The following is a 52,495-nucleotide window of genomic DNA, read 5'->3' on the forward strand; positions in this document are numbered from 1 at the left end:
CCGCTGCCGTGTACCCCGCGACCCGGAAACGAAAGGGCTGCGAGAGCATCTCCTCACCCCACAGCTCCCGCAGCGGGTGGCATTTCCCTTCCAGCTCCAGCTCGGCCCACGGACGAGGCTGCGGCACGGCCCCCATCAGCGCCCCTCCTCGATGCAGGCGGCGGCGATCACCACCTCGTCGGCGCTGAGCTCAATCCGCTGCCCTTCCAGGCGGACCTCACCGCTGTCCTCGACGCGCAAACCGAACCCGTCGCCGACCTGCAGACGCCCGCCGCCGGTGCTCACCAGGGTGACATCGCCGGCCGCCTCCAGGTGCAGGGCTCCCCCTTCACAGCGCCAGTCGCCGTCTCCCTGCCGGGTGACCAGCCGCAACCCCGAGCCGGCATCCAGCGATACCGCCTGCGCCGCTTCCAGGCCCACCTCCCCTTCCGCGGCCTCCTGGAGCAGATCCCCCTGGCCAGTCTCCAGGCGCAGGGTCTCCCCGGCGAACCAGCGCAATGTCCCGTTCTCCGTCTCGAGGTGACAACTCTCCTCGACCTTCACCTGATAGGTCCCGGCCACATCGAGCCGCTGATCGCCGCCGCTGCGCAGACGCTGCTCGCCACCACTTGCAAACTCCAGGCAACCGTCGGGGGCTTCGAGCGCGGCGCCCGGCGCATCCTCGCGCCCCTGCAGGGTCAACCGGGCCGCCTCGCCCACCGCCAGTTCCGCGCGCTCGGCCCCGGGCCGGTCATCAAGAAGCAATCGCTGCCCGGCCGGGGTCTCGATTAGGTGCTGGTGGGAGTTGTCGCTGCTCACTGGGCCCGGCTGGTCCTGACCGCTGAGGGCCCCCAGGATGACCGGCTGCTCAAGATCGCCATGCAACCCCGCGACCGCCACGCGGGTACCGGGTAGCAGCGGCAGGTGGAGGCCATGGTCGGCACCGGCGCTCGGCTGAACCGCCCAGACCGGCGGTCCGGGCGGGGCGGCCTGCGGGGTACCGTCTGACTCGGGCTCATCGGCCAGGCGAATCCGGTACGCCCCGGCCTCGTCGAGTTCCGCGCGCCCCGGGTCACCGCCAGCCACGCGTGCCACGGTTACGCCGGGGACGGCGGGCGGGGAGACCGGCGCTGGTCGATAGCCCGCATCGAGGGGCAGGAGCTCCACCCGCCCGCGGTAATCCACCCGGTCCACGCCGCCCCCACCGTGGATGGCGGCACTCTGATCGCCCTCGTGCTCGACGTTGTACACCCAGTAAACGCCGTCCAGGGCGGCTTCCGGGTGCCCGCGAATCACCACCCGCATCCCGGGCAGCACCGGGGTCCCCACACCCGCCACGACCCGGTGCCGCCGCACCTCCGCCGCCTGGCGCACCCCTTCTGCCCACTCCGCATGGGCCGCCTCGCCGCCAGCGGTAACTCCGTAGAGCCCAAGCAGCGGATCGGCCGCCCGATGCCGTTCGCCGCCCGCCGTGGCATCACGGCTGCCATCGGGCAACGCCGGATCGAAACCGCCCACCCGCACCTGCCCTGGCTGCAGGCTGCAACAATGAGCAACATCCCAGATGACCGCCCGCGTGGGCGGCGTCGGTCCGCCGCTGGCACACCACGCCAACCCCACATCCTCCAGACCGGCCCGCGCCAGGTGGTCGACGAGGCGCACCTCAGCCCGTCCTCCGGCATCCCGGACCACCGCGAAACAGCCATCCCGGGCCAGCACCCGGCCGAGGAAAGCCAGGTCATCCGCAGCGCCCTGAACCACCAGAGGCCGTTGCGGCAGCGAGCGCTCCACGCCCACCGCGACGGACACGCCACCGGGCAGGGCACCGTCCAGGAGATCGCGGGCGATCTCCACCCCCGAGCAATTCCGATAGACCGCACGACGGAACGAGCCGGTCAGCGGATAAAGCGGCGAGCGCACGGTCAGATTGGCCACCCTCGGTCCTGGGCCATCACCGGTCAGGACCACCTCGCTGACAAACCCATGTACGGTTTGCGCGGTATCCCCTTGCCCCAGGGTGACCGCCACGAGTTGCCCGGGCCACCCGTGGGCCTCATCCCCGATCGGACCGCGCACCCGTACCTCGAGGCGATCAAGGCCCTCCAGGGCCTGTTGGCCGACAACCCGTTCGACCTGCAGCGCTGCCGGGTCCACTCCGGGGAGTCGGATCCCGAACAGGGCGTGTCCAGCGCCTTTGCCTTCCATGGTATGACTGATCATCTCCGCTCTCCTCTCGCGCTCGCCTCGGGAGCCGCCGACACCGATACCGGGAACGGCAAGGACGTCTCCCGAGCCGCCCACTCGCCGACCCACGTGGCCGCGCCGAGGGGCGCGGACGCGCCGAGGTACCACGCAGGCAACCGGCCCGGGGCGGCGATGATGCGCGCGCGGACCTGCGCCACCGGCCCGAGGTAGCGGCGCAACCACGCCCCGAGATGCCTGGCGCGGGCCTGTTCAACCCGCGCCGACGCAGTGGCCGGGGGCACCGGCCCCACCCGCACACCCACGAGCCCGCCGGCGACCATCGCAACGCCGCCCAGCCCCCAACCATCGCCCAGCCGCGGCGCCTGTCCGCCGCCCAGCGGCCGCTCGTCAAGCCGCTGCGCGACCGGCTGCCGGTCCGCCACTGCCACTCGCTGCTCCCCAATCACCCGCTGCAACAGGCAACGCAGGCCGGCACGGCTCGGACGTCGGGCCAGGTGCAGATCGAGGCCGCCCAGCCCCCGCTCCGGCACGGTTCCGAGAGCCGCCAGGGATTGTGCCCAAGGAGCGGACGACGCTGGCCCGTCCAGCGCCCGCCACCCCGCCAGCAACCCCGCATAGACCGAGGCATTCAGCGTGCGCAGCAGGGAACGGATCCGCTCACCGACGGGATCCTCGCGCGCCGCCAACTCCAGCCAGTAGCCAGGTAGCGGCGCTTCCGCCCCGAGCAGGGCCAGCACGTTGGCCTCGATCACGACCCGCCGGTCACCGACCCGCCGACAGCGCCGGATCTCAGCTGCCGGGAAGGTCCATTCGGCCGCCGGCTCGATGCGATACCCCGGACCGGACTCGCCAGCACCCAGCGCCGACAGGCCGGCCTGCTCGAGCTGCCAGACTGCCTCCCGCAGCCCCAGCCTCGCGCCCCGGGTCACGACCCGCGCCACGGCGGACTCCGCCGGTTTCAGCTCCGTGGCCACTGCGCGACCTCATCGCCGGTCTCCAGGCGCAACCCCAAGACCACGAACCGATCCAGAGGCGCCCAGGCGGCCAGCACCCGATAAACCCCCTCCGCGAAGAGATACGCCTCACCCGGGTCCCGCCACGGTCGCGGGTCGAGCTCCAGGACCACATGCAGCCCCGTCTCTACCACGCCCTGCCGAACCCGAACCGTCGGGCGGCAGGTCACATCGCGCAACGCGGCCCGACAGGCCTCGGCCGCCGCGCTGTTCGGCGCATCCGCCAGAGCAGCGACCAGTTCCAAAATGCCCTCCCGGGTCGCCCATCGTTCCGCATCGCCCCGAATCAGACGGGACAACGCCTGGAACCGGCCGACCTCCAGAGCGGCCCACTGGAAACGACTCGGCCGCCGCAGGTTGGTCACCGCCACCCCGTCAGGCACCCCCGTCCCCGGCTGCTTGACGTCGCCCCGGCCGAGGCAGCGCCGCGGCAGATCGCCGTGCGAATACCGCACCCGGGCCCCGAGCGTACCCGGACCCGCCGGGGCGTCCAGGCGCACGGCCACATCCTCGCCGCCCCCCTGCTGGCGACGCTGGACCCGGAACATCCCAGTCGGCTCCGGGTCCAGCCCGGATTGCCAGGGCGGTTGATACACATGAACTCGTCCACTGCTCGCCTCCCGCAAACGCAAGTCGAGCACCTGGTGGACGATGCGGCAGCCAGGGCCATCGGCGTCACTGCACACGCTATAAGGCCCCGGGCCACCCTCGATCCACTGCGCTTCGGCTTCGGCGGACCCACTGTTGACGGCCGGCAGGCAATTGGCACGCAGCAGCTGCTGCACCCCCGCCGCGGCAGCCGGCGCAGGCCAGTTCATTTCGCAACGCACCTCCAGGCGCTGACTCCCTGCCGGCAGTTCCACCCCGTCCAACCCCCTCAGTTGGATGAAAGCGAGCAGCGGCCGGGCCAGAAAGAAACACCGAAAGTGGTCCAGAGCGGCGACGATCGGCTCGCCCGCCCCCGCCTGGACACCCGCCACCGGCCACGGGGTCAGCAGTTCTCCACCGCCGATGATCCGCCCCGGCTCCCCGTCACCACGGCTAATCCGCACCCGGCGGGTGCCGTGCAGCAGGGCCGCACGCAGGCGCTCCCAGAGACCCGCCTCGGCGTCGATGAACAGAGGCAGGTTCGCCGGCGGCTCGGGCGCTCCAGCGTCGGCTTTCGAGAATCGAAGCACCAAGCGCACCTCGCTGCCGCCCTCGTCACCCGGCAACCACTCGGCGCGCTCGACCTCGATGGGTTCGACGGTTCCGGCCGCAAGCGTCACGAAGGGAATCGCCACCCCTTCGGCACACTCGGTGGCCGACCAAACCTCAGTGTTTCTCGGCAACGCTACGGGCTCGACCACCGCATCATCCGCCGAGAACGCCAGCACCGTGGCGCTGGGCCAGGGCTCGGCCAGTTCCGGGGCAGCCAGGTGCAGCAGCTGCTGATGGAGATCCTCGACCCCGGCGGCGAGCTCGGCGTGGACACCGGCCGTCAGAAAGGCGACTCCCTCGAGGAGTCGCTCCACATACGGATCACGATCGTTGGGATCTTCCAAACCGAGCATGCGCGCCTCCGTCGGGAAGGCCCGGGCGAAGGCCGCGCCGGCCTCACTCAGCCGGCGCATCTCCTGCTCAAACGCACGCCTCAGATCCATCTTCATCTCCGTTCAGCAGATGCACGGCGGCGTTCCCGTCCACCGCCAACTCCAGCGTCACCCCATCCCCGCAGTGAAGCTGCGCATACAACCGCAACCCCAGCACGTAGCCCGCATCCACCGGTGCAGGCCACGCCCGGACCGCCACCCTCGCCACACGCGGCTCATAGCGTGGAACCAGCTCGCGGGCAGCCTCGGCCAGGCACGCAGCGGCACCGTCCAGATCGTGGTAATGCGACGACAGATCCGGCAGACCGTATCCGGCCAGGTGCGCCGGGCGACCGCGGCGCGCCCCAAGCAGCCGGAGTATGTGCCGGGCAACACTCGAGCGGCGGTTGTGCCGGCCCGCCCGGGCAGGGCGGGCCGTGCGCCCGCCGACACCCTCAAGCACATCGAGCAACCCTTCGGTCACGTTCTACCTCCCGAGCCGGGCCGGGGCCAGCGGCCCCGGCGTGCGCTCCCGACCCTTCAGCGGGCCTCCGTCCAGGAGTCCGAGAACTCGATGTTTCCGTCCACGTAGGCCCAGGTAATGCGGCCGTAGCGGATCGCCACCTGCTCCATGTGCGGGAAGCGCTCCTTGTCGGCCTCCTTGACGTTATGCATCACCGGGCGGACCGAGGTGATCTTCACGTCGTTCAGGGTGTGCCGGAAGTATTCCTGTTCGTTGCCCGATTCATCGATCTGGTACCAGCTCAGCACCAACTCCTCGAGCGTCTGCCCCTTGCTGCACGCCTTGTACAGGTACGGCGAAGCGGCATCGAAGGCCTTGGTGAAGACGAAGGGCTCGTGCTTGCGCGTGCCGGTCAGGGCCCCCGTGTCGCTGTCCGTGGGGATGCGCAGTTCGTGCTCGAAACCGAGTACCTCGATGCTGCCCTCGCGGTCGGTGACGGTGACCGAACCCTCGATCTCGTTGCCCTGATCGTCCTTGAGCCACATGTAAGCGGGAATCGCCATGGTTTCGCCTCCTCTTCCTTGAGCCTTGGCGGTTTTAGGTCGGCAGCTGCGACACCAGCGAGAGCTTCAGGTCGATACCCTCGATCTGGAAGTGCGGCATGACCGACATGTTGACCCGGTAGAAACCGGGGTTCTCGGGGACCTCCTCGACCTCGACAGCCCCCTCGCGCAGCGGACGGGTGGCCACCAGATCGGGGTCGGGATTCTGCATCTTGGTCACCAGCCCCTGCAGCCAGTCGTTGAGTTCGTTCTCCAGATCCTGCCGACTCTTGGCCGAACCGATGTTCTCCCGCTGGAGGACCTTCAGGTAGTGGGCCAGGCGGGAGACCAGGAAGATATACGGAAGCCGGGCATTGATCCGGGCGTTCGCCGTGGCCGCCGGACTGCTATAACGGGCCGGGCGCTGCGCCGAGTTGGCCGAGAAGAAGCAGGCGTAGTCGCTGTTCTTGTAGAAGCTCAACGGTATGAAGCCGGCCTCGGCCAGCTCGAGCTCGCGGTTCTCGGAGATCAGCACCTCAGTGGGGGTCTTGGTCTGTGCCCCGCGCCCGAGATCGAAGACGTGAATCGGCAGCTGCTCCAGCTTGCCACCCGACTCCGGTCCGCGGATGTTGACCGTCCAGCCGTGGGCCTTGAATGAACGCGCCATGTTGGCGGCGAAGGCGAAAGCGGCATTGCCCCAGAGGTAGCGGTCGTGGTCCGGCCCGGTGACGTTTTCCCGATAGCCGAAGGCGCGAGTGGGGTTGTCTGGCCCATAGGGCAGGCGCAGCAGGAACCGGGGCAAGGTTAGACCGACGTAACGGGCATCTTCGGTGTCCCGGAAGCCTCGCCAGCGAGCGTATTCGGCCTTGTCCAGGTAGCTGGCGATGTCCGGAATTCGCACCACCTCGTCGAGGGAGGCCTTGCCGAAAAAGTCCCGGCCAACGGCTCCCAGGAAGGGGCAATGGGCCGCTGCCGCGATCCGCGACACCTCCGTGAGCAGATTGATATCCGCCGCTGAGCAGTCGAACTCGTAATTGGAGACCATGGCGGCCAGCGGTTCACCACCCGGGGTGTCGTACTCCTGAACATAGACGTGCTGATACAGGCCCGACTGGGTGATGTCCGTAACATCCTCGAGCTCCCCGGCCAGCTCCTCCTTGGAGACGTCGAGCAGTTCCAGCTTGATGTTCGCCCTCGGGTCACTGCGCTCGACCAGGAAGCGCAGGCTGCGCCAGGCCGCTTCGACGCGCTGGAATTCCGGGTGGTGAAGGACGGCGTCGAGCTGCTCGCTCACCGCGGCATCGATGCGGGCGATATATTCGTCGAGCAGTGCCTTGTCGATACGCTCGACCAGCTCGGCATCCTGACTGGCCAAATCGAGAAAGACCTGCAACGCCGCGGTCAAACGGCTTTCCGAGGGGATGTCGGCCATGACCGCGGAGTCCTGAAAGGTCGCGATCTCAAGGGCCCCGGAGACCGGCTCGACCTCGGCAAGCTGGCACAGGCGGGCGTAGCTCGCCTCGGGGGCGGCTTCGGCGCTGTTCTCGGTCTGCTCCGTCATGGCTCACTCCTGCCCTTCCCCATCGGTGTCCGTCGCCGCCCCCGATGGGCCATGATCGCCGCCCTCGCCGGTCTGTAGGGGAGCAATCTGCTGGAGCTCGCCCATCACCCCCTCGAGCTCCTGCTGGTTCTGCACGATACGCTCGAGTTCACGGCGAAAACGGGCGTTGTCAAGGACGTTGGACTTGAGATCCTTGAGCAGGTTGCGCATCGCCAGCAGGTTGTTCACCTGGGGGATCTGGCGCGCCACGGCCTCGGGCGTGAAGGCATCAAAACCGTCGAAGCTCAGCGACACCCGGATCTGCGAGCCATCCGCACGGAAGGTGTTGGGCACGGTCACCTGCAGCGACGGATGGAGATCACCGAGTACGGCGTCAAGATTGCCCCGGTCGATGGGGACCCGCTCACGCTCAGCCAGCCGGCCACTGGCCTGACCGTTGCTGAAGTCGCCCAGGACCAGCATCTTCAGGGGTAGCTCCAGCGTCTTGCGGGCATCCCCGGTCTCCACATCGAGGGTGATGTTCACCCGCGACTTCGGCACTTCCTGTTGAAAGCTCTCCATGGCCTGCTCCTTGGCATCGATGGACTCCACCGGAGCTGTCACGCTCCGGTCAGGGGAAGGCGATCGCCGCCTCCAGGTCGATACGCGCCACTCGCTGGCGCAGGTCGAGCAGACGTCGCCGCGCCTGCTCGGACTCCAGTTGACCGTCGCGCTCACTCGCCCGCAGGACCAGCGCCAGCACCCGCCAAACGGCCAGCGCCGAATCCGGATCCCACTCCTCCAGCCCGCGGTGTTCGATTTCGGCCTCCAGCGCTTCGAGCCGTGCTCGGGCCAGGCCGGGGTAACCGGCATCTAGGCAGAGACGGGCCCGGATCACCTCCCGCGCACAACGTTCACGTCCGGTGCGAGACGGGCTGGCGTCGATCCGGCGCAGCCCCGCCGTGAGCCCTTCACGGCGCGTCAGCGCGAGCACTTCCTCGAGCTCCACGGGCGCGTAATCGGCCTCGCGGCGACCCGGCCCCTCCGCCGGCTCAAGGCGCTCATTAACCCAGGCGATCTGCTCAGGAGGCACCAGCGGGCTATCATCGCTGAAGCGCATTTCGGGCAGATCCGGCTGGCGCCGGAGCAACTCCGCGGCGGCCGCCCGGATATACCCGGCGATGTCGTCACGCCCGAGCGCCGTTGCCGAGCGCTCGGCGACGGCCTGAATCTCCATTTGCAGGTGTCCGCCCGGCTCCAGGAAGACTGATTCGGCAGCCAGGAACGCCGCTTCCCAGGATCCCTCGGCGAAGTGGGTGCGCATCGCCGTCAGCGCCGGCTGGCGGGGCGGTTCGATACGTAGACGCCCCTCGGCGGCCCCCAGCGGCGCAAGCCGCCCCCAACGCCAGGCCCGAGCCAGGGCGGCCATCGCCAACCACTCGCCCTCGCCGCGCAAGTACTCCACGGCCTCCCGCAACTGCCTGGCCAGCTCCTGTCCACTACTTGGACCGCGCACCACACGGTCATCACCTGCTTGCTCCCGTGCCTCCGGCGCAGCCCGCTCGGCGGACACCGCGACGACGTTTTTTTGCGCCTCCACCCAGTCGCGCAGCGGCCGCAAGGCCGGCGGATCGGCCCACCATCGCTCGAGTTCAGCCCCAAGCCGCGCGAGCTCGACCTCCAACCCCCGGAGCTGATCCGTATCCTCGCGCCCGTCAGCCCGGTCAAGCAGCGCCAGCATGCGTCCCCCGCAGAGCCACTCGATCGCCGCCCGCCGGCCACTGTCCCGCTGCGGGTGGAGCCGCTCACCAAATGCGACCAGGCAACCGTGGAGTGCCGCCAGCGCGGCGCGGAACCCTGGAACCCCGCGCGCCTGGAGCTCAGCCAGACACAGATAACCGAGCACGCGCAGATCCTTAGCCTCGTGCTCGAGCAGAGCCACGGCTTCCTCGGCTACCGCGGAGAACTCCACCCCGCCCGGGCGCTCAACCGCCTCGCGCAGACGCCCGAACCGCTCACCGTGGCGGGGATCCTGTCCGCACGCCTCCGCCCCGGGCAAAGCCGCGAGGACGCGCCCCGGCAGTCCCAGTGCATGTTCGGGCGCTTCGGTCTGCCACTCGTCGCTCACGCCCCCTCCCTCTCGATCAACCGGGCAGGCAGCCGAAAGCGGGTCAGATCACCCCAATGGAGCAACGGCGTGCTGCGCTCGGTCCGCAGCACGAACTCCACCGCCTGATGCGAAACCTCCCGTCCGTCGTGCAGGGCCCAGCGCGCCCGAACGGCATTGGAGCGGAGCCGCTCGCGCTCATCGGCGCGGCTCAGCAAGCGGAACAGGGCCCAGGGGCCGTCAGCCTCAACATCGCGCATCGCACCATCGTGTGCCGAGACAGCGGCAATACGCCCGGGCTCTGGCGAGGACGGCGACCAACTCAGGTCCACCGAAACCGGGGGGCCGTTGCGATAGCGCAGCGTCTCGCCTTCCGACTCCCAGCGCATGTCGGTCAGGTCAGCGTTGGCAACCGGCGACACGCGATAGCGCAGCTGCGCCTGACCGGATTCATCAAAGAGCCCGTCCCGGATCCGGGCGGCAGCGTCGAGGGCCTTCGTCACCTCGGCCGCGATGCCCAGCCCGGCACCCCGCCAACGCCGCTCACCGCCCTGACCATCGGCACCGCGCAGGAACGGCGCCATTTCCTCAGTTTTGAATACCCAGAGGGTGCCCCGCTCCGGCGCGAAGAAGGCCTCGAAGTCGCCCGGGGCTGCATCGGCGCCGTCGGCCTCCAGCGGGAACCGGCCGGCAAGGCGGTCGCGGTAGACGTCGAGCACCTCGACCTGCCAACGCTCCTCAAGCTCCGCGGCGGCCTCCGCCCGCACCTGCAACCAAGCGGCGTCGATACCTCCAAGCAGCAGCGGCTCCAGCGCTCGCTGCACGGGCCCCGAAGCGGCCTGTACGGCCTGGCGGAAGGCGCCCTCCGCGGCACGCAGCGAACAGCGCTCCTCGTCCCCTCTCAGGGCCAGGGCGGCCCGCTTCAGCGCCTCCTCCCCGGGATCCGCCGCGGAGGCCAGTGCCTCGAGCTGATCGGCCGCTGCGCCGAGCGCCACCCCGACCTCGGCCAGCGGCGGAACCTCTCCGTCGTCGTCGGGTGCCACCAGCGTCAGCAGTTCCCGGCCCCTCGGATCGTGTCGATAGCGGCCGAGCGAACGCCCCAATTGTTGACCCAGCGTCGCCACCGGATCCGCGTCCGCGTGCGCAGTCAACTGGCCATGAACACCCTCGAGCAGAGCCGCCAGCGCCCCGCCCTCGACCGCCTTCTCCAGCTGCACGACCTGCTCCCGCACGCCCTCCGCCGAGCGCCACTCCAACGCCTCGAACCATTCCAGCCAGTAATCCACGAAGGCGCGCAGGTAGCGGGCCTCGACGGCCTTTGCCAGGGCACGCGCCTGTGCCGGTCGGAGCGCCTCCGCCTCACCGCGGGCCAGAACGGGATCCGGCCGCCGCAGCGCATCCAGATGCTCTTCCAGCGCCGGTTGCAGCCGGTTTCCCCATGCCTCGCCCCGGAAGACGCCTGCAACCGGCCGTTGAGCCACCCAGACAGCCGAGGCACCTCCGGGGGCCATCGCCTCCAGGGTCAGAGGCGGCAGATCAATGGCCGCCTCTGCAAGCAGGCGCCTTTTGATCGCCTCCGGCCGCGGCGGGGTACGCAGCTGCTCCCGCGCCTGTTCCACCAGGCGGCGCTGCGCCGCTGTATCGACGCGGCCACGGGCAGCGACCCGCTGCGACCGATCGGCCAGCGCCCGTTTGAGTCCCCGAGCCAGCGGTCCGTCCACCCCTGGCGTCGCGAGCCCCTGCTCAGCGGCGACCAGGCGCGCCAGGAGCCAGGCAGCCCGGTCGTCCCCGATGGGCACCTGCTCGCCGGATAGCCGTAGCCAGACCGCCAGCGCCTCGCGATACGCATCACGGCGCGCCGCACGCTCCGACGGTTCCAGGGCCGGCCACTCGTCGACGAAGCCCTCGAGTTCCAGCTGTAGTACCTGCAAGGCCTCCGGCAGCAGCTGCTCTCCCGCCACATCGATCAGCAGCGTCTGCAAGCGCGCCTGCAATTCGGCGATGCTGCTGCGACCGGGATCCAGCGCCAGGACCACCTCGCGCTCCGCCCCGGACTCCCCCCGGATTTTGTCCTCAAGCGCCTGAAGCCGGTTGACCGCCTCCAATGCCGCACCAGGGTGTCGGTCTCCGGCCGCCATCGCCTCGGCCACGGCAGCCGCGCCCTCCGCGACCGCGGCACTCTGGGCGAGACGGTCGTGATACCGCTCAGCGGTGCCGTAGGCCAACAGCGCAACGCCCCCGAGAACACAGGTAAACAGCGCCGCCTGCACAAGACGTCTGCGAAATCGTCGCGAAGGTGTCGGGCGCAGCCGCTTCGCCAGCGGCACGACGCCCTCGGTGAATAGCCCCGGGGACAAGCTCGGCTGCCCGGGCGCGTTGCCGGTGAGATACACCGCCTCCACAGCGGGCGGGCGACGGTAAGGGTCACGGCGCTGCAGCAGGCGCAGGAGATCGGCCAGCGGTCCGGTGATTGCGCGCATTTCGGCGGCGAAAGCGAACACCCCGGTCGCATCCCGCTCCCCGGCGGAGGTGGCCATCACCGCCCGACGGGCCCCCTCGGCCTGAGCCTGCAACCGCTCCGCCGCCCGACCCGGGTCGCTCTCGGCGTCCGCCGCTGCAACCCCCCAGGGCCCGGACCACGCCCCGCCCCCGGCAGCTGTCACAAAGGCCTCGTAGCCGGAGAGGCGATCCAGCCCGGTCACGATCAGGAGCACCGGTGGCCGGACCCCCAGACGGAGCTCGAGTTCGGCGAGGCGCTCTCGAAGCACCCGGGCACGGCGCCTCAGGCCCGATGCATCCAGGGCACTCAACTCATCGGCGGAGAGCGTGACCAGCACCCCGTCCACCGGGCGACGCCGCCGAGCGCGGCGCAGCAGGCGCAGGAGATCGTGCCAGCCTGTCTGCTCGGGCGGCTCCGTCGTGTAGCGCCCGGCCGTATCGAGAAAGAGCGCGCAATCCGTGAGCCACCAGTCCCAGCACCCGGTCCCTCCCTCGCCACGGGCGCACAGCCATTCATCGTCGTCGTAGGGAAAATGCAGGCCGCTGCTGCGGATCAGAGTGCTCTTTCCCGATTCGCCGGCTCCCATGAGCAGGTACCAGGGAACGCGATACCGACCGGCGGTCCCCAAGAACACTGTTCCGGTCGGACGGTCAAGCAGGCTCAGGGGCCGGTCCATCGCCGCAGCCAAAGCCAGGGCTTCGTCTCCCGGCACCTGTCGTTCCCGCTTCCGGCCGCGAACAAGCACCACCGCCCCGAGCAGGGCGCCGACCAGCCCGAGCAACGCCAGCACACCCGCCAATCGCAGCGTCACGCCTTCAACGCCGACCCGCGGCAGGCCGAACCAGACGGCCCCCGCAGCGAGCAGCACCGCCACCGAAGCCCACCACACCAGCGGCCGGCGTAGGAGGGGCGACAGCCTCCGCGCCCCGCTGGCAGCCCCATCCACCGTCACTGGCTCACTCATGGTGCAGCCTCCGGAACGACTTCGCGGGCGGCCTCGATCTCCTCCATGGCGGTACCGACGGCCCGCTCGATCTGCATCCCGGCGTGGAGGTAAGCCAGCAGCAGTAGAGCCAGAGCGGCCACTACCGACCAGAACCAGCCTACGCGGTGCCCCTCTCCATCCCGATCAGGTGGCACAGGGGAGCGGAGAGCCCCAGCAGCTCGGCCTTCACCCAGCCACTCCCCCAGGCGCCGTCGATATTCGTCAAGCAGCGCCTGCTCCTCGAGCGCATGCACACCCTGGAAACCAAGCCACAAGCAGGCCAGGTAGAGTTCGAGCACCGCATCCGGTGGCGCCTGCTCCCGCGGCCCCTGCAGCCGCTCGAAGAACTGGGTGCCCGCGGAACGCTCGCCGAGGCGCTCGGCTTGCAACGGCTGCGCCAGCCAGGCCGCCCGTTCCGGGTGCGCCGAGGCGATCACCGCCTCGTCGACAAATGCTGTAACCGCCAGTTCAGCATCCGCCAGGGCGGCCCCGCCCAGCCCATCGGCCTGGCCCCGCTCACGCAGGCGCCGAAGTGTCTGGCGGGCCCGCTCGCGCAGCATCCCTGCATCGCCGGCCACTCCGCCCCACCCCTGGCGCAGAGCCACCGCCTCGAGCAGCAGCGGTTCGGCGATATTGACCAGCGGCGACGGATCCCCCCGGCGCGCTTCTTCGGGTGCGGCGCTCATGGGGAGACCTCCTCGCACAGGGCCACCATCTCCAGCTGCAGATCGGCAAGCTCCGACGGCCGATAGACGGCCAGCGTCTGCTCGCGCCGGACCTGATCCCAATGGTTGCCGGCCGGCTCCAGACGGAAGTACTCGTAACCGCTCTTGACCGGCAGCTGCCCGGGCGGCCTGGGGCAATGACTCAGGCGGACTCCCGCCGCCCCGGCGGCCACCAGGCGCTCGAGTGCCTCCCGTGTCCCGATGCGAAGATCCGCCGGGAGCCGTTCGATCCAGCCGGCATCGGGCGCGGCATCCCGACGCGCAGCGAGAAAGAACGTCCACCCCTCGGCCAGGGGATCCTCACCCCCTTCGGCAACCAGCACGGCCTCGGACTCGCGCACCAGACGAATCCCCCGAGTCTGACGGGGCATGGCCTGATCCAGCAGGTGCCCAAGCGCCGATTCCAGTTCGGCAAAAACCGCCTCCGGGCGCTGGTGATCGTAGACCGGTACCATCTCCGCGGGCGACGCAGCTTCGACCAGCGCGCAGAGCGCGGCGATGAGACGCGCCAGGGTGTCGTAGAGCTGCCAGGGGTGGCTGCCGGGATTGGCCCGGAGCGAGCGCAGGGCGCCGGCGGCCGGCTCAAGGCTCTGACGCAGCAGCAGTCGCGCCACCTCTCCCGGCTCGAACGCACCGACACGGCCGGCCGCCCCCTGCTCCTCACGCAGGCGGGCACAGCGATTCTCCACCCGGGCCGTCACGCGGCCGAGCAGCGCCTGCCAACCGTCTGCAGCGTCCAGCCGGCACGCCACCGGCAGGAAGTCCGGGTCGAGCCGGAAGCCGGCGGACTCACCCGGGACCACCCGCGCCACCGCCACTCCCACCCGGGCGCCGGAAGGCGGCTGCACACCCAGCGCCAACTCCGGCGAAGCCAGCATGACCTCCCGTTCACGCTGCTCGTCATGGTGATCGACAAGCTCCGCAAAGCGGGGGCGCCAAGCGGCGCCGCCGCCGGTTTCCCGGTAACCGGGCAGATCACGGACACGATCATTCCGCGGCAAGGTCAGATAGATGACGCCTCCCTGCGCCGGCAACCCGCCGAGATCCAGCTCAAGGGGATCAGCGTGGCCGTGGGCGACCAACCGCCTGTCGGGCAGCAGGGCCTGGCACGCCTGGAGCCGGAAGACCCCCTGTTCCAGGGGCCCGCCTTCAATCGCGAGGCTGAGCAACCCGAAGGCGTGGGGGGTAGCGACACTCAGCCGGAATGCCTGGGCCGCTTCGAGATAGCGGTCCCAGCACTGAAAGTGCTGCTGCCCCAGCAACACGCCCTCGGCCCAAACCGGCCTTTGCAGCAGTGCCGTGGTGTCCATCTCAGCGCCCCGCCGACCGCCGCTGCCCGGTGGCCTCGTCTCGCGGCCAGGCGGCCCGTTTGCGCTCGGCGTCGCGCCCCACCCAGAGCGCACCGCCGTCCAGCGCGAGCGTGAGCCGCTGACCGGGACGCAGCCCGAGGAAGGAGTCCGGGAGCGGCTCCAGCAGGCGCCAGCGCTCGGCCTCAACGTCCAGGAAGAAGACAGCCAGCGCCAGGTAACTGGCTTCGTCATCCATCTCCAGCTGCACTTCCTGGCGCTGACCGGGCTGCAGGATCAGCTCGCGCCGCTGTAGCCAGCCATCCAGCACGGCCGCGTCGTCCCGGGCCAGCGCCGGCCGCTCGGCCTCCTCGAAAGCAGTCCGGTCATCGAGCTGATAGACCCGCAGAAGTACCGGGAGCGGCTCCCCCCCAGGCCCGGGATTGAGCCGGGGCCCGGCAGTCATGTCGAGCTCGACCCGGGGTGCGCACCCGGCGATGAGGCCGACGAGCGTGATCAGCAGGGCCCCTAGATACAGGGCGCGCGTGGTTTCAGGAGGTATCAGCGGGAACGATGTGGGCACGGCGGACCAACCGTCCGTGCGCCCGGGGGCCCGCCCCCGGGCCGAATCCCTGCGCTTAGAATCCATGGTTCTACCCTCGTCCCTGAGGTTTCTTGGGAGGCCGTCATCGACCAACCCAACCCGCGCCTCTTCCCTGAGGCGTTACGGACGCCTGTACTACGCCAGATTCGAGCGCCCTCCCGCAACCCCTCGCGGCAGGGGGAAACTGGCGGCGCTCGGCATCACAACGTGGCACATTGGCGCATGATCCGGGACCTCCCTGATCGGCTCCGGCTCGCGTGGTAATGTGCCCGGCGGCCGCTGCTCGCGCAGGAGGCACCCACGGCAAGGAGAGGATCTATCCAATGCTCGCTAGCTGGCCCGTGCGCTACAAACTCGGTTTTTCCTTCGGCCTGATCGTGATCCTCATGGCCGTCAGTGGCCTGCTTGCCCACTCGGCCCTGCAGAACACAGCCACCGAGAACCGAGCAGCCATGGCGTACATGGAGCAGTCAGCCATGCTCGTTGAACGCGAGGTCGACCACCTGGGTTGGACCAACGACATGGCGGACAGCCTCCTGCTCGAAGAGACCTTCTCTGGGGAGCTCGATTTCACCTCCTGCGCCTTCGGCCAGTGGTTCTACGACTATCAGGATTCGGAGCATTACAAGTCGGCCAGCGAAGAGCTGCGCCAGGCCGTCGATGCCCTGGAGGAACCGCACATCGCGCTCCACGAGGCCGGTGAGCGGATCGTCGAGCTGCAGGAGGCGGGCCGCTTTGATGAGGCCGAGGCCTTCTACCACGGACAGGCCCGATCCGTGCGCGAGAACTTCCAGAACCAGCTCGGCGAGTTGCGCGATATCCTCGAGGCCGAGCGCGACCGGCACATCGAGCAGGCCGAGGCACAGCAGGCACAGGCCGCACGGGTCACGGCGGGCAGTCTGGCGGTGACCCTGCTCGTCGCCATCGGCCTGGCCGCGGCGGTTTCACGCCACCTCACCGCCCGCCTGCGCGCCGCCGTGAATGGCCTCGAGGACATCGCGGCCGGCGACGGCGACCTCACCCGGCGGCTCGACGCCCATGGCCGCGACGAGATCGCCGAGCTGGGTGCCGCTTACAACCGCTTCGTCGACAAGATCCAGGAGATGGTCCGCGTCGTTCAGGACTCTGCCGCACAGATGGCCTCGGCCACGGAGCAGCTCCAGCGCAGCGCCGACGAGGACCAGCAAGGGGTGCAGAACCAGCAGGAGCGCACCTCCGAGGTAGCCACGGCGATGAACCAGATGAGTGCCTCGATCAACGAGATCGCCCGCAACACCCAAGACACGGCCACCGCGGCAGGGGATGCGAGCCAGCAGTCACGACACGGTCAGGAAGGGGCCGGCCGCACCATCGAGGCCATTCATGGGCTGGCGGGCAATGTCCGTGAATCCGCCGATGCCATCCGCGCCCTCGACGAGCAGAGCGCCCGCATCGGCCAAGTCCTGGAGGTCATCCGCGGCATCGCCGATCAGACTAACCTGCTCGCCCTCAACGCGGCCATCGAGGCGGCACGTGCCGGCGAGAGCGGACGCGGCTTCACCGTGGTCGCCGAGGAGGTACGCAAGCTGGCGCAGAAGACCCAAGACTCCATCGGAGACATCCAAGAGATGGTCGAGGGCATCCAGAACGGCACCCAGGAAGCGGTGCAGGCCATGGAGCGCAACCGCGAGCAGGCCGAAAACACTGTTGAGGAGGCCTCCGCTGCCGGCAGTACCCTCGAGGAGATCACCCGGGTGGTTGCCCGGATCGAGGACATGACGAGCCAGGTCGCCAGCGCGGTGGAACAGCAATCCCAGGTTGCCGAAGAGGTCAACCGCAACCTGACGCTGATCAGCGATACCGCCGAGCAAACGCGCAGTTCCGTGCAGGATACCGGTCAGGTCTCACAGCGCCTTTCCCAGCTGGCCGAGGACCTGCGCGACCAGGTCGGACGGTTCCGGGTCTGAGCCGGCACAGCCACCGTCCGCAATTAAAAAGGGCCGGCCCCGCGCAGCGGGACCGGCCCTTTTTACGTACCGGCCTTGTCCGGTCCGGTGCGGTTACGCGGCGTCGTTATGCGGATGCCCGTGCTCCAGCTCCTGATCGGTGGCATCCCGAACATCGACGATCTTGACGTCGAAGTTCAGGGTCTCACCGGCCAGCGGGTGGTTCGCATCCACGGTGACTTCCTGCTCACCGACCTCGGCCACGGTAATCGGGATGGGGCTGCCGTCCGGCCCCTGAGCCTGGAAACGCTCGCCGACGTTGATCTCGGCCCCCTCGGGGAACGCCTCCTTCGGGACACTCTGCATCAGTCGCTCGTCACGCTCGCCGTAGGCCTCGGCCGGCTCCAGGGTGACGTTCAGCTCGTCGCCCGGCGCCTTGCCATCCAGTGCCTTCTCCAGCCCGGGAATGATGTTCTGACTCCCGTGGAGGTAGGCGAAATGGCCACCCTGGGACTGGTCGATCACCTCGCCCTGACTCCCGGTCAGGGTGAAATCGAAAGTGACGACCTTTTCACTAGCTACCTGCATCGTTAAGTACTCTCGCGCGTCATCGTGTCTCAGTCATGCTACCAGAGAGCCCCCGCCCATGCCCAAGGATGACGTCGTACACGGCGCGGGTCCGCTCTTCGGCCTGCGCATCCGCTTCTTCCCAGTCCCCGGGCCCAGGAAAGCTCTCCCCGGCAGCGTAGCCGTTCCCCAGACCCATGACCAGAGCCGCACGCGTTTCCACGGATGCGTCACGATCACGCACCTCGCCACTGGTGTAATCGAGGCTGGCGACGACGCGACCGTCAATCAGCTGATGGACCAGCGCGCCCTCAATGAGCCGGTCAATGGCCGCACCGATCTCCTCGCTCAACCCGGGGCGCCGGCGCTCGAGGAAGCGGCTGGTGCCCTCGTTCTCGCGCAGTAGCGCGAACCCCCCGGTAAGATGGTGCACCCAGCGCCACTGCGCCTGGACGTCGACACGGTCGCTGTCCGCCAGCGCGTGACCATCCTCGAAGCGCACCCGCGCCGGCAGCCCCCAGGGCTCGGCCACCCCGTCCTCGCCCAGCACGGCCTCAACCAGGCGCGCGGCGCGTTCGAACAAGCGCTCGGCCTGCCGCTGATCCTCTTCATCCCCGAAGACGTACAGTAGCTCGTAGAGTCCTTTATGGCCCCGGATCAACGACCCCAGGGCATCGAGCTCCCAAACCGGCCCGTCGCCCAGATCGTAGGTACCCGCTCCGGTATCCCAGGCCTCGTCGAGGACCTGCGCGGCGTCACGGGCCACCATCAGCGCCTCGGGAACCTCATGCCCGAACCACTCCCGCATCTGCTCGGCGCTGAGCAGCCCCATGTCGTCCGCTCCGCCGGGCTTCTTCCAGCGCACCCAGGCGTAGGCCACCCCGTGGAAGGCGTCCAGACCGTAGGCCATGCTCTGCGGGGTCCATGTCCCTTGCCCGGCATCGGTGTGGAACCGCCCGCCCTCCTGGAGCGACTCCATAACGAAGCGTCCGTTATCGACCAGGAGCGCTGACGGAGCGTGGGTGATCGGGTCGAACAGTCCGTGCTCTTCGAAACGACCGGCGCTGTGGTGCATGTGGTAAAGGTAAGTGGCATCAGCGTAATGCCGCGGCTCGGCGCCCCGCAGCCCTTCTTCCGCACCTTCACGATAGGAGGCGTCCAGCGCCTCGAGCAGGGCCAGCCAGCGTTCGCCAACGGCGCCCATGAGGCTGCCGCTGAGCGTATCGTCATACGCCGGGTGGCCCATCTCGCTGTCGCGCATGGTGCGCCCCTTGACGGTGAGCGCGTTCATGACCGCCAGGTGCTCCGCCAGCGTCTCCGGAGAATCGACCGCCTGTTCGCCGGCTCCGGCCGTGGTGACGGCCGAGAGCGTCAGGGCAGCCGCAACGAATAGATTTCTGGGGGCTGTTCGCATGGTCACCCACTCAACGCCAGATGTAGGAAGGGGATCGTCATGAAGGCGAGGATCACCGCCATGAGCAGGAAATAGATCAGAAAGCGCAGCGGCTCGCGCAGGATGCGCTGTGTAACGGTCTCCAGCTCCCCTCGCCGGCGCATCGCCTCGTGCTCGCCACGCACCCGCTCGAAACGGCGCCGCTGGTACTCGTCGAGCAGACGCTTGGCCTGCGGGTACTGCTCGGCATCGCGCAGCCAGATGCCTCCCTGGGTGATGCCCCAGCGGTTGGGCGGGGTCTCGTAGTAGTCCAGATGGTACTGCTCGAGCAGACCGCGCACCTCATCGGCCTCATCCTCGGGCACACCACGCAGGTTGAGCAGCAACTTTGCCATGGCCCCTGATTCTCCGTCAGCCGGTAGCGCCGGGCAAGCGGCCGGGGGTCAGGCCGGCGGCAGAACACGCCGGATGTCGCATAGCGATGCCACGGTTGCATTCGGTTCCGGGCCCCAGGGATCGAAAACCGCCCCAGGCAGACGCCGCACCCAGATCGCGTTCCAGCCACTGGCACGGGCTCCGATGACGTCGAACGGATTGCCCGAGACCAGCCAGGTCTCTTCGGCCCGGCTGCCCGCCTCGGCGAGGAACGCGTCGTAGGCCCGGGGGCTGGGCTTGAACGCCTCCACGACCTCGACGCTGACGATATCTTCGATGTAGGTGCGCAGGGCGTTGTCCCCGAGCAGTTTGCTGACCGTCTCACGGCTCCCGTTGGAAAAGGCGTAGCCGGTGTAGCCGGCCTCGTGGAGTTCGCGCAGAGCCAGCTCGGCCTCCTGGTAGGCCGGCAAGCGCTGATAGCTGCCGAGCAGGACATCACGCTCACCGCTACTCAGGCTCAGACCGAACGAGCGTGCCGTATGGTCCAGGGCGTCCGCGATGCACACCGAGAAATCCGCATACTGGCCCATGACCGTGCGCCGATAGGCGTACTCCAACTGACGCTCCCGCCAGCCGCGTGCGAAGGCCAGCGCCCGATCCCCGAGATGCGGGCGCAGCGCCTCGGTCACGCCGTGGGTATCGATCAGGGTGCCGTAGACATCGAAGGCCAGCGTCGTTGCCATTTTTCTGCCTGGATCCTCTCCCGGTGCACCGGCTCCGGCGGAGCCGCGGTGGTCGTCCGCAGCACCTTAGCACTCCTGGCCGGCGCTTTGCGCGCATGCCGGGGTGGCCTCGGCGGCCACCCGACCGTACAATTGCGCGGCTATGGAATGGATCGACATCGGCGCCAACCTGACGCACCACACCTTTCGCAAGGATCTCCACCAGGTCCTCGAGCGGGCCGACGCCGCTGGAGTCAGCCAGCTCTTTGTGACCGGCACCGACGAGGGCGAGTCGATCAAGGCCCAGGCCCTCGCGGCGGATCATCCGGGGCGACTTTTCGCTACGGCTGGTTTCCACCCGCACATGGCGAAGACCTTCTCCAGCGACTCCGAATCGGTCCTGCGCGAGCTGGCCGCGCGGCCGGAGGTGGTCGCCATCGGCGAGACCGGTCTCGATTTCTACCGTAACCACTCCCCGCCGGAGGTTCAGCAGCGCGTCTTCGAGCGCCACCTGGAACTGGCCGCGGAGCTGCAGCTGCCGGTATTCCTGCACCAGCGTGATGCCCATCAGCGCTTCAGCGAGATCATCCGGGCCTACCGCGACCACCTGGTCGACGGCGTAGCCCACTGCTTCACCGAGGGCCCCGAGGTGGCGCAGGCGTATCTGGATCTGGACCTGCACATCGGCGTCACCGGCTGGATCTGCGATGAACGCCGCGGCCAGGCGGTGCGCGATGCGGTTCGCGTCATCCCCCCGGAGCGGCTGATGGTCGAGACGGACTGCCCTTACCTGCTGCCCCGCGACGTCAACCCCGAGCAAGTGGGCCTGCCGGTCAAGAACCGGCGCAACGAGCCCTGCCTCATGCCGCACATCGGACGCGCGGTGGCCCACCATGCAGGCCGTGACGTCGCCGAACTGGCGGAGACCTCGAGCCAGGTGGCGCGCCGCTTCTTCCGGGTCGCCGCCCCCTAGCCCGGCCGTTTACATTCCGCCGGCGGGCAGCACCTTGGGCCACCCCTAGCTTGGGCCGCTCAGGGCATCGGACGCCGCACGGGGGCCTCCACCCGCTTGCGGCTACCGTCCCCGAAGTAGAAATCGAGGGTGATGGCTTCCCCCTCGGCAAGCGGGCGGCGCAGATCGACCAACAGCAGCCGCGGCCCTCCGGGGCGCAGTTCGACCTCTTCTTCCGGGGGCAACAGCAGGCCGTCCAAGCGCTGAACCTGCCGCACGCCGCCGCGATGCTCCACCGTATGGAGCATGGCCTCCTCAGCCGCCGTGGTCAGCACTCGTACCAGCCGATGGGACTGCTCCGCGGTATTCCGCAACGCCGCCTCGCCCTGGACCACGCCCTCGCCGGCAGCGGCGGCCGAAACCCGGATCCGGTCGACATCGACCACCTCCGCAGCCGCATCGGGTTGCGGCTCTTCGGGCACGGGCAACTCGGGGACCGGAAGCGGGGACCGTGCGGCCAGCTCGGGACCCGGCGGTTCGCGCTCGCGCAGGCGACGCTCGACCTCTTCGGGCCGCGTGCGCAACAGATCAATGGCCTCTCGATCAGGCCCCAATACCGGCAGCCGGACGCCATCCCGCGGTCCGGCTTCGTCCTGAGCCGGCGCTTTGCCCAGCGAGCCCACCACCAGCACAGCGCTGGCCACCCAGATCCAGTGTCGTTGCGTCATGCCCATATCCAACCGCCTCCCTCGCTACGCAGGCTATCGGCCCGCGCCCCACGCCCTTGAACAGCCAGCCGGCCCCGCACCCCCAACGGTGCATCCGGCACCCGGGCGCGCAGGCGTCACGGGCCTGGCCGCAGCACCCGCAGCCAGGTCCAGAAATTGAGCAGTGACGCCAGCGACTGCGCCACGTAGGTCAGCGCAGCGGCACTGAGGATCCGGCGCGCGTGGGGTGGATCGACGTCCGGATAGAGATAGCCACTGCGATGCAACAACGGCAGGGCACGGCGGAAGCTGGCATCGACTTCGGTGGGCAGGGTGACCAGGTGCACCACGACCCCCGATCCCAGGCTGAGCAGGCCACCGACCGCGAACAGCAGGGCCACCCCGGGCACCCGCAGCACACCGGCAACCACCGGGGCAGCAAGCAGCAGGATCGCACCGAGCTGCTGTGCCCGGCCGGTGGCACGGACCAGCCGCTGGCGCCAGACGAAGGGCGCGTAGCCGGAAGCGTGCTGGAGTGCATGCCCAACCTCATGGGCAGCAACCGTGAGCGCCGCCAGCGAGCGGCGGTCGTAGTGCTCCGGCGAGAGCCGCACCGCGGCGGCGGCGGGATCGTAGTGGTCACCCTGCTGGGTGCGCTCGACCCGGACGCGACTCAGACCACAGCCGTCGAGCAGCTCGCGGGCCAGCCCACCCCCGCTGACTGCGTAACGATCGGCAGGCTCGGCGTACCGCCGCATGACGCGCTGAACCCACAGGCCGGGGCCGTAGAGCGCGCCAAGCAGCAGGAGCATTACAAGGACCCAGATCATCACCCCATTGTGCCGTGGTGACGGCCACGGCGCATGTACCGTCCTTGACACACATGATGAACGGTTCACATGTCAGGTAACTGGTAGTAAAATTTGTTGCAGGACAGCATAAGCTTTCCTTTGCTTAGCCATACAGGGCGTGATCACGCCCGGGAGTCATACGGCCATGTTTACCGCACTGGTCAGCCCGCAATACGCGGAACGCAACGGCCAGGCCACCACCGTCGCGGGCGGATTCATCGCCCACGGCCTGGTCCCCCCACACCGTGACAACGGCGAGCAGACGGGCTGGTTCTACGCCCTGCTGCCCGGTCGCCCGGACTCGGCCGACCCTGAGCACGTCCGCCCGTTCCCGGCCGACCGGCTCGAAGCCATCCTGGACGCCGAACGGGAACGCTACCTGGAGATGGCGAACGCCGACGGCGACGCCGTCTGGGCCGATGCCGCCGCAGCGATCGGCGACATGATCGGCTGCCTGCACCGCGCCCGACTCCACGAGGACTCGCAGCGCACGGCGGTCAACGAGTGACCGCAGGGCGCGCACCGTCACGGCCCTGGACGGGCCGCCGGTAGTCAGTCGCCGTCGTCGCCCTGATCGAGGAGTTCGGCCTCGGTGAGCACCGGCACGCCTGGCGGATGGTTGTGGGAACGGGATAGAAAGACGTCGCGGTACGAAGTGTAGAGGACGGCCCCGAACAGCGGCAGCAGCAGGATCCCCAGCCAGCCGGCGGTGAGCACCGCCACGCCCACCGCGCCGAGCAACAGCCCGAGCATGCCAGTTAAAGGCACGGGGTTGCCGGCGTAGGCGCGGACGCTCATCCACATGGCCATGCCGGGATGCGCTCCGTGCAGGGCCACCATGGGCAACAGAAACCACTGCCCGAAGGCCAGCAGCCCCGCCAGCGCACCCAGCAGCGCCAGGGCCCAGACGCCGCCCGCGACGAACACCGGACCAATGACATAGGCCTCCTGGGGCGGGGGCGCCGGTGCCCCCGAAGCCAAGCGCTCCTCGTAGAGCCCGAACCCGATCAGAACCGCCTCGAGGGAGTCGGCCAGCGGCCAGAACAACAATGGCCCCAGTGCGCCGTAGGCGGCGAACAGAGCCGCCCCCACCGTCAGCGCCACAGCGCCGTCGAGATTGCCCGGCAGGACATAGAGGGGGCGGGGATCCCGGTTGTAGTCGGCCACCAGGGCCAACCGCACGAACAGCACCAGGGCCAGGACGACCACCAGCAGTGTGACCATCCCGCGCAGGGGCGCCCAGGCCACCGAGTGGGCAATCAGCAGGGCTCCTGCGACACCGGCGGTGTAGGCAAGGAAGGCCAGCGGACGGCGCATGAGCAGCCCGAAGGCCTCCCGCAGCCAGCTCTGCCAGGCCTCGGGCTCAGTGGGACGCGGTCCAAGCGCAGACAAGCACCCCCCTCCCCGTCACGACCCCGTCGCCCGGCGGCAGCCCCGCCGCAACCCTGCGGAAGCAGCGCGGCGGTTCAGCCCACACCCTCCGGCGAGCCGAACTTGTCGAGCAGCTCCTCAAGGATTTGGAGCATATCCACGGCGGAGACCATGCCCACCAGCCGCTGCTCCTTGTTGAGCACCGGCAGCGCACCGAAACGGTTCTCTCGCATGAGCTGGGCCGCCCGCTGAACCGGATCGTAGGTGTGGACAACGACCGGGTTGCGGGTCATGACGTTCTTGAGCGCCATGTTGTCGTCCAGGTAGTAGACATGGGCAAGATCCGGCGCCTCATCCACCCAGTCCGGCCGCCGCAGATCGCGGTCGGTCACGATGCCGAGCAGCCCCATATCCTCATCCACTACGGGCAGATGGCGGATGTGGTTGTAGCGCATCTTGAAGAAGGCCTCCCGCACCCCCTCATCGGGATGCCCGGTGACCAGCTTGTCCGTCATAATCTCGGGGAGCTTCATCGCTTCCCTCCTGGGTACGCGTGGCTGTAGCTGGTGCCGTCGCCGACGGCACCGCTGTGCTTCGGTGCCTCGTCCCGCCTAGTCCTGATCGGGGAAGAGATCGGCGTCGGTCACTGCGCCGCGACTGGCCGAGGCCGCCAGGCGCGCGTACTTGCCCAGCACCCCGCGGCGGTAGCGCGGCCGGGGCACCTGCCACTGGCTGCGGCGGCGCTCCAGTTCGGCTTCGTCCACCTCCACCTGCAACAGATTGCGGTCGGCATCGATGGTCACGGTGTCGCCCTCGGCGACGAGCGCAATGGTACCGCCGTCGTAGGCCTCCGGCGCCACGTGACCGACCACCATCCCGTAGGTACCGCCGGAGAAGCGGCCGTCGGTGATGAGGCCCACGGCGTCGCCGAGGCCCTTGCCGATGATCGCCGAGGTGGGCGCCAGCATCTCGCGCATGCCCGGACCGCCCTTGGGCCCCTCGTAGCGGACGATGACCACATCACCGGCCTGCACACGGTCGGCCAGGATCGCCTCCAGACACTCCTCCTCGGAGTCGAACACCCGGGCCGGGCCGCTGATGCGGCGCTGCTTGATGCCGCTGACCTTGGCCACAGCCCCCTCCTCGGCCAGGTTGCCGCGCAGAATCGCCAAGTGGCCCTCCGGGTAAAGCGGCCGATCGAAGGGCATGACGATCTCCTGATCCGCCGGCGGCTCCGGCGGCAGGTGGCCGATCAGCTCCTCGATGGTCTGCCCGGTTATGGTCCTGCAACCGCCGTGGAGCAGCCCCTGCTCGAGCAGGATGCGCATCACCTGCGGCGTACCTCCCACCTCGTGGAACTGGCTGGTCACGAAACGACCGGAAGGCTTGAGATCGCAGAGCACTGGCACCTTGCGGCGAATCCGCTCGACATCGTCGAGGTCGAACGGGACCTCGGCGGTATTGGCGATGGCCAGCAGATGGAGCACGGCATTGGTCGACCCGCCCAGGGCCATGACCACGGCGAACGCGTTCTCGAACGCCTCTCGTGTCAGGATGGAGGATGGCCGCCGATCGTGGTGGACCGCGTCCATGAGCACCCGCGCCGCCTCGGCGGCCACATCCCGGGCCTCGTCATCTTCCGCGGAGACGGTCGAGGAACCCATCAGGCTCATGCCCATGGCCTCGAAGGCGCTGGACATGGTATTCGCCGTGAACATGCCGCCACAGGAGCCGGCTCCGGGGCAGGCGTTCTCCTCCACGCCCCTGAGATCCTCCTCGGAGAGATTGCCAGCGTTGTACTGCCCTACTGCCTCGAAGGCGCTGACCACGGTCAGGTCCTCGCCCTTGTAGTGGCCGGGCTTGATGGTGCCGCCGTAGACGAAGATGCCGGGGATATCGAGCCGGGCCAGGGCGATCATGGCGCCCGGCATGTTCTTGTCGCAGCCACCGGTGGCCAGCATCCCGTCCATCTGCTGGCCGCCCCCGACCGTCTCGATGGAGTCGGCGATCACCTCGCGGGAGACGAGGGAGTACTTCATACCCTCGGTGCCCATGGTGATGCCGTCGGAGACCGTGATGGTGCCGAATTTCATCGGCATCGCCCCCACCTCGCGCAGCGCCTCCTCGGCGCGCCGCGCCATGGCGCCGATCCCGACGTTGCAGGGGGTGATCGTGCTGTGTGCGTTGCCGACCCCGATGATCGGCTTCTCGAAGTCCTCATCCCGGAAGCCGACGGCCCGCAACATCGCGCGGTTCGGGGTTCGGGCCACACCCTGGGTGATCACTCGGCTGCGACGGTTATCCGCCATGGATGACTCCTCTGTCATAAACGGTTGCAGGCAATCTGCATAGGGTACCTAAGAACGGGGGCGTCGCGGGAGTACCACCTCCCCTGAACGCCACCGCTTCGCGGCCTGAGCGACACAAAGGCCGCCCCGCCCCCTTGCGCTGCAACAGAAGGCGGACTCAGGATAGCGGGATGGTCAACAGTCGGGATAATGGACCGCCGATGGGCGCAGAAGGGGCCTCATTCTCTTGGGAGAGCGTAGAACGGGAGTGGCTGGGCGCCCAGGATGACGGCGGCCTGAACCTGGCGTACCAGTGCCTGGAGCGGAATATCACCGCCGGCCGCGGCGATCAGGAAGCTCTGATCTGGCGCGGCGCTGAGGGCGAGCGGCGGGTCTACAACTACGTAGACCTGCTCGACGGCGCCCTGCGCTTCGCCCGGGCGCTGGAGCGTCGCGGCGTGCGCCTTGCCGAGCGGGTCTGCACCCTCGGGCCGCGCCGCCCCGAACTCTATCTGGCCGCGCTCGGCACGCTTCGCCACGGGGCGGTCTACGCGCCTTTGTTCTCGGTCTACGGTCCCGACCCCATCCGCCGCCGCCTCGAGCTCGGCGAAGCGCGTGTCGTGGTCACCACCCGGCAGCTCTTCGAGGAGCGCATCGCCCCGGTGCGCGGCGCACTGCCGGCCCTGGAACACATTGTACTCGTCGACGGCGATGCCCCCGGCGCCGAGTCCTGGCAGACTTTCTGCGCCGATGACGCTGCGCCGCAGCCCATCGCGACGGGCGCCGAGTACCCGGCGCTGCTCCACTTCACCAGCGGCACCACCGGTCCGCCCAAAGGCGTGCTCCACGTCCACCGGGCGGCAGCGGCGCATCTGGCCACAGGGCGCGAGGTCCTCGGCCTTGCCCCCGGGCAGCGCTACTGGTGCACCGCCGACCCGGGGTGGGTCACCGGCGTCTCCTACGGCATCCTGGCACCGCTGCTCTGCGGAGCAACCCTGGTGGTGGATGAGGGCGAGTTCGACGCCAGGCGTTGGTACGGAACCCTCGCCGCAGAGGGCATTGAGTGCTGGTTCACGGCGCCTACGGCGCTGCGCATGCTGCGCCGGGCCGGCCCCGAGGCACTGGCCGGGCATGATCTGTCACGCCTGGAGCGGATCTTCAGCACCGGCGAACCGCTCGATCCAGCACTGACGGAGTGGACCGAGGAACGCCTCGGCCTCCCCACCCGCGACGCCTGGTGGCAGTCCGAGACCGGCGCGATCATGACGGCCCAGTACGGCAATGCGCCGGTGCGCTCCGGCCGCATGGGCCGCCCCGTCCCCGGCGTCGAACTGATCCTGGCCAACGTGGAAGGTAAGACGGTGAACCCCGTTACGGAGCCGGGCGCCACCGGCGAGATCCTCATCCGTCGGGGCTGGCCGTCGATGTTCCGCGCCTATCTCGGTGCGCCGGAGCGTTACCGCGATGCCTTCGTCGACAACTGGTACCGCTCCGGCGATCTCGCCCAGTGGGACGAGCAAGGCGAGCTGCGTTTCATCGGCCGCGCCGACGACGTGATCAAGACCGCGGGTCACATGGTCGGACCGGCGGAGGTCGAGGCCGTTCTGAATCACCACCCGGAGGTGGCCGAATGCGGGGTCAGTGGTGTCCCCGATGCGGTGGCCGGCGCCCTGGTCGCGGCCTGGGTCGTCCCGCGCCGCCCGCCGGAGGCCCCGGAACAGCTGCAGCGGGATCTGATCGCCCACGCAAGACAACGCCTCGGTGCCGCAGTCGCACCACGCGAGATCCACTTCGTCGACGAGCTGCCCAAGACACCCAGCGGGAAGATCCTGCGCCGTCAGCTCGGCGCCTGATCCAACGGGGACGGGCCCGACTACTTCAAAACGCGGCGCAGCGCCCGCCCGGCAGCCTTACCGGTATCGTAGCCACTGACCCGGCGACCGCCACGCTCACGCCGGACCTGCTCCGCACTGCGCGCCAGGCGCGCCGCCCGCAACGCCCAGGGCACCACTCTGAGCCAGTTCACGGTGGTCTCCTCCCTTTCGGACTCCAGATCAAGTTTAATCGATCGGCGCCCCCGCCTGAAGGCCAGGGACATGGCCACCGCCACGGCTCAACCGTTACGCTTGACGGCATCCATCCGGAAAAGGAGATCCCGCGTGTCCACACGAACCCCGCTTGCCTGGCTGATCGGCGCCCTCGCCACCCTACTCCCCGCTCGCCTTCTGGCCGAGACCCCGGCAGAGTCTCCGGCACGCAGCGTTGCCGAGCTCACTCAGGGGGCCGCTCAGACCATCGGGCAGGAGCTTCGCGAGATCGGGGAACTGTTCCGGGATATCGAGGGCGAGGCCATCGGCCCGCAGCTCTGGGCGCTGGCCCTGGAACTGGCCGACCTGGGCCTGATCATTGTCGTCACCATCGGCCTGCTCCTCGTGCTGCGCCCCCTGGCACGCCCCGTGTTCAACCGCGCCGAGGGCTGGGCCCAGCGCGGCGACGCGCGCCTGCGCACGGTGCGGCGCACCGTCGGCGTGCTCGGCGCCGCCGCGGCCGACCTGGCGACCATCTTCCTGGCCTGGATCGCCGGGTACGCCATCGCCCTCTCGCTGGTCGGCGAGGTGGGCGGCATCGAGGCGCGGGAATCCCTGTTCCTGAATGCGTTCCTGATGGTCGAGGGCTTCAAGGCCCTGCTGCGCATTCTGTTCGCACCGCGCAACCCCCACCTGCGGCTGATCGCCACCGACGATGAGCACGCCACCTACTGGGGCAAGCGGCTGGCCCGCATGTCCGGACTGATCGGTTACGGCCTGCTGTTCATCGGTCCCTTCGTCACCATGGCCGTTGCCGAGGGGCTGGGACAGCTGGCGGTGCTCCTTGTCATGGTGCTCGCCTTCGGCTATGCGGTGGTGATCGCCCTGCGCAACCGGCACGACGTGCGCGAGCGGCTCCAGGCCAGCGCCGCCGAGTCCAGGGTGCTGTTCACCCGGACCATCCTCTCGTCGCTGGCCTGGGTCTGGCACTGGGTCGTAATCCTTTACTTCGGCGCGCTCGCCGTAGTCACCATCACCCAGCCGGATGCCGCTCTGGCCTTCATGGCCCAGGCGACCCTGCAGACGGCACTGGCCATCGGCATCGGGGCCTTCCTGGCCATTGTCCTGACCCAGGCCACGGCCCGGCGTATCCGGCTTAGCGAACGCAACCGGCGCCACTTCCCACTGCTCGAGCAGCGCCTGAATAGCTACCTGCCCATCGTGCTGAAAATCGCACGGACCGCCATCCTGATCGTGGTCATCGCCACCGTGCTCGATGCCTGGCAGCTGTTCGACTTCACCGGCTGGCTCGCTTCCGAGGGCGGCCTGCAGACCCTCGGGGTGATCCTCTCGGTTACCCTGGTCCTGCTCGCCGCCACGGCGGTCTGGCTGCTGGCGGCCAGCTTCATCGAGCACCGCCTGAATCCGGACGTGGGCCACGGCACCCCCTCGGCGCGGGAGCAGACGCTGCTCACCCTGTTCCGCAACGCCATCGCCATCGTCCTGGTCACCATGACGACGATGATCGTCCTCGCCGAGATCGGGATTAACATCGGCCCGCTGATCGCCGGTGCCGGTGTCCTCGGCCTCGCCATCGGCTTTGGCGCGCAGAAGCTGGTTCAGGACATCATCACCGGCGTGTTCATCCAGCTCGAGAACGCCATCGACGTCGGCGATATCGTCACCGCCGGCGGGGTCACAGGCACGGTGGAGAAGCTCACCATTCGCTCGGTGAACATCCGCGACCTGTTCGGGACCTACCACTTCATCCCGTTCTCTTCAGTGGACAGCGTCTCGAACTTCACCCGCCACTTCGCCTACCACGTCGGCAGCTATGGGGTGGCCTACCGAGAGGATGTCGACCAGGTCACCCCGGTGCTCGAGGCCGCCTACGAAGACCTCAAACAGCATCCGGATCCCGACATCCGCAATGCCCTCTACGGCGACTTCGCGGTAGACGGGGTGGTCTCGCTGGGCGACAGCTCGGTCAATATCCGGGTGCGCATCAAGACGGCACCGGGGATGCAATGGGCCATCGGCCGGGCCTACAACGGGCTGGTCAAGAAGCGCCTGGATGCCGCCGGCATCGAGATCCCCTTCCCGCACCGGACCCTCTACTTCGGGGAGGACCACCAGGGGCAGGCCCCGCCCCTGCGCCTTGCGCGCGCGGGGGCAACGTCCCCCAACCATGCCGCCGGCGCTACTCCGACGGCACCAACCGCCAGCGACCGCGTCCACCACGACCCCACTGACGATTAGGGCTGTGGGGCACCGGGCGCCGGTGCCCCACCCGATACCGCACCCATGAAAAAACCCGCCCCCGAGCTTCGGGGGCGGGTTTTTTTATACAGTCCTGGACGGCTGCGAAGCCGGAAGAGCGCGCGCCGCGCCAGAACCGAGCTACGCGTCGGCGTCCTCGGGATGCTCGCCAATGACCAGCTTGTCACCATCCTGCCGGTGCGGCGGCACCTCCAGGTTCCTCGGCGCAGGCTGCGCCCGATACACCCGGCCAGCCATATCGTAGCGCGCGCCGTGGCAGGGGCAGAAAAACCCGCCGAGCCAGTCGGCGTCGAAGTCCATCGGCTCGATCTCGGGGTAGTACGTGGGGATGCAGCCCAGGTGGGTGCAGATCGGCACCACGACAAAGACCTCGGGGTCCACGGACCGGTGCTTGTTCCGGGCGTAATCCGGCTGCTGATCCCGCTCGGAGTCCGGATCGCGCAGGCGGTCCACCATTTTATCCAGCGTCTCAAGGTGCTCCTGAGTACGGCTGACCACCCAGATCGGGCTGCCCTTCCACTCAAACTCCAAGCGCTGCCCGGGCTCGAGCTTGCTCACATCGACCTCGATGGGCGCACCCTCCGCCTGCGCCTCCACGCTGGGGCGGAGAAAGCCGATGAACGGGACCGCGGCGAAGACCACGCCGACGCCGCCGACCACGCTCGCCGCGCCGGTCAGGAACCGCCGTCGCCCACGATCCAGATCATCCGGTGCCTCGTTCGTCATGTAGACCCCCTGTTGCTACTTAATCCATTCATGCAACGGTATCGCCGGTTACGGCATAACGTAAAGGTTGCGGCGTGGAATGCAAGGCGCGGCCCTGCACCAGCCTGCGGCATTTTACCGCACACGCACTGGCGCGGGGCAGCCACCGCCTGCAACACCGCACCACCGGGCTTGCCTGCCTCCACCGTCGCGGTAGGCTGGACAATACTATACGCAGGAATTTCCACACGGGAGGGTGTCATGCGAATTCTGATCACCGGCGGCAGCGGCTTCGTCGGCAAGCCGTTGTGCGCTCGCCTCCACGAGCGCGGCCACGAGCTGCTGGTCGTCTCGCGCAACCCGGAGCGCGCACGCGCTGCCCTGCCAGCACGGACCGACATCCGCCCGAACGTGGCCGATTTCCTCGACAGCCAGCCCGAGGCGATCATCAACCTCGCTGGCGAGTCGATTGCCGAGGGACGCTGGACCGAGGCCAAGAAGCAGCGCCTGCTCGACTCCCGACTGAACACCACCCAGGCTGTGGTCGATCTGTGCGGCCAGCTCGATACACCACCCAAGACCCTGATCTCCGCTTCCGCGATGGGGTATTACGGCGATCAGGGCGACCGAGAGGTCACGGAGGAGACCCCACCGAACCCCGAGTTCGTTCACGAGCTCTGCGCCCGCTGGGAAGAGGCGGCACGGCAGGCCGAATCCCATGGGGTCCGCGTGGCGCTGATGCGGATCGGACTGGTGCTGGACCGCGACGGCGGCACCCTCGCCAAGCTGCTCACGCCCTTCCGGCTCGGCCTCGGTGGGCCGTTGGGCAGCGGCAAGCAGTACATGCCGTGGATCCACCGCACCGATCTGGTGCGCATCATCCTCTTTCTGCTCGATCAGGAGGCACTCGCAGGCCCGTTCAACGCAGGCGCCCCGGAACCGGTGACCAACGCCGAATTCACCCGGACACTGGCGCGCCACCTGCATCGCCCGGCCTTCCTGCCCGCTCCGGCTCCAGCCCTGCGTCTGGCCTTCGGCGAGATGTCCCGGATCCTGCTCACCGGCGCCCGCATGCGCCCCCAACGCCTTCAGGAGGCCGGTTTCACCTTCGAGTATCCGACCCTGGATGAAGCCCTGAGCGAGATCCTCCGCAGCCGCTGACGAGCGCACCCCGCCCCCCGCGGCGCCGGCGAAACGCGGCGCCGCGGGGGATATGGCCCGTTCCTTGCTAGACCTCCCGTGAAAACCCCGACCAGCGAGGTGTGCATGCCGCTCCCGTCGCCCCGGAACCGCGCGCCCCGCAGCCGCGGCATGGCGGCCCTGGCACTGACCAGTCTCGCCAGCGCCCTGCTCTTCGCCTGCGCGGCCATCGCCGACACCACCCGCATCGCCGCTGCATCGAGTCTGCGTCACGCCATGGAAGACCTCGTGGCGAGCTTTCAGGAGCAACACCCGGAACATCAATTGGCCGTCTCCTACGGATCCTCCGGGTCGCTGCGTGCCCAAATCGCCCATGGGGCCCCTTTTGCCGCGTTCTTCGCGGCCGACATGGAGCGCCCGGAAGCACTCGTCGATTCCGGCCACGCCGCATCCGGGGTGCGCCACTACGCCAGTGGCCAACTGGTCCTCTGGACCCGCTCCAGGGCCGAACCCCCGGAGCTGGAAGAGCTAACGGAATCGGCATTCCGGCGCATCGCCATCGCCCACCCTGAACACGCCCCCTACGGCGCGCGCGCGCTGGAGGCACTGCAGGCCGAGGGCATTCACGAGGCGGTGGCGGATCGACTGGTGACCGGCAACAGCGTCGCCCGCGCCTTGCAACAGGCCCAGAGCGGTGCCGCGCAGGCTGCCCTGATCCCGCTCTCGCTGGCGACACACCCGAGCGTCGACGAGCAGGGGGTATACACACCGATCGATCCGGATCTGCACGCACCGCTCAGGCACGGATACATCATCACCCGGCACGGGTCCGGGGACGAGGCGATGGCGCGCTTCGCGGCTTTCATGGACAGCGACGGCGCCCGCACCATCCTCGAAGAGCACGGTTTCCGGCCGCCGGAATAACCCACCGCGCGGCGCTTAGGGACGGATCGACAAGCATGCTCTGGATCAGCAACGCCGACTGGGTCGCCCTGCAGTTGACCCTGAAACTGGCCTCCATCAGCACCGGCCTGCTCCTCCTGCTCTGTCTGCCCCTGGCCTGGTGGCTGGCGCGCAGCGACTCCCGCGCCCGCGTCGTCGTCGAGGCGCTGGTGGCGATGCCCCTGGTCCTGCCTCCGACGGTCATCGGCTTCTACCTGCTGATCTTCCTTGGTCCGGAAGGCTGGCTCGGCGGGTTGCTGGAGCAGCTTGGCATCGGCCACCTGGCCTTCACCTTCACCGGCATGGTGATCGGCTCGATGATCTACTCCCTGCCCTTCGCGGTACAGCCCATGCAGAACGCCTTCCAGGCCATGGGTGAGCGCCCCCTGGAGGTGGCCGCCACGTTGCGGGCCTCGCCACTGGATCGTTTCTTCACGGTGGTCATTCCCCTGGCCCGCAACGGTTTCCTGACCGCCGCGGTGCTCGCCTTCGCGCACACCCTAGGCGAGTTCGGCGTTCTGCTGATGATCGGCGGAAGCATTGCCGGGGAGACGGAGGTGGCCTCGATCGCCATCTACAACCACGTCGAGGCCATGGACTACGCCGCGGCCCACGGCCTGTCGCTGTTCCTGCTTTTGATGGCCTTTTCGCTGCTTCTCGCGGTCTACTTCCTTAACCGCCGCTTCAAGGTCGTGGGGGTCGCCTGATGGGCATCCAAGCCTCATTCCGGGTCGACCGCAGCGATTTCCGCCTCGAGGCCGATCTGGTTCTCCCCGGAACCGGCGTGACCACCCTGTTCGGCCGCTCGGGGTCAGGCAAGACCACCCTGCTACGCTGCCTGGCCGGGCTGGAGCGGGTACGGCGTGGCCGCCTGGTCGTCAACGGCAGCATCTGGCAAGACGAACATAGTTTCCTGCCGGTTCACCGCAGACCGCTCGGCTACGTGTTTCAGGAACCGAGCCTCTTCCCCCACCTGAACGTGCGCGGCAACCTGCTCTACGGGCGACGGCGGACACCCGCCGGCGGCCGCCGGGACGACCTCGACGAGATCACCGAGCTGCTCGGCCTCGCCGGGTTGCTCGAACGCCCCCCGGGTTCGCTATCCGGCGGTCAGCGCCAACGGGTCGCCATCGGACGCGCACTGCTGGCCGCCCCCAGGCTCCTGCTCATGGACGAACCCCTGGCCTCGCTGGACACCGCCACCAGGGCCGAGATCCTGCCCTACTTCGAGCGCCTGCACCGCCACCTGCGCATCCCGATTGTCTACGTCACTCATGCCCTCGACGAGGCCGCTCGCCTGGCCGACCACATGGTTTTACTCGAATCCGGCGAGGTCCGTGCCGAAGGCCCGCTCCAGACGCTGCTGACGCAGACCGATCTGCCGCTGGCCCAGAGCGAGCACGCATCGGCGGTCCTGGAGCTGCCCGTCGCCCGGCACCACCCCGCCGATCACCTGACCGAGCTTGACGCCGGTGATGCACCGCTGTACCTGCCGCGGCTGGACGCCGCCATTGGCGAGCCGGTCCGTGTGCGTGTCCACGCCAGGGACGTCAGCATTGCCCGCACGCCACCGACCGGGGTGAGTCTGCTCAACCGTCTCCCGGCGCGCATCACGGCGATCGCCGATGACCCCACCCCGAGCCACGCTCTGGTGCGCCTGGAGGTGGCGGGCCAGCCGCTGCTCGCCCGCATCACCCGGCGTTCCTCCGCCGAGCTGGGGCTGGCTCCGGGGGTGCCCATACACGCCATGGTCAAAGGGGTGGCCCTGCGCTGAACTTGCACCGCACCGGTCGACCACCATACTTGGCGCAGGATCTCAGCCCCACGCCACCCGCAGGAAGCCCGACCATGCCCGCCAGCCTTCGACGGCTGCTGCTTTGCTTGCACCGCTGGATCACCCTCGCCCTTGCGCCCCTGTTCCTGGTGATCATCGTCAGCGGCGGTCTGCTGGCGCTTGAACCCGTCGTCCGGGATCTGGCCTCGGGGCCCGAGGCGGAGGATCCGATCCCGGTGTCCGAGCTACAGGCGTTCCTTGCCGAGGTGGATCCGCAGCAGCGCATCCGCACGCTGAGGCTCGAGCGCGGCGGGACCGCCGTGCTCGAATTCAGTCGCGCGGGTGAGCGCTGGCATGAGGCCTTCGACCTCGAGCAGCGCAGTTCCCTCGGCGAGCGCGACTACGCCACCACCTTCTTCCAGACCGTGCGCCACCTGCACAAGGATCTTCTGCTCGATCTGGACTGGGTGGTCGAGCTGGCCAGCTACGCGCTGTTGGTGGTGCTGATCGTCGGACCGTGGCTGGCCTGGCCGCGACTGCGCCACACCCTGACCCAGTGGCACACGGGGGTTGGTTGGCTGACTCTGCCACTGCTGCTGCTCGTATCCGTCACCGCAGGCATGATGGCCCTGGAACTGGGTACGCCGCGACTGCCACCGATCGACCGGGACGCCGGCCGCCTGGCGATTGGTCCAGTCCTACAACAGCTCGAGGCCGCGGAGATCTCCCATATCCAGGCCATGGAACGCTTCGAGCGGGCGGCCTGGGCGGTGACCACCGACGGTGATGGCGGGCCGCAGCAGCTGATCGTCACTGCCGAGGGGATCACCCCGGCCGGCGCCTACCCGGGGTGGATCGCCGAGCTGCACCAGGGCACCTGGGCGGGCGCTTGGTCGGGACTGATCAATCTCCTGACGGCGCTGGTGCTGCTATTCCTGTTTGTCACGGGCATCTGGCTCTGGACTCGACGCCGGCTGGGCGGGCGCCGCCGGGGGGATGCCGGAGCCGACCTGCTCATCGCCCACGCCAGTCAGACCGGCACGGCAGCTCACCTGGCCCGGGAGACAGCGCGCGCACTGCGCCTCGGCGGCGCCCGGATCGAAGAGGCTTCGCTGTCGGCCTTGGACCCCAAGGCGCTTGAGGCCTATCGATACACGCTACTCATCGCCTCGACCTGCGGTGACGGTGACATGCCAGACCCAGGGCGGGCCTTCGTCGCCGCCCTGGACCGTGCGCAGCTGCCCCGCACGCGGTTCGCCCTGCTTGCCCTGGGGGACTCCAGCTACCGACACTTCTGCGCCGCCGGAGAAACCCTGCGTGCGGGACTGCGCCGCGCCGGGGCCGAAGAGGTACTGCCCATGGCCCGCGCCGATGGCGCACCCGAGGCCACCTGGCGAATCTGGCTCGGCGAAGTGGCCGAATTGCTTGGCGTGGAGGCCGGCGCGACCGGGCCAATCCCAAGCGATCAACCCGTCCATCTGACCCTGCGCGAACGCCGGCAGCTCAACGATCCCGAGGATCCGATCACCCAGGAGGTATGGGGGCTGACCCTGGAGAGCGATACCCCGCTGGCTTACCGGCCCGGAGATCTCCTGCTCGTGCGTCCTGGCGAGGGCGAGCCGGCCCGCCCCTACTCCATCGGCAGCACCCCCCTCGACGCCCCGCACCGCCTTGAGCTTACCGTCGCCGTGACCAGCCGCACCGACGCCGACGGGCACGTCCGCCCGGGCAAGGCATCCAGCCTCCTGGCGAGGCGCCTGCAGCTCGGCGACACGATCACCGCCTCACTGCGCACCCACCGCCGCCTGCAGCCGCCGGATGACCCGCAGCAACCGATGATCCTGATTGCCGCCGGCTGCGGCATTGCGCCGTTCGTCGGCTTCATCGCCGAGCGCGCCGCCCGGGCCGATCGCGGTCCGATCTGGCTGATCTTCGGCAATCGGCGTCGGCAGGGCGATTTCTTTCACGCCGAGCGCCTGCTTCAATGGCGCGAACAGGGGGTGCTGACACGGCTCGATCTGGCGTTCTCCCGTGATCCCAATGACGGCGGCTACGTTCAGGACCGGATCAGCGAGGCGGGAGCGACAATCGTCGACTGGATGCTTAACCGGGATGCCCGTATTTACGCCTGCGGACGGCGCAGCACCATCGGTACCGCAGTGCCGCTAGCGCTGACCGAAGCGCTGCGCCGGTACGCGGATCCGGACCGCCGGGAACCGGCCGAGTCCTTGGTACGGCGCTGGCAGACCGAAGGCCGACTGCGTCTCGACGTGATCGACTGACCCCATGGAACAGCGCCCCTTCACCAGCCGAACCGCGGAGACCGCCGCCGCACTGCGCGTCTGGCACACCCGCCTCGACGATCCCCCGGCGATCTTCGACGATCGGGCGGTCCTCCCCCTACTCAGCAGCGGGATCCGTCGACTGGTCCAGCCACCCCCCCCGCTGCTGGCCATGCAGTGGCGGGCGCTGGAAAGCGCCCACCCGGAACTCGCCGCCCTGCGCGGCCAGACGGTCACGCGGGCGCGCTTCGCCGAGGACGCCCTGGACGCCGCCCTGGAGAAAGGTCACCGGCAGATCGTGCTACTCGGCGCCGGGCTGGACACCACCGCCCTCCGCCGCCCGGATATCCTCGCGCAGGCGCAACTGCTGGAAGTGGACCAGCCCGCCACGCAGTGGTGGAAGCGCTCGCTCCTGCCCGCCGAGGTGGCCAACCGGATGCGCTTCGCAGCGGTGGACTTTGCCCGCGATCGCCTGGCTGAGCGCCTCATGGATGCCGGAATCGATCCCGATACCCCCCTTTTCGCCAATTGGCTGGGCTGCACCTACTACCTGCCCCGGACGGCCATCGGCACCACGCTTCAGGGCCTGGCGGAGGTCGCCGCCCCGGGTAGCGAATTGATCGCCGACTACTGGCTGCCCTCGGAGAACGTGGCCTGGCGTCCGCGCATGCTCTTGCACGGCGTAGCGCTGGCACTGCACACGCAGCAGGAACCCCTGCGCGGCCTGCTGCCGGCGGAGACCATGCACCGGCTGGCCACAGACGCCGGCTGGCAGATCGCCGAAGAGCTGGATGCCCCGGCACTCCAGGCACGTTGGCTGGCCGGCCGGCGTGACTCGCTCTCGGTCCCGGCATTCGCCCGCTGCCTGCGCCTGGTGCGCAGCTGACCCCGGGGCGTTACCGCCGCTCGCGCAGCAACGGCTCGAGCTCCTCCACCGCCCGCTCCCAGTAGTCCACATCGGCCCGATACCAATCCCCCTCCGGCGTCCGGCAGCTGGCGTACTGGAACGGGGGCGGCACCTGGGCGATCCGAAAGCGCAGGTCGGCAAAAATGGCGCAGGCATCGCCCTCGTAATCGACCACCTTGCGCAGATACGGCAGCGCGGCGAAGCGCCGGAACTCGGCAAATTCCGGGCGCCACCAGGCCACCTCGGCGAATTCGCGCCAGCCACCGTCGCCGAAACGCGGCAGAGGCTCCCACTCCAGCGCATGCGGCGGCCGAAATGTCTGCCAGTGCCGAGCCAGCAGGCCGGCGTCCTCATCCACCGGTCGCTCCTGCGCCCGGAACCCGAGGTGAGCCGACCAGTAGGCGTCGTCGCCCTCGATGAACAACCGCCAGTTCAGCGGCGACAGCGGCTGTGCCATGGCGTGCACCCGGGCCCCGTGCATGCCCCGTTCCCGCGCCTCATCCCGGGCGTATTCGAGCGCGTGCACCTTGGCCACCGACTGAACCGCGATCACCCCACCGGCAGCGGCAAGCCCGACCGCCGCCCACAAACGCCCGCCGTAGCGCCAGGTCAGCAGCAGGCCGAGCAGCAGCGAGCCGGTGACCCAAGGATCCAGGATGAAAGTCACCGGGAAGGCAAAGGTCTCCCGCGAAAAGGGTGCCAGGAGCTGGGTCCCGTAGTTAGTGATCCAGTCGCCGAAGATATGGATGCCGATGCCCAGGGCGAAGATAACCGCACCATCGCGCCAGTCCCGCTGCTCGGGCCACAGACGCGCCGTCACCCAGCCCAGCACGATCGCCCAGAGGGGGAGCATCAGCAGCGAGTGGGTCTCGCCCCGGTGGAGGTTGTAGTAGACCAGCGAGTCGGCGATTACCAGCCCCAGGAACCAGTCCACATCCGGGAACAGACCCGCAACAGCGCCAAGCCAGGTGCGTTCGCGCAAGGAGAAACGCGGCGCAGCGCAGCATCGCGGCGCCACCAATCGGTTGAGCAGGGCGCCACTGGCCGCATGGGTGACGGGATCCATCCCGACAAGGTGCCAGCACGCCGATTTCAAACACAAATGGATGCTTTATCCTGTCGGTCCAATGCACCACCGGGGGGCATACCGCAAGGGCCTATGGGCACCGGACAACGCCTGGAAAGTCTCGACACCGTCCGTGGGGCGGCGGTGCTGGGCATCCTGGTCATCAACATCCAGCTCTTCGCCATGCCGGTGGCCGGGCTGCTGAGTCCGACCCTGCTTGGCGGCTTCGAGGGTTGGGATTACGCCGTCTGGGCTGTCGGCCACGTCTTCTTTGAAGGCAAGTTCATCGCCCTGTTCGCCGCCCTGTTCGGCGCCGGCACCGTTTTGCTCGCCGAGCGCCACCGCGCCGCCGGCATCAACCCGTGGATCGTCCACCGCCGGCGCATGCTCGCCCTGGCTGCCATCGGGCTGGCCCATGGGATCCTTCTGTGGATGGGCGATATCCTGCTCATCTACGCCGTCATGGGCCTGCTCGCTTTCCTGTTCATCGATCGCACACCCCGCGCGCTCATGGCCTGGGGCGTCACCCTCTATACCCTGCCCATACTCCTGACCATGGCCGCCGGCTGGGGGCTGACCCTGCTGCCCACCGCCGGGTTCATCAAGCTGGCCTCTGCTTCGCCGTCGGTCCACGAGGAGATCACCGCGGCCATCGAGGCCTACCAGGGCGGGTGGCTGACCCAGATGGAGCAGCGCCTGCCCGAAGCCTTCACCCGCTATCTGATCGGCACCCCAGCGCGCCTTGGCTGGCTGACCCTCGGCTGCATGCTGATCGGCATGGCGGCCTACAGGAGCGGGTTCCTGACCGGCGCCTGGAGCCAGCAGGCCTATGCACGCATCGCACGATACGGCCTGGGGATCGGTGTGCCGCTGAGCATCCTCGGGATCGCCTACCGCGAGTGGCGCGACTGGGAGCTGCTCAGCGGCTTCTTCTTCAGCACCCAGCTTAACCAGTTGGCCGTACCCCTGATCGCCGCCGGTTGGGCCGCGCTGATCATCCTGGCCTGCCAGCGTGGCTGGCTTGGCTTCCTGCACGGGCCGATCACCGCCGTTGGGCGAACGGCCCTGAGCAGTTACCTGCTGCAGTCCCTGCTGTGTACCCTGATCTTCTACGGCCACGGACTGGGGCTCTACGGCGAGGTCGACCGCCCGGCTCAACTGCTGGTGGTTCTCGGCCTTTGGGGGATCCTGCTGATCGCAGCCCCCCTATGGCTGCGGATGTTCCGCATGGGACCGGCCGAGTGGCTCCTCCGCCAGGCTACGCGGATACCCGGACCCGTACCAATGCTGCCGCCCGTCCGCCGGCCGCGGCGCCCCGGGGCCGGCTGAGAACACCCGCATCCCGCAAACCGGAGGTGGACCATGAAGGTAACCATCGAAGTGGACCTGACCCCGCAGGAGGCCCAGGAGTTGATGGCCGGCTCGGCGGAGTCGGCCCTGGCCTTCCAGCAGCAGTTCCTCGAGGCGGTCTCCCAGGAGGTGGCCCGCCAGCTGACCCGGCAGTGGGAGCATTGGCCCCGGCCACCATGGGCCCAGACGCCGGAGAGCGGCAGGGAATAGCACCGGGGCCCGGGCGTCCGGGCGGAAAGCGCGCGACACAGCGTCCATACTGAAGGCCGTGGACTTGATCAGGGAGGGTCCCATGGCCACGCAGACCCCGAAACGCATCGACCTGGCGCTTCAGGGCGGCGGCGCCCACGGCGCGCTGACCTGGGGCGTGCTTGAGCGCATCCTCGAAGATGAGCGCCTAGAGATCGACAGCATCAGCGGGACCAGCGCCGGAGCCATGAACGCCGCGGTCGTCGCCGACGGGCTGCAGCGCGGCGGCCGTGAACAGGCCCGAGCGGGGCTACACCGATTCTGGTCGTCGGTGAGCGAGGCTGCCCGTTTCTCACCGATCCAGCGCAGCCCCTGGGACCGTCTCCTCGGCAACTACAGCCTAGACTACTCCCCAGGCTACCTGTTCTTTGAAAACCTCACCCAGCTCCTCCACCCGGCCCAGCTCAATCCCTTCGGGATCAACCCGCTGCGCGACCTGATCGCCACTCAGGTCGATTTCGACCAGGTCAACGCCTGCCGCAAGGTCAAGGTGTACGTCACCGCCACCCACGTGCGCACCGGTCGGGCCCACATCTTCCGCCAGCCGCACCTGTCGGCGGATGCGGTGATGGCCTCGGCCTGCCTGCCCTTCATGTTTAACGCCGTCACCATCGACGGCGAGGCGTACTGGGATGGCGGCTACAGCGGCAACCCCGCCCTCTACCCGCTGGTCGATGACCCGAGCTGCCAGGACCTGATCGTTGTGCAGATCAACCCCATGGCCCGCCAGCAGCTGCCCACTACCGCCCGGGAGGTGCTCAACCGGATCAACGAGATCACCTTTAACTCGGCGCTGATCAAGGAGCTGCGCTCGATTCATCTGCTTCACCAGTTGATCGAGGCCGAGGATCTCCAGCTCGAGCGCTACCGCGCCATGCGCCTGCACCTGATCCACGCCGAGCACGAGGTCGAAGCGCTGAGTGCCTCAAGCAAGCTCAATGCCGAGTGGCCCTTCCTCACGCGCCTGCGTGATCAGGGCTACGGCTGGGCGGATGCCTGGCTGGACCAACACTTCGATGACCTGGGCGTGCGCTCGACCTTCGACCTGGACGAGCTCTTCGCCGACGCCTTTCGGCCGGTACACCCCGAGGAGGAACCCCGCATCGAGGGCACCCGCTGATGATCGAAATCGCGGCCATCCTGATCGCGCTGGTGCTGCTGATCTATCTCGCCTAACGCCTCGCTGCTGCCCATCTTCAATACCGCCAGCCTGGTGGGCTTCGGCACGGTCATCGCCTCACTGGCCGCCTTCGAGACGATCAGCGGCTGGGTGACCGCCATCGGCGGCGACAACCCGCTGATCTCACTGGCCGTCGCCGTCAACGTCCTCGCCGGCATGACCGGCTCCGCCTCCGGCGGAATGAGCATCGCGCTGGCCACACTCGGTGACAGCTATCTGGCCATGGGCCAGGCGGCGGGGATCTCACCGGAGCTGATGCACCGCGTCACCGCAGTGGCCACCGGAGGGCTCGACGCCCTGCCCCACAACGGCGCGGTGATTACGCTGCTCTCCATCTGCGGACTGACCCACCGCCAGGCCTACCTAGACATCGCCGTAGTGGCGATGCTGGTTCCCCTGATCGCGCTGGTCTTCCTCATCACGGTGGGTTCGATTTTTGGCACCTTTTAGACGCCCTGTACGGCACCCCGGCAACGCCGGGCCAAGAGGCGATCAGCGCCGCGCCACCCGTGGGCCCTGATCGCCGCCGCCAGAACCAAGCCGATGCTCGCCGTCGGCCTTTTCCGCCTTGCGCTCCTGCAGGCGCTGGTACCAGAGGGTATCGCGGTGGCTGTCCACCTCGAGCTGCTGTCGCAGCTGCTCGACCAGTTGGCTGGTGTCTTCGGACAGGGTCCCGTAGCGCTCCTGCCACTGCTCCAGGGCCTCCCGAAAACGGCCGTAAGCCTCCAGCGGGTCACTGGGGCGCTCGGCCTTATGCTCATCCACCCGCTCGGCCTGGGCGCGTGCGCTCGCAGTCAGCGCCCCGCCACTCTGCCGATCGGCGTAATCGACCAACAGCGCCGCCTCGCGCCGACGCAGGGGACGCCCCTGCTCGACCACCCGTTCGCGGTAGATGCGACACGGCCGGCTGTGGAGACACGCCTCGCGCACCCCGAGCAGATCCTGGGCACGATCGGCCAGCTCGTCACGCTCTGCCTCCAACCGACGCAGCTCCTGCCCCCGACCCAGGGTCCACGCGGCAAAGATCAGACCACCGGCCAGCACGCCCAGGGCCAACACGCCCCAGGCGAGCAGGGGCACACCGGGTGGCGCCAGCCAGGCAGCCAGGGTCACGCCCAGCAACAACAGGGGGACCGCAATCAATGCCCAGCGAGCCTGGCGCTCCAGGGCCTGGTGCTCCGGCTCGCGGTCCGAGGCCAGACGGCGGAAGGTATCCAGCAGCGAGCGGTCGCGCACGCCGGCCAGAAAGCGGTTCATATCATGGAGTTCGGGCGGGGTTGCCCGCTCGATGAGCCCGTCGTGGAAGAGCTGCGGCGATTTGCGAGACACCCGGACCTCCACAGAATGGCCCGCGTCAGGGTGCGTGGACGGGCAATGGCGGGTTAGGGACAGACAAGCTGTCACCCCCACGGCCGGGCGGCGCGCTGCCGCCCGGCCGTGGGCTTCACGCGGATCGCCTACCCCGCGGAACGCGGCTCGCCGGCCGCCTCGTCCCGCTGGGCCTCGGCCTGCTCCGCGGCACGCTGCTCCTCCACGGCGCCCTCGTCCTCACGAACCTCGTCGGTGCGCCGATTGACCTCACGGACGTGATTTCGCTGCGCGTTCACCATGCATCCGAACATCGATGACCTCCCTTTGCTGGCTGCACGTCACAGGGCCTAGATGAGCACAACTGAATCGGCATTTCAAACCCGGCCGGGTCTCCGGATTATGGGTCTTCCTGTGGTGCGTGGCAGCGAGCGTGGCGGCCGGCCTAGGGCTCCAGGCCTGATGCCGCCGCGGCCGCAAGCACCTCGGCGAGAGCGCTCTGCGCGGGGGTCGGGCTGTCCAGTCCACCCAACTCGCGTGCGACGCTGACAAGATCCGCGGCCTCGTCGAGATCGGTCAGGGGGCGCAGGGTCAGCCAGCTCCCCTGCTCCGCCATGACCTCCCGGAACACGGCCAGCGTGCGGGGGTGGCTGTAGGGTACCGCCCGCCATCGCTGCCCGGGTAGTGTCCGGTTGCTCCCGAACAGCCAGAACCCGCCGTCGCGGGCCGGGCCGATCACGATACGGGCGTCCTCCGCCTCGAGCCACGATGCAGCGCGGGCGAGATCCTCCGGCGAGACCTGCGGCGCATCGGCCCCGAGCAGGATACCGCGGCCGTGCTTGCGGACCAGGGTGTCGTGGACCCGACCCATGCGCTCACCGAGCTCCCCCTCACCCTGCGCCAGGGCGGGCAGGCCGGGCCAAAAGCCCCCGGCGACGGCGACGGGCTCGGCGAGGGCCCAGTAGACCGGGCCCAGAGCCGCACTCTGGGCCGCCTCGGCCACCGCCCCGGCACAACGAAGATAGAGCCGCTCGGCCTCCAGGCGGCCCAGGCCGGCGGCCAGGCGCGTCTTGACCGCCGAGCAGCCGGGCGTCTTGACGAAGAGGGCGATCGCCGTCATCGGGTGTAGGGTCGCTCGCGCCAGGAGCGCCAGGCGATCCGCGCGGCCGAGGCGGCATGGCCGGCCGTGGTGCGGAGCCAGCCGCGCTGGCGGTAGCGGCGCGCGCTGGTGTGGACGACACAGCCGATGGGCCGGCACGGCAGCCCGGCCCGGCGGGCCCGGATGACCAGGTCGAGATCCTCACCGCGCTCGATGTCCTCGCGGAACCCACCCAGGGCCCTGAAGCGCTCATGCGGCAGCAGGAGCCCCTGATCCCCGTAGGGGAGCCCGAGGACCCGGGAGCGGAGGTTGGCGCCCACGGCATTGAGATGGACCGGCCAGGGCCCATCCTCCCGGAACCGGAGCCAGCCGTAGCCCAGCGCATCGCCCCCGCCGATCAAGGCGCGCACCCGCTCCAGGGCCCCAGCCGCGGGATGGCTGTCCACGTGCATGAACCAGAGCCAGGCGCCGCGCGCCGCCCGGGCGCCGCGATTGCTCTGCACCGCCCGGCCGGCGCCGGACTCGACCACCCGGCCCGGAGCCCCGGGCGGGACCCGCCCAAGGTCCGTCACCGACAGGATCACCTCGGCCTCGAGCGCGGCTTCCGTCAGCCACGCGAGCTCCGCGATACGCGGCTCATCCCCGGGGCCGACCGGAACGACGATGGAGCAGTCGGTCCCCCCCGGCCCGCCAAGACCCGCTTCGGGCCGGCCGCCCCTTTCCTGGTCATCCCCCGCAGCCGTCTCTCGATCCATACCGCGAGCCTAGCATCGATCCGGCTCGGCCGTACGACCGCCCGCAGCGCTGCAAGCTGGACCGTTCAGCCCCTCGCCCAAAGGCGATCTGCCATGGTGCGCAGAGTCGATCCGGGCGATACTCGATCCATGGCATCCGATCCGTGGCGTACCGGACTCGCGCTTCTGGGGCTACTGCTCGGCCTAGCCATCCTCGGGGGCTGGACTTGGCAGGTCGGTGCGGCCGTGGGCTGGCAGCCCTCCGGACTTGCCGAGCAGTTGGCGGCACAGCCGCTGCAGAGCGCCTTGCTCCTCATGGCCATGATGACCGCCGTGGTCGTGCTCCCGTTGCCAACCATCCCCATAACCGTGGCCTCCGGGCTGCTCTTCGGCCCCCTGCTGGGCGCGGCTATCGCCGTAGCCGGCGCGCTGGCAGGCGCGGCCGTCGCCTTCGGGCTGGCCCGGTGGCTGGGGGAGGGGCTGCGCGCGACCCGGCTGGGCCGACCCATCCCCTACCCGCTTTGCAGGGACTGCGGAGACCGCGCGATGTTCCTGGCCGTCCTGGTCTCGCGCCTCATCCCGGTCGTCTCCTTCGCCTTGCTGAGCTACGCGGCAGGCCTGACCGCTATGCGCCTGGGCCCTTTCCTGCTGGCCACGGGCGTGGGCATGCTGCCGATGACCCTGGTCTACACCAGCCTGGGCGCCATCGTGCGCGTCGATCCGGCCTGGTTCATCGCGGGCACCGTGGCGGCCTTGGGCATCCTGCTCCTCCTGCCCCGATGGGTCGAGCGGCGTAACCCCTGGAATATCAAGCGGTACCTGTCCCGATAGAGCCGGGCCGTGCCGCCATCCCCCGCGCGAGCAAGGCTGAGCACGGTTCACCCCGAGGTACGGCTCCCATCCATAGGGTCGATTGCCGCCAGCGACCGTATCCTGGCGGGGAGGGGCCGGGGCCGTAGGCGACCCCGGCGCTTCGACTGGCCGGCAGCCTGGGAGGCGTCTCCGTCAGCCACTGCAGCTGGCACCCCCGAGAACGCAGAACTGAGCACAATGGGGATGGTTGAGCGGCACCTCGGTGAAGCTCCCCACCAGGCTGGAGCCGAGCTCGAAGGCCGGCTCGTAAGGCAGTAGCGTGCACGGCACCACCACCGGCTGCGATGCCCCCTTGCGCTTGATCACCATGCGGGAGCTCGCGCACATCATCTCGTCGGGACTACGCCCGACCTTCTCCCAGCAGCCCTCCGAGATCTCCGGGGCATCCCGGCTGGCATCCATCTCCGGGAACAGCACCAGGCGCTCGGGGTCGTGGGCATCGAGCGTGATCCCATGGGCGTCGAACAGGGCCTGGTAGCCCTCGCGCAGGGTCGCTTCCGCCTCCCCGGAGGTCTGCCGGCCGGCCACATCCACCCGGAAGCCGCTCTCCGAGAGCCACCGCAGGCCGCGGACCATGGGCTCCCACGATCTCGGCCCGCGCTCGGCCTCGTGCAGATCCTGCCGATAGTGATCGACGGATACGCGCACCGTCAGCTGCTGCCCGTAGCGCTCCCCGATCGTCTGCAGGCGCTCATGGACCTTCATCATCGGCCTCATGGCGTTGGTCAGCACCAGCGCCTCGTAGCCGCGACCGAGCGTATCCTCCAGGATGGGGATCATGTCCGGATTCATGAACGGCTCCCCGCCGGTGAAGGCGATGGTCCGGGTGCCGAGGCCCTCGCGCGCGATCTCGTCCAGGTATCCGGCCACCTCACTGGCGCTGAGGTAGACCAGGGCATCATTGCGCGGGGAGGACTCGATGTAGCAGTTGCGGCAGGCGAGGTTGCACAGGGTCCCGGTGCAGAACCAGAGCGTCTCCAGGCGCTGCAGGCGGACCGAGGCGCGGGGCTGGCCATCGGCCGTGAACGCCGGGTCGCGGAACTTGCGGGGATCGATCAGGTATCGATCCGCCCCTGAGCCCTCCTCACCCTTGGCTTGCTGCGGCGGCGCCTCCTCCTCATGGCTCATGGCGAGTTCCTCCTCATCGTGGTCACGAAGCCCTGAAACGGGTGCTCCGCTGGCCGGGCCTCATCCGGGCTCGGTGATGTAGCGCGCCGCCCAGGCGGCGATGACGGTGGCGGCGTACCGGGCGTCCGCGGCTCGGGTCAGAAGATGGTCGGCATCATCAAGGGAGATATAGCTCTTCGGGTGCTTCGCGGTCTCGAAAATCCGCCGCGCGTGATCGACGGGCACCACCTCGTCGAGAGGGGCGTGCATGACCAGCAGCGGTCGGCGCAGATCCGCAATCCGGCTCGCCTGATCGTGCCCGACGGTCTCCTCGATGAACGATCGCCCGACCCGGAACGGGCGCCCCCCGAGCGTCACCTCGGCCTCACCGGCGGCCTCGATCTGGGCGCGCTTCTCCCCGAGGTGCTCGAGCACATGATCGGCCTCGAACGGCGCGGCGATCGAGCACACGGCCCGGCATTCCGGGATGTCGCCGGCCGCGGCGATCGCCGCCGCGCCCCCGAGGCTGTGGCCGACCAGGATCCTCACCGGCCGCCCGGCATCGCGCATGAATTGCGCCGCCGCGAGCACGTCGGCCACATCGGAGCGGAAACCGGCATGGCCGAACACCCCCTCACTGCCACCGAGCCCAGTAAAGTCGAAGCGCAGGGTCGCGATCCCCTGCTCGGCCAGCGCGCCCGCCAGCCACGAGGCCGCCTTGATGTCCTTGCCGCAGGTGAAGCAGTGGGCGAACAGGGCATGGGCCCGCGGCGCCCCCTCCGGCTCGTCGAGCCTTGCCGAGAGCGTGTGCCCCTGAGCGCCGGGGAAGTCCAGTCGTTGCGTGCGCATCCCGTCCCTACCTGTACCGTCCGTATTAAAACACCACTATAACGCCCTTGGTGCCCCACGACTCGGGCCGGACCTGCCCAGCTGTCGTTCTACCCAAACGCCCTCACCGTCACATCACACGGGCGCCGGGGCGGTGTTTGACACGAACGGCCCGCGCGCCTATTTTCTACAATTAAATGGATTTCTTTGCATGCATCTTTAGAGCCGAGGAGGCCTGCAATGACCGATCTCGAGACCGACGTCGCCATCATCGGGGCGGGTAGCGCCGGACTGCGCGCCTACCGGGCCGCCGCCGCCCATACCGATCGTGTGCTCCTGATCGAGGGCGGAGCGTACGGGACCACCTGCGCCAGCGTCGGATGCATGCCCAGCAAGCTGCTCATCGCCGCCGCCGACGCCGCCCACACGGCGCACCATGCCGATAGCTTCGGCGTCCACGCCGGCTCAGTCGAGATCAACGGCGCCGAGGTGATGGAACGGGTCCGGAACCTGCGGGATCGGTTCGTCAGCGGGGTCGTCGGCAACACCGAGAAGATCCCGGCCGAGCGGCGGATCCATGGCTACGCCCGGTTCGAGGACGCGCAGACCCTGCGGCTCGACGACGGGCGGCGGATCCGGGCCGGGCGCACCGTGATCGCCACCGGCTCCCGTCCCAACGTGCTGCCGATGTTCAAGGACCTCGGCGACCGGGCCGTGGTCAACGACGATCTCTTCGAGTGGCGCGACCTGCCCGAATCCGTGGTGGTCTTCGGTCCCGGGGTGATCGGCATGGAACTCGGCCAAGCCCTCCACCGGCTGGGTGTCCGCGTTCGAATCTTCGGGATCGGCGGCTTCCTCGGACCGCTGACCGATCCGCGCGTCAAGGATGCCGCCGAGGAGATCTTCGGCGACGAGCTGGCCCTGGATACCGATGCACAGGTTGAGTCCTTGCACCGCGAGGGCGATGAGGTCGTGGTCCGTTTCCGCGACAAGAGCGGAACCGAAGTGGAAGAACGCTTTGCGTACCTGCTCGCCGCCACCGGCCGCCGCCCCAATGTGGACGGCCTCAGCCTCGAGGCCACAGGGCTGAGGCTAGATGACAACGGCGTGCCGCTCTTCGACCCCTACACCATGCAGTGCGGCGATCAGCCGATCTTCATTGCCGGCGACGCCAACAACGAGCACCCGGTCATGCCCGACGCCTTCGACGAGGGCGAGATCGCCGGCACCAACGCGGGCCGCTACCCGAGCGTCGAGCGCGGGCGCCGCCATCCGCCGATGAGCATCGTCTTCACCGAGCCCCAGATGGCCCTGGTTGGGGCGCGCTACGCGGACCTGCCCGACACCGATCACGCCGTCGGTGAGCTCGACTACGCTGCCCAGCCCCGCGCCATCGTCATGGGCGAGAACCACGGGGTCATGCGCCTCTACGGCCGACCCTCCGACGGCGCCTTTTTGGGCGCCGAGGTGCTGGGTCCACGTGCCGAGCACCTGGGCCATCTCCTGGCCTGGGCCGTCGATAGCGGCATGACCGTCGAGCGCATGCTCGACCTGCCTTACTACCATCCGGTCCTGGAGACAAGCATCCGCAACGCCCTCCACGACCTGCAGCGAAAGATGAAGGCCTGAGCCGCGCAGCGGCCCCCGCGTCCATGACCCGCAAAAGCTGGAGCGATCGCCATGGCTGAGCTCGTCAATCAACGCCGCCTGCTGGAGCAACTCGCCGGGATCGGCAAGGCCCTGGGGCATGCCTACCGCCTGGAGCTCCTGGAGCTGCTGGCCCAGCGCGAGCGCAACGTGGATGAGCTCGCCCGCCTGACCGGCATCCCACTGGCCAGCGTCTCCCAGCACCTCCAGCAGCTGCGGCGCATGGGGCTGATCTCGGCGCGCAAGGAGGGAACACGTGTCTACTACACGCTCGCCGATGAGCAGGTCACGGCCCTACTCGGCATGCTGCGCGAGGTAGCGGAGCGCAACCTCACTGAGGTGCAGCGGATGACCGAGCAGTACTTCCACGACAGCGACGCCCTCGACGCCATCGACTCGACCGAGCTGCTCGAGCGCCTGCGCGCCGGCATGGTCACCCTCATCGACGTCCGGCCGCCGGAGGAGTTCGCAGCGGGGCATCTGCCGGGCGCGATCAACATCCCGGCCGAGGAGCTTGAGGCACGCCTCGATGAGCTGCCCGCCGAGCAGGAGATCGTCGCCTATTGCCGCGGCCCCTACTGCGCCCTGTCCGTCGAGGCCGTCCGGCGGCTGCGGGCGCAGGGCCGGCAGGCGTACCGCTTGGAGCAGGGCTTCCCGGAGTGGAAGGCCGAGGGGCTGCCGGTGCAATAGCAGGCCACCCCCACATGCGCATCAAGAGGAGGAGTTATGCCCACGTACGACTACCGCTGCCCGAGCAACGGGGTCACGCTGGAGGTGCGCCACGGCATGGACGAGTGCGTTCGCACCTGGGGAGAGCTTTGCCGCCTCGCCGGCCATGACCCCGGCGAGACGCCCGAGGACGCGCCCGTGGAGCGCCTGATCTCAGGGGCCGGCTACATCAGCAGCGCGAGCCGCTCCGAGCCGGAGCCGGCCGGCGGCTGCTGCGGCGGGGTGTGCGGGCTCTAGCCGCTCCCGCCGGAGCGAGCGCCGCTAGCCCCGATGATGCGCTGCGGCCGGCCCGGGCCGCACGCGCACCCCGGGGGATCGGTACGCTACTCGGACCGGAGCTCGCGCAGGAGCGCCTCCAGCTCCCCCGCGTGCTCCCGGATCGCGTCCTCGTCGAGGCGCTCGGAGCCGAGGTGGATCGCCTCGACGTGCTCCGCCATCCGGTCCACGTCGCCCTGGATCCGCTCGACGGCGTTCTCCAGCGTATAGCTCATCTCGTGGATCTCGTGGAACGCCTCATCCGCGAGCGCATCCGCCGCCAAAAGCTCCTCGAGCCGCTCCTGGCGCTCGGCGAGCAACGTCAGCGCCTCTGCGAGACCCTCCGGCTCCTCGCCTTCGTAGTGCTGGTGATCATGGCCATTCGCCAGCGCACCCCCGGCAGCCAGCGCCAGGGAGAGCGTGAGGGCCAGGCCGATCATCATCCTGCTCATGGGTGCAAACCTCCTCTATTCAACCCGCGATCCGGACCGCCACCCGCCTGCTGCTCGCCGGGCAAGCGCCCCGCCGTCTCTGCGACACCACCGAGACTGCCCTCGTCAGGCGCGCTTGGCAACAGCCGACGGCCAGCTCATGGCCTCGCCGGCCGGGTTGACAGCGCACGCCCTCTACCACACTCTATTGATTCGTTGAATATCATTCAATTGGCCGGCACATACAGGGCTGCAGGCGGACGCCCTGGGAGCGGGCGAGGCCCGGGCAGCCCCCGCAGGTGCCGGTCGCACCACGAGGAGGATCAGACATGAGCGATCTAGCAAGGACCTGGCTCCAGGACACCTATCCGGTGCGCAGCCTGGAGCTGCCCAAGGGCGGCCGGGGGCCGAGCAACGCCGACGATATCGTCGCCGGCCTGCGCAGCCGCATCGACCGTGATGAGCGCGCCGCCTACATCGCCACCTTCGACCACTACGCCCACACCCAGAGCCTGCCCGACGGCGAGATCGCCGACGAGATCGAGGATGCGAAGAACGTCATCTTCTGCGTCGGCCGGCGCCTGCCCATGGCCCTGGCCCCGGCGCTGCGCCCCCGCTCCATCGGGGTCGTGGAGCTGCCGGACCGCTTCGTGGTCAGCTTCATGGAGTCGCCGATGCCGCTGGCCAACGAGCTCATGACCCAGTGGCTCCACGAGCTGGCGGAGGAGGCGGAGCCGGCCTCCTGACCGGCCGCCCGCCGCCCGTCCTCCGCCTGCGCCGCCTTCCATTCGCCTGCTGCCAGGGAGGAGCACGACCATGTGGTCCATCCTCTACGCGATCCAGAAGCGCCTGACCTGGGCCATCCCGGCCATGCTGGTCCTGGGCTTCCTCTACGGCGCCCTCCTGCCCTC

The 52,495-nt window shown here is 69.0% G+C and carries 51 protein-coding genes; 20 read left to right on the top strand and 31 right to left on the bottom strand.

The genetic code is table 11. The features are described from left to right. Positions 1–135: 135 nt before the first annotated feature. Genes CCR79_RS01150 through tssJ form a run of 12 tightly spaced genes read right to left on the bottom strand, consistent with a single transcriptional unit; the run spans position 136 to position 15,565 of the window. On the bottom strand, positions 136–2,199 hold the full coding sequence (locus tag CCR79_RS01150) for a contractile injection system protein, VgrG/Pvc8 family (protein WP_201167763.1): 2,064 nt from the start codon (positions 2,197–2,199) through the stop codon (positions 136–138). Further along, positions 2,196–3,158 (bottom strand): type VI secretion system baseplate subunit TssG, encoded by a 963-nt coding sequence (locus tag CCR79_RS01155; RefSeq protein ID WP_201167766.1) that lies wholly within the window; start codon positions 3,156–3,158, stop codon positions 2,196–2,198. The genes CCR79_RS01150 and CCR79_RS01155 overlap by 4 nt, the downstream gene beginning before the upstream one ends. Then, complete coding sequence (locus CCR79_RS01160; protein WP_201167769.1) at positions 3,143–4,840, bottom strand: type VI secretion system baseplate subunit TssF; 1,698 nt, start codon at positions 4,838–4,840, stop codon at positions 3,143–3,145. The genes CCR79_RS01155 and CCR79_RS01160 overlap by 16 nt, the downstream gene beginning before the upstream one ends. Then, positions 4,818–5,252 (bottom strand): type VI secretion system baseplate subunit TssE, encoded by a 435-nt coding sequence (gene tssE, locus CCR79_RS01165; RefSeq protein ID WP_201167772.1) that lies wholly within the window; start codon positions 5,250–5,252, stop codon positions 4,818–4,820. The genes CCR79_RS01160 and tssE overlap by 23 nt, the downstream gene beginning before the upstream one ends. A 56-nt stretch (positions 5,253–5,308) precedes the next feature. Continuing rightward, positions 5,309–5,794 (bottom strand): Hcp family type VI secretion system effector, encoded by a 486-nt coding sequence (locus tag CCR79_RS01170; RefSeq protein WP_201167775.1) that lies wholly within the window; start codon positions 5,792–5,794, stop codon positions 5,309–5,311. A gap of 34 nt (positions 5,795–5,828) precedes the next feature. After that, entirely contained in the window at positions 5,829–7,334 is a 1,506-nt protein-coding gene (tssC, locus tag CCR79_RS01175; RefSeq protein WP_201167778.1) for a type VI secretion system contractile sheath large subunit, read from the bottom strand. A gap of 3 nt (positions 7,335–7,337) precedes the next feature. Beyond that, positions 7,338–7,925, bottom strand: a complete 588-nt coding sequence (tssB, locus tag CCR79_RS01180; protein WP_238636453.1) for a type VI secretion system contractile sheath small subunit — start codon at positions 7,923–7,925, stop codon at positions 7,338–7,340. Positions 7,926–7,944: 19 nt separating this feature from the next. Then, entirely contained in the window at positions 7,945–9,441 is a 1,497-nt protein-coding gene (locus tag CCR79_RS01185) for a type VI secretion system domain-containing protein (protein ID WP_201167784.1), read from the bottom strand. Next, positions 9,438–12,884 (bottom strand): type VI secretion protein IcmF/TssM N-terminal domain-containing protein, encoded by a 3,447-nt coding sequence (locus tag CCR79_RS01190; protein WP_201167789.1) that lies wholly within the window; start codon positions 12,882–12,884, stop codon positions 9,438–9,440. The genes CCR79_RS01185 and CCR79_RS01190 overlap by 4 nt, the downstream gene beginning before the upstream one ends. Then, a complete protein-coding gene (locus tag CCR79_RS01195) occupies positions 12,881–13,591 on the bottom strand; it encodes a DotU family type IV/VI secretion system protein (protein WP_201167792.1) in 711 nt (236 codons plus the stop codon). The genes CCR79_RS01190 and CCR79_RS01195 overlap by 4 nt, the downstream gene beginning before the upstream one ends. Continuing rightward, positions 13,588–14,940 (bottom strand): type VI secretion system baseplate subunit TssK, encoded by a 1,353-nt coding sequence (tssK, locus tag CCR79_RS01200; RefSeq protein ID WP_201167805.1) that lies wholly within the window; start codon positions 14,938–14,940, stop codon positions 13,588–13,590. Before tssK ends, CCR79_RS01195 begins: the two co-directional genes overlap by 4 nt. Before the next feature lies 1 nt (position 14,941). Next, on the bottom strand, positions 14,942–15,565 hold the full coding sequence (gene tssJ, locus CCR79_RS01205) for a type VI secretion system lipoprotein TssJ (protein ID WP_201167807.1): 624 nt from the start codon (positions 15,563–15,565) through the stop codon (positions 14,942–14,944). Between the two features lie 278 nt (positions 15,566–15,843). Here tssJ and CCR79_RS01210 point away from each other — a divergent pair, with 278 nt between their 5' ends. Continuing rightward, a complete protein-coding gene (locus CCR79_RS01210; protein ID WP_201167809.1) occupies positions 15,844–17,466 on the top strand; it encodes a methyl-accepting chemotaxis protein in 1,623 nt (540 codons plus the stop codon). A 93-nt stretch (positions 17,467–17,559) separates the two neighbouring features. Here CCR79_RS01210 and CCR79_RS01215 read toward each other — a convergent pair whose 3' ends face one another. The 4 genes from CCR79_RS01215 to CCR79_RS01230 are packed head-to-tail and all read right to left on the bottom strand — an operon-like array spanning position 17,560 to position 20,523. Beyond that, on the bottom strand, positions 17,560–18,033 hold the full coding sequence (locus CCR79_RS01215; protein ID WP_201167811.1) for an FKBP-type peptidyl-prolyl cis-trans isomerase: 474 nt from the start codon (positions 18,031–18,033) through the stop codon (positions 17,560–17,562). 19 nt (positions 18,034–18,052) lie between these two features. Beyond that, positions 18,053–19,426, bottom strand: a complete 1,374-nt coding sequence (locus CCR79_RS01220; RefSeq protein WP_242510769.1) for a hypothetical protein — start codon at positions 19,424–19,426, stop codon at positions 18,053–18,055. A gap of 2 nt (positions 19,427–19,428) precedes the next feature. Then, on the bottom strand, positions 19,429–19,800 hold the full coding sequence (locus CCR79_RS01225) for a DUF6164 family protein (RefSeq protein ID WP_201167814.1): 372 nt from the start codon (positions 19,798–19,800) through the stop codon (positions 19,429–19,431). Between the two features lie 48 nt (positions 19,801–19,848). Continuing rightward, a complete protein-coding gene (locus CCR79_RS01230; RefSeq protein WP_201167817.1) occupies positions 19,849–20,523 on the bottom strand; it encodes a haloacid dehalogenase type II in 675 nt (224 codons plus the stop codon). A gap of 142 nt (positions 20,524–20,665) precedes the next feature. On the opposite strand from CCR79_RS01230, the gene CCR79_RS01235 reads away from it, so the two are divergent. Next, positions 20,666–21,475: a TatD family hydrolase gene (locus CCR79_RS01235; RefSeq protein WP_201167820.1), complete on the top strand. Its 810-nt coding sequence runs from the start codon at positions 20,666–20,668 to the stop codon at positions 21,473–21,475. A 59-nt stretch (positions 21,476–21,534) separates the two neighbouring features. Here the strand turns inward: CCR79_RS01235 and CCR79_RS01240 are convergent, their stop codons facing one another. Both CCR79_RS01240 and CCR79_RS01245 read right to left on the bottom strand, forming a co-directional pair. Then, positions 21,535–22,182, bottom strand: a complete 648-nt coding sequence (locus CCR79_RS01240) for a copper chaperone PCu(A)C (protein WP_201167823.1) — start codon at positions 22,180–22,182, stop codon at positions 21,535–21,537. Between the two features lie 116 nt (positions 22,183–22,298). Beyond that, positions 22,299–22,994, bottom strand: a complete 696-nt coding sequence (locus CCR79_RS01245) for a zinc metallopeptidase (protein WP_201167825.1) — start codon at positions 22,992–22,994, stop codon at positions 22,299–22,301. Between the two features lie 163 nt (positions 22,995–23,157). On the opposite strand from CCR79_RS01245, the gene CCR79_RS01250 reads away from it, so the two are divergent. Further along, the gene (locus CCR79_RS01250) at positions 23,158–23,520 is read left to right on the top strand and encodes a hypothetical protein (protein ID WP_201167827.1); all 363 of its coding nucleotides are present in this window, start codon (positions 23,158–23,160) and stop codon (positions 23,518–23,520) included. Positions 23,521–23,564: 44 nt separating this feature from the next. Here the strand turns inward: CCR79_RS01250 and CCR79_RS01255 are convergent, their stop codons facing one another. The 3 genes from CCR79_RS01255 to ilvD form a co-directional block, all read right to left on the bottom strand. Beyond that, positions 23,565–24,404, bottom strand: a complete 840-nt coding sequence (locus CCR79_RS01255; protein ID WP_201167829.1) for a hypothetical protein — start codon at positions 24,402–24,404, stop codon at positions 23,565–23,567. A 74-nt stretch (positions 24,405–24,478) separates the two neighbouring features. Further along, positions 24,479–24,916 (bottom strand): CBS domain-containing protein, encoded by a 438-nt coding sequence (locus CCR79_RS01260; RefSeq protein ID WP_201167831.1) that lies wholly within the window; start codon positions 24,914–24,916, stop codon positions 24,479–24,481. Positions 24,917–24,994: 78 nt separating this feature from the next. Then, the gene (gene ilvD, locus CCR79_RS01265; RefSeq protein ID WP_201167833.1) at positions 24,995–26,692 is read right to left on the bottom strand and encodes a dihydroxy-acid dehydratase; all 1,698 of its coding nucleotides are present in this window, start codon (positions 26,690–26,692) and stop codon (positions 24,995–24,997) included. 200 nt (positions 26,693–26,892) lie between these two features. Between ilvD and CCR79_RS01270 the strand changes: the two genes are divergently transcribed. Continuing rightward, positions 26,893–28,524 (top strand): AMP-binding protein, encoded by a 1,632-nt coding sequence (locus tag CCR79_RS01270; RefSeq protein ID WP_238635343.1) that lies wholly within the window; start codon positions 26,893–26,895, stop codon positions 28,522–28,524. A 20-nt stretch (positions 28,525–28,544) separates the two neighbouring features. Here CCR79_RS01270 and CCR79_RS01275 read toward each other — a convergent pair whose 3' ends face one another. Further along, positions 28,545–28,697, bottom strand: a complete 153-nt coding sequence (locus tag CCR79_RS01275) for a hypothetical protein (protein WP_201167838.1) — start codon at positions 28,695–28,697, stop codon at positions 28,545–28,547. A 133-nt stretch (positions 28,698–28,830) separates the two neighbouring features. Here CCR79_RS01275 and CCR79_RS01280 point away from each other — a divergent pair, with 133 nt between their 5' ends. Then, positions 28,831–30,957, top strand: a complete 2,127-nt coding sequence (locus CCR79_RS01280) for a mechanosensitive ion channel domain-containing protein (RefSeq protein WP_201167841.1) — start codon at positions 28,831–28,833, stop codon at positions 30,955–30,957. 141 nt (positions 30,958–31,098) lie between these two features. Here the strand turns inward: CCR79_RS01280 and petA are convergent, their stop codons facing one another. After that, positions 31,099–31,704 (bottom strand): ubiquinol-cytochrome c reductase iron-sulfur subunit, encoded by a 606-nt coding sequence (gene petA / locus CCR79_RS01285; RefSeq protein WP_201167844.1) that lies wholly within the window; start codon positions 31,702–31,704, stop codon positions 31,099–31,101. 240 nt (positions 31,705–31,944) lie between these two features. Here petA and CCR79_RS01290 point away from each other — a divergent pair, with 240 nt between their 5' ends. The 6 genes from CCR79_RS01290 (at position 31,945) to CCR79_RS01315 (ending at position 38,707) form a co-directional block, all read left to right on the top strand. Beyond that, positions 31,945–32,844: a TIGR01777 family oxidoreductase gene (locus CCR79_RS01290; protein WP_201167847.1), complete on the top strand. Its 900-nt coding sequence runs from the start codon at positions 31,945–31,947 to the stop codon at positions 32,842–32,844. A gap of 150 nt (positions 32,845–32,994) precedes the next feature. Beyond that, a complete protein-coding gene (gene modA / locus CCR79_RS01295; protein ID WP_201167850.1) occupies positions 32,995–33,747 on the top strand; it encodes a molybdate ABC transporter substrate-binding protein in 753 nt (250 codons plus the stop codon). 35 nt (positions 33,748–33,782) lie between these two features. Further along, positions 33,783–34,472, top strand: coding sequence for a molybdate ABC transporter permease subunit (modB, locus tag CCR79_RS01300; RefSeq protein WP_201167853.1), 690 nt, complete (start codon positions 33,783–33,785; stop codon positions 34,470–34,472). Then, a complete protein-coding gene (modC, locus tag CCR79_RS01305; RefSeq protein WP_201167856.1) occupies positions 34,472–35,539 on the top strand; it encodes a molybdenum ABC transporter ATP-binding protein in 1,068 nt (355 codons plus the stop codon). The genes modB and modC overlap by 1 nt, the downstream gene beginning before the upstream one ends. 107 nt (positions 35,540–35,646) lie before the next feature. Then, a complete protein-coding gene (locus CCR79_RS01310; RefSeq protein ID WP_242510771.1) occupies positions 35,647–37,821 on the top strand; it encodes a sulfite reductase flavoprotein subunit alpha in 2,175 nt (724 codons plus the stop codon). 4 nt (positions 37,822–37,825) lie between these two features. Next, positions 37,826–38,707: a class I SAM-dependent methyltransferase gene (locus CCR79_RS01315; RefSeq protein WP_201167862.1), complete on the top strand. Its 882-nt coding sequence runs from the start codon at positions 37,826–37,828 to the stop codon at positions 38,705–38,707. Between the two features lie 10 nt (positions 38,708–38,717). Here CCR79_RS01315 and CCR79_RS01320 read toward each other — a convergent pair whose 3' ends face one another. Next, positions 38,718–39,794, bottom strand: a complete 1,077-nt coding sequence (locus CCR79_RS01320; protein WP_201167865.1) for a metal-dependent hydrolase — start codon at positions 39,792–39,794, stop codon at positions 38,718–38,720. 93 nt (positions 39,795–39,887) lie between these two features. On the opposite strand from CCR79_RS01320, the gene CCR79_RS01325 reads away from it, so the two are divergent. From CCR79_RS01325 to CCR79_RS01340, 4 genes are all read left to right on the top strand, one after another. Continuing rightward, positions 39,888–41,123 (top strand): DUF418 domain-containing protein, encoded by a 1,236-nt coding sequence (locus tag CCR79_RS01325; protein WP_201167867.1) that lies wholly within the window; start codon positions 39,888–39,890, stop codon positions 41,121–41,123. 33 nt (positions 41,124–41,156) lie between these two features. Then, entirely contained in the window at positions 41,157–41,354 is a 198-nt protein-coding gene (locus CCR79_RS01330; protein ID WP_201167869.1) for a hypothetical protein, read from the top strand. An 82-nt stretch (positions 41,355–41,436) separates the two neighbouring features. After that, the gene (locus CCR79_RS01335; RefSeq protein ID WP_201167871.1) at positions 41,437–42,513 is read left to right on the top strand and encodes a patatin-like phospholipase family protein; all 1,077 of its coding nucleotides are present in this window, start codon (positions 41,437–41,439) and stop codon (positions 42,511–42,513) included. Between the two features lie 93 nt (positions 42,514–42,606). After that, a complete protein-coding gene (locus CCR79_RS01340; protein ID WP_242510772.1) occupies positions 42,607–43,023 on the top strand; it encodes a hypothetical protein in 417 nt (138 codons plus the stop codon). 42 nt (positions 43,024–43,065) lie between these two features. On the opposite strand, the gene CCR79_RS01345 is transcribed toward CCR79_RS01340, so the two are convergent. The 4 genes from CCR79_RS01345 to CCR79_RS01360 form a co-directional block, all read right to left on the bottom strand. Continuing rightward, positions 43,066–43,902, bottom strand: a complete 837-nt coding sequence (locus CCR79_RS01345) for a hypothetical protein (protein WP_201167872.1) — start codon at positions 43,900–43,902, stop codon at positions 43,066–43,068. 128 nt (positions 43,903–44,030) lie between these two features. Then, positions 44,031–44,180, bottom strand: a complete 150-nt coding sequence (locus CCR79_RS01350) for a hypothetical protein (RefSeq protein WP_207190263.1) — start codon at positions 44,178–44,180, stop codon at positions 44,031–44,033. Positions 44,181–44,326: 146 nt separating this feature from the next. Then, positions 44,327–45,001 carry a TIGR04282 family arsenosugar biosynthesis glycosyltransferase gene (locus CCR79_RS01355; protein WP_201167876.1) on the bottom strand — a complete coding sequence of 225 codons (675 nt, stop codon included), beginning with the start codon at positions 44,999–45,001 and terminating at the stop codon, positions 44,327–44,329. Continuing rightward, entirely contained in the window at positions 44,998–45,735 is a 738-nt protein-coding gene (locus CCR79_RS01360; protein ID WP_201167878.1) for a hypothetical protein, read from the bottom strand. Before CCR79_RS01360 ends, CCR79_RS01355 begins: the two co-directional genes overlap by 4 nt. 129 nt (positions 45,736–45,864) lie before the next feature. Between CCR79_RS01360 and CCR79_RS01365 the strand changes: the two genes are divergently transcribed. Beyond that, the gene (locus tag CCR79_RS01365) at positions 45,865–46,545 is read left to right on the top strand and encodes a TVP38/TMEM64 family protein (RefSeq protein WP_201167880.1); all 681 of its coding nucleotides are present in this window, start codon (positions 45,865–45,867) and stop codon (positions 46,543–46,545) included. 174 nt (positions 46,546–46,719) lie between these two features. Here CCR79_RS01365 and CCR79_RS01370 read toward each other — a convergent pair whose 3' ends face one another. Continuing rightward, complete coding sequence (locus tag CCR79_RS01370; RefSeq protein ID WP_201167882.1) at positions 46,720–47,715, bottom strand: radical SAM protein; 996 nt, start codon at positions 47,713–47,715, stop codon at positions 46,720–46,722. Positions 47,716–47,775: 60 nt separating this feature from the next. Beyond that, positions 47,776–48,543 carry an alpha/beta hydrolase family protein gene (locus CCR79_RS01375; RefSeq protein ID WP_201167885.1) on the bottom strand — a complete coding sequence of 256 codons (768 nt, stop codon included), beginning with the start codon at positions 48,541–48,543 and terminating at the stop codon, positions 47,776–47,778. Positions 48,544–48,762: 219 nt separating this feature from the next. Here CCR79_RS01375 and CCR79_RS01380 point away from each other — a divergent pair, with 219 nt between their 5' ends. From CCR79_RS01380 to CCR79_RS01390, 3 genes are read left to right on the top strand one after another with little or no spacing between them, the layout of a single operon-like run. Next, positions 48,763–50,151, top strand: coding sequence for a dihydrolipoyl dehydrogenase (locus CCR79_RS01380; protein ID WP_201167887.1), 1,389 nt, complete (start codon positions 48,763–48,765; stop codon positions 50,149–50,151). Positions 50,152–50,202: 51 nt separating this feature from the next. After that, positions 50,203–50,859, top strand: a complete 657-nt coding sequence (locus tag CCR79_RS01385) for an ArsR/SmtB family transcription factor (protein ID WP_201167889.1) — start codon at positions 50,203–50,205, stop codon at positions 50,857–50,859. 36 nt (positions 50,860–50,895) lie between these two features. Next, positions 50,896–51,135 (top strand): zinc ribbon domain-containing protein, encoded by a 240-nt coding sequence (locus tag CCR79_RS01390; RefSeq protein ID WP_201167892.1) that lies wholly within the window; start codon positions 50,896–50,898, stop codon positions 51,133–51,135. A gap of 86 nt (positions 51,136–51,221) precedes the next feature. Here the strand turns inward: CCR79_RS01390 and CCR79_RS01395 are convergent, their stop codons facing one another. After that, complete coding sequence (locus tag CCR79_RS01395) at positions 51,222–51,605, bottom strand: DUF6746 family protein (protein WP_201167895.1); 384 nt, start codon at positions 51,603–51,605, stop codon at positions 51,222–51,224. 308 nt (positions 51,606–51,913) lie between these two features. Here CCR79_RS01395 and CCR79_RS01400 point away from each other — a divergent pair, with 308 nt between their 5' ends. Then, positions 51,914–52,330, top strand: a complete 417-nt coding sequence (locus tag CCR79_RS01400) for a DUF6858 family protein (RefSeq protein ID WP_201167897.1) — start codon at positions 51,914–51,916, stop codon at positions 52,328–52,330. Positions 52,331–52,495 lie beyond the last annotated feature (165 nt).

The organism is Halorhodospira halophila (genome assembly GCF_016653405.1).
GTDB lineage: Bacteria > Pseudomonadota > Gammaproteobacteria > Nitrococcales > Halorhodospiraceae > Halorhodospira > Halorhodospira halophila_A.

Bases quoted from the DNA above. Each gene is read 5' to 3' on its own strand.
- CCR79_RS01315 (WP_201167862.1), top strand. From the start codon at position 37,826: ATGGAACAGCGCCCCTTCACCAGCCGAACCGCGGAGACCGCCGCCGCA.
- CCR79_RS01210 (WP_201167809.1), top strand. From the start codon at position 15,844: ATGCTCGCTAGCTGGCCCGTGCGCTACAAACTCGGTTTTTCCTTCGGC.
- tssC (WP_201167778.1), bottom strand. From the start codon at position 7,334: ATGACGGAGCAGACCGAGAACAGCGCCGAAGCCGCCCCCGAGGCGAGC.
- CCR79_RS01270 (WP_238635343.1), top strand. From the start codon at position 26,893: ATGGGCGCAGAAGGGGCCTCATTCTCTTGGGAGAGCGTAGAACGGGAG.
- CCR79_RS01365 (WP_201167880.1), top strand. From the start codon at position 45,865: ATGGCATCCGATCCGTGGCGTACCGGACTCGCGCTTCTGGGGCTACTG.
- CCR79_RS01215 (WP_201167811.1), bottom strand. From the start codon at position 18,033: ATGCAGGTAGCTAGTGAAAAGGTCGTCACTTTCGATTTCACCCTGACC.
- modC (WP_201167856.1), top strand. From the start codon at position 34,472: ATGGGCATCCAAGCCTCATTCCGGGTCGACCGCAGCGATTTCCGCCTC.
- petA (WP_201167844.1), bottom strand. From the start codon at position 31,704: ATGACGAACGAGGCACCGGATGATCTGGATCGTGGGCGACGGCGGTTC.
- CCR79_RS01360 (WP_201167878.1), bottom strand. From the start codon at position 45,735: ATGGATCGAGAGACGGCTGCGGGGGATGACCAGGAAAGGGGCGGCCGG.
- CCR79_RS01385 (WP_201167889.1), top strand. From the start codon at position 50,203: ATGGCTGAGCTCGTCAATCAACGCCGCCTGCTGGAGCAACTCGCCGGG.
- CCR79_RS01190 (WP_201167789.1), bottom strand. From the start codon at position 12,884: ATGAGTGAGCCAGTGACGGTGGATGGGGCTGCCAGCGGGGCGCGGAGG.
- CCR79_RS01235 (WP_201167820.1), top strand. From the start codon at position 20,666: ATGGAATGGATCGACATCGGCGCCAACCTGACGCACCACACCTTTCGC.
- CCR79_RS01370 (WP_201167882.1), bottom strand. From the start codon at position 47,715: ATGAGCCATGAGGAGGAGGCGCCGCCGCAGCAAGCCAAGGGTGAGGAG.
- CCR79_RS01220 (WP_242510769.1), bottom strand. From the start codon at position 19,426: ATGCGAACAGCCCCCAGAAATCTATTCGTTGCGGCTGCCCTGACGCTC.
- CCR79_RS01225 (WP_201167814.1), bottom strand. From the start codon at position 19,800: ATGGCAAAGTTGCTGCTCAACCTGCGTGGTGTGCCCGAGGATGAGGCC.
- modB (WP_201167853.1), top strand. From the start codon at position 33,783: ATGCTCTGGATCAGCAACGCCGACTGGGTCGCCCTGCAGTTGACCCTG.
- modA (WP_201167850.1), top strand. From the start codon at position 32,995: ATGGCGGCCCTGGCACTGACCAGTCTCGCCAGCGCCCTGCTCTTCGCC.
- tssJ (WP_201167807.1), bottom strand. From the start codon at position 15,565: ATGGATTCTAAGCGCAGGGATTCGGCCCGGGGGCGGGCCCCCGGGCGC.
- CCR79_RS01330 (WP_201167869.1), top strand. From the start codon at position 41,157: ATGAAGGTAACCATCGAAGTGGACCTGACCCCGCAGGAGGCCCAGGAG.
- CCR79_RS01195 (WP_201167792.1), bottom strand. From the start codon at position 13,591: ATGAGCGCCGCACCCGAAGAAGCGCGCCGGGGGGATCCGTCGCCGCTG.
- CCR79_RS01230 (WP_201167817.1), bottom strand. From the start codon at position 20,523: ATGGCAACGACGCTGGCCTTCGATGTCTACGGCACCCTGATCGATACC.
- CCR79_RS01260 (WP_201167831.1), bottom strand. From the start codon at position 24,916: ATGAAGCTCCCCGAGATTATGACGGACAAGCTGGTCACCGGGCATCCC.
- CCR79_RS01335 (WP_201167871.1), top strand. From the start codon at position 41,437: ATGGCCACGCAGACCCCGAAACGCATCGACCTGGCGCTTCAGGGCGGC.
- CCR79_RS01395 (WP_201167895.1), bottom strand. From the start codon at position 51,605: ATGAGCAGGATGATGATCGGCCTGGCCCTCACGCTCTCCCTGGCGCTG.
- CCR79_RS01390 (WP_201167892.1), top strand. From the start codon at position 50,896: ATGCCCACGTACGACTACCGCTGCCCGAGCAACGGGGTCACGCTGGAG.
- CCR79_RS01150 (WP_201167763.1), bottom strand. From the start codon at position 2,199: ATGATCAGTCATACCATGGAAGGCAAAGGCGCTGGACACGCCCTGTTC.
- CCR79_RS01380 (WP_201167887.1), top strand. From the start codon at position 48,763: ATGACCGATCTCGAGACCGACGTCGCCATCATCGGGGCGGGTAGCGCC.
- ilvD (WP_201167833.1), bottom strand. From the start codon at position 26,692: ATGGCGGATAACCGTCGCAGCCGAGTGATCACCCAGGGTGTGGCCCGA.
- CCR79_RS01240 (WP_201167823.1), bottom strand. From the start codon at position 22,182: ATGACGCAACGACACTGGATCTGGGTGGCCAGCGCTGTGCTGGTGGTG.
- CCR79_RS01400 (WP_201167897.1), top strand. From the start codon at position 51,914: ATGAGCGATCTAGCAAGGACCTGGCTCCAGGACACCTATCCGGTGCGC.
- CCR79_RS01170 (WP_201167775.1), bottom strand. From the start codon at position 5,794: ATGGCGATTCCCGCTTACATGTGGCTCAAGGACGATCAGGGCAACGAG.
- CCR79_RS01325 (WP_201167867.1), top strand. From the start codon at position 39,888: ATGGGCACCGGACAACGCCTGGAAAGTCTCGACACCGTCCGTGGGGCG.
- CCR79_RS01355 (WP_201167876.1), bottom strand. From the start codon at position 45,001: ATGACGGCGATCGCCCTCTTCGTCAAGACGCCCGGCTGCTCGGCGGTC.
- CCR79_RS01290 (WP_201167847.1), top strand. From the start codon at position 31,945: ATGCGAATTCTGATCACCGGCGGCAGCGGCTTCGTCGGCAAGCCGTTG.
- CCR79_RS01160 (WP_201167769.1), bottom strand. From the start codon at position 4,840: ATGGATCTGAGGCGTGCGTTTGAGCAGGAGATGCGCCGGCTGAGTGAG.
- tssK (WP_201167805.1), bottom strand. From the start codon at position 14,940: ATGGACACCACGGCACTGCTGCAAAGGCCGGTTTGGGCCGAGGGCGTG.
- CCR79_RS01375 (WP_201167885.1), bottom strand. From the start codon at position 48,543: ATGCGCACGCAACGACTGGACTTCCCCGGCGCTCAGGGGCACACGCTC.
- CCR79_RS01250 (WP_201167827.1), top strand. From the start codon at position 23,158: ATGTTTACCGCACTGGTCAGCCCGCAATACGCGGAACGCAACGGCCAG.
- CCR79_RS01320 (WP_201167865.1), bottom strand. From the start codon at position 39,794: ATGGATCCCGTCACCCATGCGGCCAGTGGCGCCCTGCTCAACCGATTG.